Annotated in this window: 44 protein-coding genes, 1 tRNA gene and 1 pseudogene; 20 read left to right on the top strand and 26 right to left on the bottom strand. The window is 73.3% G+C overall.

The genetic code is table 11. The annotated features are described in order from the left end of the window. Positions 1-169: 169 nt before the first annotated feature. On the bottom strand, positions 170-814 hold the full coding sequence (locus PUR61_RS14360; RefSeq protein ID WP_329879211.1) for a helix-turn-helix transcriptional regulator: 645 nt from the start codon (positions 812-814) through the stop codon (positions 170-172). A 735-nt stretch (positions 815-1,549) separates the two neighbouring features. Here PUR61_RS14360 and PUR61_RS14355 point away from each other — a divergent pair. After that, positions 1,550-5,146, top strand: coding sequence for a helix-turn-helix transcriptional regulator (locus PUR61_RS14355; RefSeq protein ID WP_329879210.1), 3,597 nt, complete (start codon positions 1,550-1,552; stop codon positions 5,144-5,146). 82 nt (positions 5,147-5,228) lie between these two features. On the opposite strand, the gene PUR61_RS14350 is transcribed toward PUR61_RS14355, so the two are convergent. Genes PUR61_RS14350 through PUR61_RS14340 form a run of 3 tightly spaced genes read right to left on the bottom strand, consistent with a single transcriptional unit; the run spans position 5,229 to position 8,709 of the window. Further along, entirely contained in the window at positions 5,229-5,963 is a 735-nt protein-coding gene (locus tag PUR61_RS14350; RefSeq protein ID WP_329879209.1) for a hypothetical protein, read from the bottom strand. Beyond that, complete coding sequence (locus tag PUR61_RS14345) at positions 5,950-7,611, bottom strand: VWA domain-containing protein (RefSeq protein WP_329879208.1); 1,662 nt, start codon at positions 7,609-7,611, stop codon at positions 5,950-5,952. The genes PUR61_RS14350 and PUR61_RS14345 overlap by 14 nt, the downstream gene beginning before the upstream one ends. A gap of 9 nt (positions 7,612-7,620) precedes the next feature. Next, the gene (locus PUR61_RS14340; protein ID WP_329879207.1) at positions 7,621-8,709 is read right to left on the bottom strand and encodes a hypothetical protein; all 1,089 of its coding nucleotides are present in this window, start codon (positions 8,707-8,709) and stop codon (positions 7,621-7,623) included. 287 nt (positions 8,710-8,996) lie between these two features. Here PUR61_RS14340 and pyk point away from each other — a divergent pair, with 287 nt between their 5' ends. Then, positions 8,997-10,427 carry a pyruvate kinase gene (pyk, locus tag PUR61_RS14335; RefSeq protein ID WP_329879206.1) on the top strand — a complete coding sequence of 477 codons (1,431 nt, stop codon included), beginning with the start codon at positions 8,997-8,999 and terminating at the stop codon, positions 10,425-10,427. Between the two features lie 41 nt (positions 10,428-10,468). Here pyk and PUR61_RS14330 read toward each other — a convergent pair whose 3' ends face one another. Then, on the bottom strand, positions 10,469-11,236 hold the full coding sequence (locus tag PUR61_RS14330) for a helix-turn-helix domain-containing protein (protein WP_329879205.1): 768 nt from the start codon (positions 11,234-11,236) through the stop codon (positions 10,469-10,471). Between the two features lie 119 nt (positions 11,237-11,355). Beyond that, a tRNA-Leu gene (locus PUR61_RS14325) sits at positions 11,356-11,428 on the bottom strand. A 100-nt stretch (positions 11,429-11,528) separates the two neighbouring features. Between PUR61_RS14325 and PUR61_RS14320 the strand changes: the two genes are divergently transcribed. Further along, a complete protein-coding gene (locus PUR61_RS14320; protein WP_329879204.1) occupies positions 11,529-12,185 on the top strand; it encodes an ANTAR domain-containing response regulator in 657 nt (218 codons plus the stop codon). A 78-nt stretch (positions 12,186-12,263) separates the two neighbouring features. Here the strand turns inward: PUR61_RS14320 and PUR61_RS14315 are convergent, their stop codons facing one another. From PUR61_RS14315 to PUR61_RS14290, 6 genes are all read right to left on the bottom strand, one after another. Then, positions 12,264-12,980 (bottom strand): ABC transporter ATP-binding protein, encoded by a 717-nt coding sequence (locus PUR61_RS14315; protein ID WP_329879203.1) that lies wholly within the window; start codon positions 12,978-12,980, stop codon positions 12,264-12,266. Then, complete coding sequence (locus tag PUR61_RS14310) at positions 12,977-13,819, bottom strand: ABC transporter ATP-binding protein (RefSeq protein ID WP_329879202.1); 843 nt, start codon at positions 13,817-13,819, stop codon at positions 12,977-12,979. The genes PUR61_RS14315 and PUR61_RS14310 overlap by 4 nt, the downstream gene beginning before the upstream one ends. 7 nt (positions 13,820-13,826) lie before the next feature. Beyond that, entirely contained in the window at positions 13,827-15,755 is a 1,929-nt protein-coding gene (locus PUR61_RS14305) for a branched-chain amino acid ABC transporter permease (RefSeq protein WP_329879213.1), read from the bottom strand. 5 nt (positions 15,756-15,760) lie between these two features. Next, a complete protein-coding gene (locus PUR61_RS14300; RefSeq protein ID WP_329879201.1) occupies positions 15,761-16,690 on the bottom strand; it encodes a branched-chain amino acid ABC transporter permease in 930 nt (309 codons plus the stop codon). A gap of 137 nt (positions 16,691-16,827) precedes the next feature. Next, the gene (locus PUR61_RS14295) at positions 16,828-18,060 is read right to left on the bottom strand and encodes a branched-chain amino acid ABC transporter substrate-binding protein (protein WP_329879200.1); all 1,233 of its coding nucleotides are present in this window, start codon (positions 18,058-18,060) and stop codon (positions 16,828-16,830) included. A gap of 589 nt (positions 18,061-18,649) precedes the next feature. Then, positions 18,650-19,123 carry a PaaI family thioesterase gene (locus PUR61_RS14290; protein ID WP_329879199.1) on the bottom strand — a complete coding sequence of 158 codons (474 nt, stop codon included), beginning with the start codon at positions 19,121-19,123 and terminating at the stop codon, positions 18,650-18,652. 268 nt (positions 19,124-19,391) lie between these two features. On the opposite strand from PUR61_RS14290, the gene polA reads away from it, so the two are divergent. Together polA and PUR61_RS14280 are read left to right on the top strand one after the other, a co-directional pair. Continuing rightward, positions 19,392-22,076 (top strand): DNA polymerase I, encoded by a 2,685-nt coding sequence (polA, locus tag PUR61_RS14285; RefSeq protein WP_329879212.1) that lies wholly within the window; start codon positions 19,392-19,394, stop codon positions 22,074-22,076. A 478-nt stretch (positions 22,077-22,554) separates the two neighbouring features. Then, complete coding sequence (locus PUR61_RS14280; protein WP_329879198.1) at positions 22,555-23,751, top strand: DUF3103 family protein; 1,197 nt, start codon at positions 22,555-22,557, stop codon at positions 23,749-23,751. Positions 23,752-23,928: 177 nt separating this feature from the next. On the opposite strand, the gene hrpB is transcribed toward PUR61_RS14280, so the two are convergent. Continuing rightward, on the bottom strand, positions 23,929-26,499 hold the full coding sequence (hrpB, locus tag PUR61_RS14275; RefSeq protein ID WP_329879197.1) for an ATP-dependent helicase HrpB: 2,571 nt from the start codon (positions 26,497-26,499) through the stop codon (positions 23,929-23,931). Positions 26,500-26,516: 17 nt separating this feature from the next. Then, a complete protein-coding gene (locus PUR61_RS14270) occupies positions 26,517-27,536 on the bottom strand; it encodes a class I SAM-dependent methyltransferase (RefSeq protein ID WP_443035170.1) in 1,020 nt (339 codons plus the stop codon). A 339-nt stretch (positions 27,537-27,875) separates the two neighbouring features. On the opposite strand from PUR61_RS14270, the gene rpsA reads away from it, so the two are divergent. Together rpsA and PUR61_RS14260 are read left to right on the top strand one after the other, a co-directional pair. After that, complete coding sequence (gene rpsA, locus PUR61_RS14265; RefSeq protein WP_329879195.1) at positions 27,876-29,366, top strand: 30S ribosomal protein S1; 1,491 nt, start codon at positions 27,876-27,878, stop codon at positions 29,364-29,366. A 248-nt stretch (positions 29,367-29,614) separates the two neighbouring features. Beyond that, a complete protein-coding gene (locus PUR61_RS14260; protein WP_329879194.1) occupies positions 29,615-31,906 on the top strand; it encodes an MMPL family transporter in 2,292 nt (763 codons plus the stop codon). A gap of 29 nt (positions 31,907-31,935) precedes the next feature. On the opposite strand, the gene PUR61_RS14255 is transcribed toward PUR61_RS14260, so the two are convergent. Both PUR61_RS14255 and PUR61_RS14250 read right to left on the bottom strand, forming a co-directional pair. Next, positions 31,936-32,754 (bottom strand): ABC transporter permease, encoded by an 819-nt coding sequence (locus PUR61_RS14255; RefSeq protein WP_329879193.1) that lies wholly within the window; start codon positions 32,752-32,754, stop codon positions 31,936-31,938. Then, positions 32,751-33,791, bottom strand: a complete 1,041-nt coding sequence (locus tag PUR61_RS14250; RefSeq protein ID WP_329879192.1) for an ATP-binding cassette domain-containing protein — start codon at positions 33,789-33,791, stop codon at positions 32,751-32,753. Before PUR61_RS14250 ends, PUR61_RS14255 begins: the two co-directional genes overlap by 4 nt. 83 nt (positions 33,792-33,874) lie before the next feature. On the opposite strand from PUR61_RS14250, the gene PUR61_RS14245 reads away from it, so the two are divergent. From PUR61_RS14245 to PUR61_RS14235, 3 genes are all read left to right on the top strand, one after another. Further along, positions 33,875-34,516, top strand: coding sequence for an MBL fold metallo-hydrolase (locus PUR61_RS14245; RefSeq protein WP_329879191.1), 642 nt, complete (start codon positions 33,875-33,877; stop codon positions 34,514-34,516). A gap of 82 nt (positions 34,517-34,598) precedes the next feature. Beyond that, positions 34,599-35,195 carry a dephospho-CoA kinase gene (gene coaE, locus PUR61_RS14240; protein ID WP_329879190.1) on the top strand — a complete coding sequence of 199 codons (597 nt, stop codon included), beginning with the start codon at positions 34,599-34,601 and terminating at the stop codon, positions 35,193-35,195. A 75-nt stretch (positions 35,196-35,270) separates the two neighbouring features. Beyond that, positions 35,271-35,804, top strand: coding sequence for a GNAT family N-acetyltransferase (locus PUR61_RS14235; protein ID WP_329879189.1), 534 nt, complete (start codon positions 35,271-35,273; stop codon positions 35,802-35,804). Between the two features lie 81 nt (positions 35,805-35,885). Here the strand turns inward: PUR61_RS14235 and PUR61_RS14230 are convergent, their stop codons facing one another. Both PUR61_RS14230 and PUR61_RS14225 read right to left on the bottom strand, forming a co-directional pair. Then, entirely contained in the window at positions 35,886-36,563 is a 678-nt protein-coding gene (locus PUR61_RS14230) for an HD domain-containing protein (RefSeq protein WP_329879188.1), read from the bottom strand. Further along, positions 36,560-37,300: a CTP synthase C-terminal region-related (seleno)protein gene (locus PUR61_RS14225; protein ID WP_329879187.1), complete on the bottom strand. Its 741-nt coding sequence runs from the start codon at positions 37,298-37,300 to the stop codon at positions 36,560-36,562. Before PUR61_RS14225 ends, PUR61_RS14230 begins: the two co-directional genes overlap by 4 nt. Positions 37,301-37,377: 77 nt before the next feature. On the opposite strand from PUR61_RS14225, the gene PUR61_RS14220 reads away from it, so the two are divergent. Then, complete coding sequence (locus PUR61_RS14220; protein WP_329879186.1) at positions 37,378-38,283, top strand: LysR family transcriptional regulator; 906 nt, start codon at positions 37,378-37,380, stop codon at positions 38,281-38,283. Between the two features lie 75 nt (positions 38,284-38,358). Here the strand turns inward: PUR61_RS14220 and PUR61_RS14215 are convergent, their stop codons facing one another. Continuing rightward, positions 38,359-38,775, bottom strand: a complete 417-nt coding sequence (locus PUR61_RS14215) for a hypothetical protein (protein ID WP_329879185.1) — start codon at positions 38,773-38,775, stop codon at positions 38,359-38,361. A gap of 339 nt (positions 38,776-39,114) precedes the next feature. On the opposite strand from PUR61_RS14215, the gene PUR61_RS14210 reads away from it, so the two are divergent. Then, positions 39,115-39,783 (top strand): DUF4097 family beta strand repeat-containing protein, encoded by a 669-nt coding sequence (locus tag PUR61_RS14210; RefSeq protein WP_329879184.1) that lies wholly within the window; start codon positions 39,115-39,117, stop codon positions 39,781-39,783. 164 nt (positions 39,784-39,947) lie between these two features. Continuing rightward, a complete protein-coding gene (locus PUR61_RS14205; protein WP_329879183.1) occupies positions 39,948-40,745 on the top strand; it encodes an alpha/beta fold hydrolase in 798 nt (265 codons plus the stop codon). A gap of 122 nt (positions 40,746-40,867) precedes the next feature. Here the strand turns inward: PUR61_RS14205 and PUR61_RS14200 are convergent, their stop codons facing one another. Beyond that, entirely contained in the window at positions 40,868-42,520 is a 1,653-nt protein-coding gene (locus PUR61_RS14200) for an alpha/beta hydrolase (protein WP_329879182.1), read from the bottom strand. 294 nt (positions 42,521-42,814) lie between these two features. Between PUR61_RS14200 and PUR61_RS14195 the strand changes: the two genes are divergently transcribed. Further along, positions 42,815-43,285: an SsgA family sporulation/cell division regulator gene (locus tag PUR61_RS14195; RefSeq protein ID WP_329879181.1), complete on the top strand. Its 471-nt coding sequence runs from the start codon at positions 42,815-42,817 to the stop codon at positions 43,283-43,285. Between the two features lie 166 nt (positions 43,286-43,451). Here PUR61_RS14195 and PUR61_RS14190 read toward each other — a convergent pair whose 3' ends face one another. From PUR61_RS14190 to PUR61_RS14180, 3 genes are all read right to left on the bottom strand, one after another. Beyond that, positions 43,452-44,375, bottom strand: coding sequence for a terpene synthase family protein (locus PUR61_RS14190; protein WP_329879180.1), 924 nt, complete (start codon positions 44,373-44,375; stop codon positions 43,452-43,454). 978 nt (positions 44,376-45,353) lie between these two features. Next, complete coding sequence (locus PUR61_RS14185) at positions 45,354-46,139, bottom strand: class I SAM-dependent methyltransferase (RefSeq protein WP_329879179.1); 786 nt, start codon at positions 46,137-46,139, stop codon at positions 45,354-45,356. A 256-nt stretch (positions 46,140-46,395) separates the two neighbouring features. Continuing rightward, on the bottom strand, positions 46,396-46,845 hold the full coding sequence (locus tag PUR61_RS14180) for a MerR family transcriptional regulator (RefSeq protein ID WP_329879178.1): 450 nt from the start codon (positions 46,843-46,845) through the stop codon (positions 46,396-46,398). Between the two features lie 58 nt (positions 46,846-46,903). On the opposite strand from PUR61_RS14180, the gene PUR61_RS14175 reads away from it, so the two are divergent. Both PUR61_RS14175 and PUR61_RS14170 read left to right on the top strand, forming a co-directional pair. Further along, positions 46,904-48,235, top strand: a complete 1,332-nt coding sequence (locus tag PUR61_RS14175; protein ID WP_329879177.1) for an MFS transporter — start codon at positions 46,904-46,906, stop codon at positions 48,233-48,235. Positions 48,236-48,669: 434 nt separating this feature from the next. Further along, entirely contained in the window at positions 48,670-49,290 is a 621-nt protein-coding gene (locus tag PUR61_RS14170) for an HAD family hydrolase (protein ID WP_329879176.1), read from the top strand. A 40-nt stretch (positions 49,291-49,330) separates the two neighbouring features. Here PUR61_RS14170 and PUR61_RS14165 read toward each other — a convergent pair whose 3' ends face one another. The 3 genes from PUR61_RS14165 to PUR61_RS14155 all read right to left on the bottom strand — a co-directional run bounded on the left by PUR61_RS14165 (position 49,331) and on the right by PUR61_RS14155 (position 51,128). Next, complete coding sequence (locus PUR61_RS14165; RefSeq protein ID WP_329879175.1) at positions 49,331-49,936, bottom strand: CatB-related O-acetyltransferase; 606 nt, start codon at positions 49,934-49,936, stop codon at positions 49,331-49,333. Positions 49,937-50,067: 131 nt separating this feature from the next. Then, positions 50,068-50,277, bottom strand: coding sequence for a DUF397 domain-containing protein (locus tag PUR61_RS14160; protein ID WP_329879174.1), 210 nt, complete (start codon positions 50,275-50,277; stop codon positions 50,068-50,070). Beyond that, on the bottom strand, positions 50,274-51,128 hold the full coding sequence (locus PUR61_RS14155) for a helix-turn-helix domain-containing protein (RefSeq protein ID WP_329879173.1): 855 nt from the start codon (positions 51,126-51,128) through the stop codon (positions 50,274-50,276). The genes PUR61_RS14160 and PUR61_RS14155 overlap by 4 nt, the downstream gene beginning before the upstream one ends. 258 nt (positions 51,129-51,386) lie before the next feature. Between PUR61_RS14155 and PUR61_RS14150 the strand changes: the two genes are divergently transcribed. The 4 genes and pseudogenes from PUR61_RS14150 to PUR61_RS14135 form a co-directional block, all read left to right on the top strand. Next, positions 51,387-51,791 (top strand): ATP-binding protein, encoded by a 405-nt coding sequence (locus tag PUR61_RS14150; RefSeq protein ID WP_329879172.1) that lies wholly within the window; start codon positions 51,387-51,389, stop codon positions 51,789-51,791. After that, positions 51,788-52,108: a hypothetical protein gene (locus PUR61_RS14145; RefSeq protein ID WP_329879171.1), complete on the top strand. Its 321-nt coding sequence runs from the start codon at positions 51,788-51,790 to the stop codon at positions 52,106-52,108. The genes PUR61_RS14150 and PUR61_RS14145 overlap by 4 nt, the downstream gene beginning before the upstream one ends. A 29-nt stretch (positions 52,109-52,137) precedes the next feature. Beyond that, positions 52,138-52,533: a RidA family protein gene (locus PUR61_RS14140; protein ID WP_329879170.1), complete on the top strand. Its 396-nt coding sequence runs from the start codon at positions 52,138-52,140 to the stop codon at positions 52,531-52,533. Between the two features lie 923 nt (positions 52,534-53,456). Beyond that, positions 53,457-54,157, top strand: a pseudogene (locus tag PUR61_RS14135) (hypothetical protein); the annotation flags it as partial.

Here is a 54,157-nt window from a genome sequence, read left to right as displayed (position 1 = left end):
GTGTTTAGGTGGCCGGGGCCCCCCGGGCGTGGGGAAGCCCCCCGCGGGGGCGGGCTGGGGAGTGGTGGCGTAAGCGTCGGTGCCGCGGGGGGGGGGGTGCTGTCCCCGCCCGCCCGCCCGCGTCACGAACGGCGACCGCCGCGCGTGCGGCCACGACCGCCGCGCGTGCCTAGATGTAGCCCTCGCGGACCGCGTGGGCCACCGCGTGCGCCCGGTTGCGCAGCTGCAGACGCGTGGTCAGACCGTGCAGCACGTTCTTGACGGTCCGCTCGGAGTAGGACAGCCGGGCCGCGATCTCCCCGGTGTCCCACCCCTCCGCAACCAGCCGCAGCACGTCCGACTCACGCTCCGACAGGCCCGCCGGCGCATGGCCCGGCATCCCCTGGACGGACCGTTGCAACCGGCCCACCTGGGCGATCAGCCGGCCCTGAAGATCGGCCGGCAGATCGCCGTCGCCCCGGGCGGCGGCCAGCACCGCACGGCCGAGCCGCTCCGGCGTGGCCTCCCGGCGCCACAGGATCGCGGCCACCCCGCACTCCACGGCCTCCAACAGCTCGGTCTCACGCATCCGCTCGACCACCAGCACCACCCGCTGCCCGGCACCGCGCACCAGCCGGCGCAGGGCGGCCGTGGCAGCGGCGTCGGCGGACTCGGTGACCAGCACGGTGACCGTGCCCGGCGCGGACGTGCCGGTCGGATCCACCACCGCCACCCCCGGGAACCGGCGCAGCTGCGCCTCCGCGCCCGCCCGGGACAGCGGATCGGCAGCCTGGACGGCCACCGGAACGGTCGCCGAACGGGCCGTGGCACCCACGGTGCCACCCGAAGGACGGGCCGGAGCCGGCGCGGTCACCTGAGGGTGGACGGCCGGAGCGGCACCGGGAGTCACAAGAGGGTTCGCGGCGACGGAACGGGACGCCACCGGCCGTTGCGGTGGAACGGTGCGCGCGACCGGCGCCGACGCCCGCCCCGCCGGAACCCGGCGGTCGTACTCGGTGTGCAGGACAGTCAAATCTGGCCCCCTCCTGGGAAAACAGGCCCGGCCACCCCGGCGGCGGACGCCGAACCGTACGGGCGCCGCGTGCCCCGGGGGTGGTGAACCGTTCAACGGCGATCCGGGAGCGCTGCCCGTGCCCCGGACCCAGCCTCCATGCTTCCCGTCGGGGACCGCTCCCGGCCATCGTGGTCCACCACGAGATCTGGCCACGGGCCGGGACCACGGTCCCATCCGGAACCGGGCCCCGGGTCACCCCCGCGGCCGCGACCGGGCCCACGGCCACCGCCGCCCCCGGGACCCCGGTCACAGCCACCGCGACGGACCCGACCAGGTGCCGGTTCCCCGCCCCGCCCCTCCTCCGCCCGGGCCCCTCGACGCCCCGCGGAGCGGTCGTACGCAACACGCGCACGACATTTCGCCGAGGCGCGAACCGGACCATGGGGCGAACGCGTGAATAGGAGGTCAAGCTGTTTACCCGATACAACGGCAGACACTGCCCGTTCGGACAGCGACGGGTGCCCGGAGAGGGCAGAGGGGAGAAGGGGAGCACGGATGAGGACCGCCACGTCCACCCGCCTCGCGGAACGCGAACCGCACCTGCGGCGGATCACCGACCACACCGAGGCCGCCCGCGCCGGCACCGGCAGCGTCCTGATGATCACCGGCGCCGCCGGAACCGGCCGCAGCGCCCTCCTCGCCGAGGCCGCCCGCCAGGCCGGCGCGGCCGGCACCACCGTGCTCCGCTCCCGCTGCTCGGCCGACGAGCGGGCCACCCCCTACGCCGCCGCCCGCCAGCTCTTCGACACCGGCCCCGCCCCGGTCGGCCCGTACGGCCACGTCCCCTACGGCCACTTCCCGTACGGCAACCCGCCGAACCCCTACGGCACCGGCACCGCCACCGATCCGGACACCGCCGAGGCCACCCTCTGGTCCCTGCTCCGCCTGCACGCCAACCACCACCCCGTCCTGCTCGCCGTCGACGACATCCACCTCGCCGACGAACCCTCCCGCCGCTGGCTGCGCCAGGTCGCCCGCCGGATCGACCGGCTGCCCGTCCTGCTGCTCGTCACCGAACGCCGCCAGAACACCCTCGCCACCCCGCCCGACCGGTTCGGCCGCGACCTGCCCGCCGAGCTCGCCGCCACCCTCCGCCTCGGCCCGCTCAGCACCCCCACCGCCGTCCGCCTCGCCGAGGAACACCTCGGCCCCGGCACACCCCCCACCCTCGCCGCCGACTGCGCCCGCGCCACCGGCGGCAACCCGCTGCTGCTCACCGCCCTCCTCTCCGACCTCGGGCCGGGGCGGTACGAGCCGGGACCCAGCCGCCACGAGCAGGGGTACGGGCGGCGCGCGCTGGGACCGGCACACCGCGAGCTGGAGCCCGTCCCGGGGCCCTACGCCGCCGGTGCGGGGCCGTTCACCGCCGGCGCGCGGCCGTACGCGGGCACGGCCGCCCTGTACGCCGTCGGTGCCGGACCGGACCTCGGACCGGACCTCGGGCTCGACCTGGGTCTCGACCTCGGCCTCGGCCGGGACCTCGGGCTCGACCTCGGCCCCGGCCCGGGTCCCGGCGCCGGCGCGGCCGCCGCCGAAGGGGCCCACCCCCGCACCGTCGCCACGGTCGCCCTCCCCGACGACCCGGCGACCCTCCCCGACGACGACGGCGCCCTCCCCGACACATGCGCCGCCCTGCCCGGCGGCGCCTTCGCCGAAGCCGTCGACACCTGGCTGCACGGCGGCGGCGACCAGGCCGTCACCGCCGCCCGCGTCCTCGCCCGGATGCGCGAACACCCCGCCGCGGCCACCACCGCCCCCGGCACCGCCCACGCCGACCTCGTCCCCCTGCTCGCCGACCTCACCGACGCCGACCCCGGCCGCCTCACCGGCTGGCTCGCCGACCTCACCGCCCACGGACACCTCGCCGCACCTGCCCCCGGCCGCTGGCCCCGGTTCGCCCACCCCCTGCTCGCCGACGCCGTCCTCGCCGGCCACGGCCCCGGCCACCGCGCCGAGGTCCACCGCGCCGCCGCCGAACACCTCCACTGCAGCGGCGCCCCCGACGAACGGATAGCCGGCCACCTCCTGCTCACCTCCGCCCCCACCCCCCACTGGGCCACCGAGACCCTCCGCCGCGCCGCCCGCAAGGCCGCCGACGCCGACCGCCCCGCCGACGCCGCCACCCTGCTGCGCCGCGTCCTCGCCGAACCCCTCAGCGACCGCCAGCGCGGCCTGCTGCTCACCGAGCTCGGCGGCCTCGAAGTCACCCTCGGACCGGCCGAACGCACCGTCGGCCTGCGCCACCTCGCCGAGGCCGTCCACCTCCAGCAGTCCGACGAAGGCGTCTTCCGCGCCGCCGGCACCCTCGGCGCCGTCCTCGCCACCCGCGGCGACACCGCCGCCGCACTCGAACTCATGGAGGACCTCGCCGACCGCTTCGCCGACCGGGAGGACCTCGTCCACGCCGTCCAGGCCGCCACCGCACAGATCGCCGCCCACGACGGCCGCAGCTGGCTCCAGGTCGTCGAAGGCGTCCAGCGCTTCGCCGCCCGCACCCCGCACCGGCTCGCGCCGCCCGCCTACGCGCTGCTCACCGAGTTCGACGCCACCAGCGGCCTGCTCTCCGCCGCCGAGGTCACCGAACGGGTCCGCGAACTCGACGGCTCCCCCGTCGACCCGCTCTGCCGCTCCTACCTGCTCGTCTCACTCGCCACGCTCGCCCAGTGGAGCGACCAGCTCGACCAGACCGACGAATTCGTCACCCGCGGCCTCGCCGCCTACCGCGGCGGCCCGCTCGACCCCGGCTACCAGTGCCTGCTCTCCGTCAGGGCCGAGACCAGGATCATGCGGGGCGAGTACCAGGCGCTGCTCGACGACTACGCGCTCACGGCCCCCGGGTCCCGCGCGTCGTCCGGTCCCCCCGTACCGCCCGCCGCCCGCCCGACCGCCCAGTCGGTCCTCCGGTCCACCCCGTGGGGCCAGCCCGGACTGCCCCGGCTGCACACCTGGGGCGGCGCCGACACGGGCGACCGCTCCTGGTGGAGCGGCGCCTGCGCCGAACAGGGCAGCGGCACGGTCCCCGGCGGGACCCCGGAGACGGACACCGGGACGGGCCCCGACGCGGCGCCCGCAGGCACGGGCACGGGCACGGCAGTCGCAGGCACGGAGACGGCCACCGGAACGGGTGCGGAGCCGGGCGCGGAGCCGGGCACGGCCCCGCGCGCCACCCGGGCCGCGACGACCACGCGGGGCGCGACGACCACGCGGGGCGGCGACGACACCGCACCCGGCCGCTACGCCGAACTCCTCGGCCAGCAGAACGCCCACCTCGTCGCCCAGGCCGTCCTCGCCCTCGTCGAGACCGGCCGGCTCTGGCAGGCCCACGGACTCGCCCGCGCCGTCGCCGCCGACCGCGCCCAGGACTCCTGGGAATGGAACGAGTACCTCTACGCCCGCGGCCTGCTCCGGCTCGCCTCCGGCGAACCCGCCGAAGCCCTCGCCGACCTCCTCGAATGCGGACGCCGCCAGGGCGAACGCCAGGTCCGCAGCCCCATCGTCACCCCCTGGCGCTCCGCCGCCGCCGAATGCCACCTCCAACTCGGCGAACCGGGCCCCGCCGTCGCCCTCGCCGAGGAAGAACTGCGCCTGGCCCGCGTCTGGGGCACCCCGCGCACCGTCGGCCGCGCCCTGCGCACCCTCGCCGCCGCCACCGGCGGGCGCCACGGCCTCGACCTCGCCGCCGAGGCCGTCCACCTGCTGCGCGGCGCCGAACTGGACACCGAACTCATCCCCGCCCTGATCACCTACGGCCGCCTCCTCGCCGAGGGCGGGCGCCGCGGCGCCGCCCGCCGCGCCCTGCGCGAGGCCGCCGGCCGGGCCGAACGCTTCGGCGCCGTCCGGCAGCGCGCCGCCGCACTGGAATCGCTCCGCGCCTCCGGCGCCCGGATCGGCCGCGGCGAACAGGCCGGCGCCGAGGCCCTCACCGACAGCGAACTGCGCATCTGCCGACTCGCCGCGGCCGGGCACTCCAACGCCGAGATCGCGGCCATGCTGCACCTCGCCGTCCGGACGGTCGAGACCCACCTGACCAACAGCTTCCGGAAACTCGGGGTGCGGCGGCGCCTGGAACTGGCAGGCGTGCTGGAGGGGTGAGCGGAGAAGTCCCCTCCCCGCCCACCCCTCCTCCCGTACGTCCCCCGGGCCGCGCCGGGCCCGTGCGCCCGGCGCGGCGCCGCTACGCCGGGACCATCGCCGCCATCTCGTCCACCGCGCGGGCCAGTTCGGCCGCCGGATCGGCCCCGTTCGGCGTCCACGGCTGCCAGGTCCGCGCCCGCAGATAGCCGTCCACCGCCAGCGGCAGCCGACGCACCACGATCGGCTCCGTCGTCGGCCCCGGACCCGCACTGCGCAACCGCTCCAGCAACACCGGCACCCGCGCCGACGCGGGCAGCGGCGCCGACCGGACGAACGCCGCCAGCGCGTCCAGCTCCGGCCAGTACGGCGGAGGCTGGGCCGAGACCGGCACGACCGGCGACGACGGCGACTGCCGCACGACCGGCGGCACCGGCGACGGCACCCGCGGCGGCACCGGCGACGACGGCGGTGACACCGGCGCGACCGGGACGGCCGGCGGGGACGAGACCACCGACGGCAGCGACATCGACGACACCGACACCTGCGGCACCGGCAACGACGACGACGTCTCCTCCGACGCCCCGGACCCCGCCGAACCCCCCGTCGGCACCGCCCCCCGCGACCCCGCCGGCTCCTTCGGCCCGCCACCCGGCACCAACAACGCCACCGCGCCGTACAGCCCGACCACGATCCCCGGCCACCAGTCCCCGCCGTACCCCGCGAAGTGCAGCCCCAGCCCGCCCGCACCGGCCACGCAGGCCGCGATGTTGCGGACGGACCCCAGGTACCGCAGGACCCGCCCGCCGCCCTCGCTGCCACCGTTACTGGTAGCCACGGATCTCCTCGAACGCCCCGTCCAGCGAGCCCGTCCCGTCGAACAGCTTGCCGCCCGTCAGGTCGGCGATCCCCTGCAACTGCCCCTTCGCCGCGTCACCGAACAGGATCGGGAACACCGGCACCGACTTCTGCGCCGCCGGCAACCCCCCGTGGAACGACCTGAAGTCCTTGTCGGTCGCCCCCTCGTTGCTCTCCCCGTCCGACATCAGCACGATCGACGTGAACCGGTCGTCCCCCGCCGCGGCCTGCTGCCGCTGGATCACCCGGTACGCCTCCTGCAACGACGAGTACACCGCCGTCCCGCCGTCCGACGACAACGCCTGCACGTCCGCGTTGATCGACGCCAGCTCCTGCTGCGCCGCGGCCCCCGACGGCACCGCGTGCGTCTTCGTCGACTTCACCTTCGACGCGAAGGAGATCAGCGTGACCTCCTCCCGGTCCCGGAACCGCCGCACCCCGCGGGTGTCGTCCGCCCCCGTCAGCCGGCCCATCGCCGACTTCAACGACGCCAGCCGCGGCCCCGCCATCGACCCAGAGGTGTCCAGCACGTACACCGTCCGCGACGGGCGCCGCAGCTCGTTCTGGTACGAGGACAGCAACCCGTCCGCCACCGCGCGCGTTCCCGGGAACGGCAGCTCGTGCCGCCGGTCCGTCGGCAGACCGGCGGCCGGCGCGACCCCTGCCCCGATCGGGCGGCGCAGCGTCAGCTCCGAGATCCGCTTCTGCACGTCGTCCTTGAGCAGGTACGCGGTCAGTCGCCCGAACGCCTCCCGCTCCCGCTCCGACGAGGAACTCAGCAGCGTCAGAGGATAGTTGGCCGTCACCACGCCGTCCGTCGGGCGGACCACGGTGAGCTGCTGGTCGGCGGGCAGCGTCTTGTTCAGCGACAGCAGCACCGACTCGTAGTTCACCAGCGCCCCCACCGAGCCCTGCTCGGCCCGGGAGTACGCCTGCGTCAGCCAGCCGGACGAACCGGACGTCAGCTTCTGCCCGGTGAAGAACTGCTTCAGCGACGGCGTCGCCTTCTGCACGTCCGCCCCGGTCAGTGCCGCGCTCGCCCCCGAGAAGGCCGAGGCCACCGCCACCAGCGCCGAGAAGCCCGAGTTCGACCGGGACGGGTCCGCCATCCCGTAGCGCAGCTTGCCGGAGGCCGCGGCCTCCGCCAGGTTCCCCCACGTCACCTTCGAGCCGTCGCCCCAGGCGAGGTCGGCGAGTACCGAGGAACGGACGCCGAACGCCACCGGCGAGGTCATCACCGGTGTCTCGGACAGCAGCTTCGACCTGCTCCCGTCGTCCAGGTGCAGGTACTGGTTCGACGGGAACCAGATCGCGTCGTACTTGCCGTCCGTCTTGCCCGAGGAGACCGCGTCCGCCCCGTCCAGCGACCCCGTCCAGGCGAACTGCACGGTCACCCCGGTCGCCTTCTGCGCCTCCTCCAGCACCGGCGCCATGTCCTGCAGCTCGCTGCCCGCGAGCACCCGCAGCACTCCCGCCTGCGCGGTCGGCGCCGGGGCGTCGCTCTGCTTGGGCGGTGGATCGGCCTTGGGCGAGGACGTGCACGCCGTCACCGTCGCCACCAGCACGGCCAGCCCGACCGCCAGGCCCCGCGCACCGCTCTTCCGCATCATCGCCGTCCTGCTCGTCATGTCCCCCGGTCAGCCCTTCGTCGCGCCGTCGATCAGTTTCTGCAGGATGTCGGGCACCGGAATCGGAGCCTGCTTCACCTTCGCCGCACCCAGGTTGGGGGCGAGCTTGAACGAACCGCTCGCGCTCTTGAGCTGCTGCCCGAACGCGTTGGTGTCCCCCTGCGGGCGGAAGCCGTACTTGGCCGCCAGCTGCCGGAGCTTCTCGTTGCCGTTCAGCTGGCCGGCCAGCTTCCGGCCGTTCCCGGTGAGTCCGACGACGGTGTGGTCGGAGTAGACGGTGGTGTCCGGGTAGAGCACCACCAGGTCCTCGGGCGCCTTCTGCTTGACGACCAGCTCGGCCGCCTGGGACTCGTACGCGAGTACCAGGGCGCCGCCGCCGTTCGAGAGGAAGTCCGCGAACGGCTCGTCGGTGGACTTCTTCAGGGCGCCCTGCTTGGTGATCGCGGTGTGCAGGAGGCCCTTGGTCCTCTCCACCCCCGCGGCGTCCGCGACCGGCTGGTGGCCGTTCTCCAGGAAGGAGAGCAGCGCGACGTACATCGCACCCGAGGAGGACGTGGTGGGGTCGGTGGTGGTGAGGTAGACGTCCCCGGCCAGGTCGCCGGGCTTGTCACCCTTGAGCTGGTCCCACTTCCGGCCCGTCCGGACGGCGTTGAGGTACTCGTCCATCGTGAACGTCCAGACCCCCGAGGCCTGGTCCTGGCTCGCCAGCCCGTTGTCGGCCAGCACCCGGGCCGTCTGGGCGTGTGCCATGATCACCAGGGGCGAGTAGAACGGGCGGATCGCCGTCTCGGTGATCTTCTTGCTGGCACGGATCGCGTCGGCCGGTGGCTGGCTGGCGGGGAAGGCGAAGTCCATGTTGTCCAGGTTGTCTCCCATCTGCCAGGAGCCGGCGCTCACCACCTTCACCGCGAGGCCCTGCCGGGCCAGTTCCGCCTTGACGTCGCCGTCCTCGAAGAACTCGCGCTTCTCCGAGCCGATGAGCCCGTTGACCGTGACGGTCTCGGGCTCCTTGTCGTCGCCCCGTGGCTCTTTCAGGAGCGCGAACGCCACCCCGCCGAGCAGCAGCAGTGCTGCAAGCACCCCGAACGCACGCTTCATGCCGGACGCTTCCCCCTCGTCGGATCCCTCACGGGCACCCGGGCAATCCCTACCCGGGTGACGAGCGTCCCGCCGGACCGCGAGCGACGGCCGAAGTCACGGTGAACCGGGGGTGAACACCCCTTCACGGAATCGCATCGGCGGTCGACCTGCCGCCGCGGCCGGGGACCTCTCGCACACCGGTCCGACATCGTGTCAGATATGTTCAACTCTCCTTACGGCAACGGTCATCCCGAGGTCCGGACCCGCGTCGACGTTACGCGCCGGTAATGCCTACTCTCAGCTGTATGCGCCGAGCAAAAATCGTCTGTACCCTCGGGCCCGCCACCGACTCGTACGACCAGATCAAGTCCCTGGTCGACGCCGGGATGGACATCGCCCGCTTCAACCTGAGCCACGGCTCCCACATCGAGCACGAGGAGCGCTACCGCCGGGTCCGCAAGGCGGCGGACGAGACCGGCCGGAGCGTCGGCGTGCTCGCCGACCTTCAAGGCCCGAAGATCCGCCTGGGCACCTTCACCGAAGGCCCCGTACTTCTCGAACGCGGCGACGAGTTCACCATCTCCACCGACAACGGCGTCGAGGGAGACCAGAACGGTTGCGGCACCACCTACCCCGGCCTCGCCGGGGACGTCGCCCGCGGTGAGCGGATCCTCGTCGACGACGGGCGCGTCACCCTGGAGGTCGTCGAGGTCGACGGGCCCCGGGTCCGCTGCCTCGTCATCGAGGGCGGCCTGGTCTCCGACCACAAGGGCCTCAACCTCCCCGGCGTCGCCGTGTCCGTGCCCGCGCTCAGCGAGAAGGACATCGACGACCTGCGCTGGGCCCTGCGGACCGGCGCCGACCTCATCGCGCTCTCCTTCGTCCGCAGCGGCCGGGACGTCGAGGACGTCCACCGGGTGATGGCGGAGGAGGGCCGGTACGTCCCGGTCATCGCCAAGATCGAGAAGCCGCAGGCGGTGCAGAACCTCGACTCGATCGTCGACCGCTTCGACGGGATCATGGTCGCCCGCGGCGACCTGGGCGTGGAGATGCCCCTCGAACAGGTCCCGATGGTCCAGAAGCGCGCCGTCAAGCTCGCCAAGCGCAACGCCAAGCCGGTCATCGTCGCCACCCAGATGCTCGACTCGATGATCAACACCTCCCGGCCCACCCGCGCCGAGGCCTCCGACGTCGCCAACGCCGTCCTCGACGGCACCGACGCGGTGATGCTCTCCGGCGAGACCTCGGTCGGCAAGTACCCGGTCGAGACGGTCCGCACCATGGGCCGCATCATCCAGGCCGCGGAGGAGGACGTCCTCGCCGCCGGACTCCCCCCGCTCACCGCCGGCAGCAAGCCCCGCACCCAGGGCGGCGCGGTCGCCCGGGCGGCCGCCGAGATCGGCGACTTCCTGCACGCCAAGTACCTGGTCGCCTTCACCCAGTCCGGCGACACCGCCCGCCGCCTGGCCCGCTACCGCTCGCCCATCCCCGTCCTCGCCTTCACCTACGAACCCGCCGTCCGCAGCCAACTGGCCCTCACCTGGGGCCTGGAGACCTTCCTCGGCCCGTTCGCCCCCACCACCGACGAGATGGTCGAGCAGGTCGACGCGGCGCTGCTCTCCCTCGGGCGCTGTCAGAAGGGCGACATCGTCGTCATCACCGCCGGCTCCCCGCCCGGTCTCGCCGGCTCCACCAACCTCGTCCGCGTCCACCACGTGGGCACGCTCGACAACTGACCGGTCCGGTGCGGCTCCGCCCCGGCGGAGCCGCACCGGAGTCAGTGCTTCGGCCCGATGTGCGCGTCCATCAGGGCGACGGACTCCTTGCGGGCGACGGAGACGTTGACGGTGCCCGTGGGGCGGGTGACGGACTTCCACCGGACGCCCACGGCGTCGAGGGTGTCCGTGAAGAGACGGACGATGTCGGTCGACGTGTTGGTGAAGAAGTAGCGCGGGTACTCGTAGCGTTTGGGGCTGCCGCCGACGGTCCGCGTGGTCCAGTTGGTGATGCGGCAGCCGTCGGAGTGGATCAGGCCGCGGAGGAACTCCCAGGGGTGGGCGTCGACGGTCTCCTGCTGCCAGGGTTCGAGGGCGATGGTGCGCCGATGCTTCGGGCCGGGGCCGTGCTGGGGGAAGAGACAGGGCCAGTGCTTGCTGGTACTGACCACGCTGGTGTAGCCGGTGGCGCGCACGCGTATGACCTTGTTCCGTGGCATGACGGCGGCCATCGCCCGCTCGCACGCGTCGATCAGGCCCGGCCAGGCGTCACCGCAGGCGATGCGGAGAGCGTGGACTCCGCGACGACCCTCGCTGACGCATCCGTCGCCGAGGTAGAGGCCGAGAAGGTAGGCGTAGTCGGCGCGGGGCACGGACGGGCTCAGTCGGCCGGAGGGGGCCGGGCAGTCGTTCGGCTTCCGGGGGCCGGGTTCCGCGGTCCACTGCCTGACCGAGTAGCGGGAGATTCCGGTGGTGCGGCTCACCTGGCTGAGGGTCAGGCCGGACGCGTGGAGGTCCAGGGCTCGCTGCCGCGCAGCGGTGTCGTACATGCGCCCGAGCCTGAGTCGTCAGGGCGTGCGCCGTGGGGAGTCGTGCGAATTCTCATTCGAAGTGATGAAGATCGCCAACTGTCGGGCCGATTTTCATGACCTTGGAAATGAAGGAAAAGTACCCCGGGTGGGATTCGAACCCACGCTGTATGGTGTTTGAGACCATTGCCTCTTCCGCTGGGCTACCGGGGCAACCGCTGAATCGAAGGTTGCCTCCGACCCTGCTTGGTCTCAAACATACCGTGTCTAGGTACCCTCGTGCATGCAGTACCCCGCCGGAACGAGGAGCCCCGTGAGCACCGCCGACGAGCAGGCAGAGCCGCTTGAGACCGATTCGCCCCAGATCACCCGCATTGTGATCGCCGAGGACGAGGCGTTGATCCGCCTCGACCTCAAAGAGATGCTGGAAGAGGAGGGGTACACCGTCGTCGGCGAGGCCGGGGACGGCGAGACGGCGGTCCGGCTGGTCCAGGAGCTGAAGCCGGATCTGGCGATCCTCGACGTGAAGATGCCGGTGCTGGACGGGCTGTCCGCCGCCGAGCAGATCCACGAGGCGCACCTGGCGCCGGTGCTGATGCTGACGGCGTTCTCGCAGCGCGAGCTGGTGGACCGGGCCCGTGACGCGGGCGCGATGGCGTACATCGTGAAGCCGTTCTCGAAGAGCGACCTGGTGCCCGCGATCGAGATGGCCGTGTCCCGGTACACGGAGATGCGGACGCTGGAGGAGGAGATCGCCGACCTCACCCAGCGGCTGGAGACCCGGAAGCTGGTGGACCGGGCGAAGAGCGTGCTGCAGACGAAGTTCGGGCTGAACGAGCCGGCCGCGTTCCGGTGGATCCAGAAGACCTCGATGGACCGTCGGATGACGATGGCCGCGGTCGCGGAGGCCGTGATCGAAGAGGGCGAGGCCCAGGACAAGAAGAAGGCCGAGGAGCCGAAGCCCGAGTAGGCGGTCGGTGGACGGCACGACGGTACGACGGAGGGCCCGGCAGCGCTGCCGGGCCCTCCGTCGTACGCCGGTGCGGGGTCAGTCCTCGCCGAGGTAGGCCTTGCGGACGGACTCGTCGTGCAGGAGGTCCGCGCCGGTGCCCTGGAGGACGATGCGGCCGGTCTCCATGACGTAGCCGCGGTCGGAGAGGGAGAGCGCGGCCTGGGCGTTCTGTTCGACGAGCAGGATCGTGGTGCCGTCGGCCTTGAGCTCGACGATGGTGGCCATGATCTTCTGCATCATCAGCGGAGAGAGGCCCATGGAGGGCTCGTCGAGCATGAGCAGCTTGGGCCGGGACATCAGGGCGCGGCCCATGGCGAGCATCTGCTGTTCGCCGCCGGAGAGGGTGCCGGCGGCCTGCTTGCGGCGTTCGCCGAGGATCGGGAACAGGCCGTAGGCGCGCTCGACGTCCGCCGTGATGCCGTCGGTGTCGCTGCGGAGGAAGGCGCCGAGGAGGAGGTTCTCCTCGATGGTCATCCGGGGGAAGATGTGCCGGCCTTCGGGGGAGTGGGCGAGACCGAGGGCGACGATCTTGTGGGCGGGGACGGTGTCGAGCGCCTGCCCGTCGAAGGTGATGGTGCCGGAGAGCGGCTTGAGGAGGCCGGAGAGGGTGCGCAGGGTGGTGGTCTTGCCGGCGCCGTTGGTGCCGATCAGGGTGGTGACCTCGCCCTGGTTGACGGTGAAGCTGATGCCTTTGACGGCCTCGATCTTGCCGTAGGCGACGCGGAGGTCGTTGACCTGGAGGAGTGGGGTCACTGGTCGGTCTCCGTAACGGGGGCGGTGCCTTCGAGCGGGGCGCCGAGGTAGGCGGTGATGACGCGTTCGTCGTTCTGGACGGTTTCGCGGTTGCCCTCGACGATCTTCTGGCCCTGGACGAGCACGGCGGTGCGGTCGCAGAGGTTGAAGATGAACCGCATGTCGTGCTCGATGACGAGGACGGAGACGCCCCGGTCACGGATGGCGAAGACGAGCTCCTCGGCGGCGCGGGTCTCCTGGGGGTTCATGCCGGCGGTGGGCTCGTCGAGGAGCAGGAGACCGGGGTCGGAGGCCAGGGCGCGGGCGATCTCCAGCTTCCGCTGCTCGCCGTAGGGGAGGTTGCGGGCCAGGTGGTCGGCCTTCTCGGCGAGGCCGGTGAAGGCCAGGAGCTCCATGGCCTTGTCGCGGCTCTCGGCTTCGGAGCGCCGGTAGCCGGGGCCGCGGAGGATGGCGGAGAAGAGGCCCTGGTGCATGCGGCTGTGCCGGCCGACCTGGACGTTCTCCAGGACGGTCATGTTGGCGAAGAGCCGGATGTTCTGGAACGTGCGGGCGATGCCGGCCTGGGTGACGAGGTGGGGCTTGGGCGGCAGGACGGTGCCCTGGTAGGCGACGCGGCCCTCGGTGGGCACGTAGAGGCCGGTGAGGCAGTTGAAGAAGGTGGTCTTGCCGGCGCCGTTGGGGCCGATGAGGCCGATGATCTCGCCGCGGCCGACGGTGAGGGAGACGTCGTTGACGGCGGTGAGGCCGCCGAAGCGCATGGTGACGCCGGTGACTTCGAGCAGGGGCTGGGCCGGCGAGGGTGCGGTGCCGGCCGGTGCGGGGGCGTCGGTGGTGGTCATCTGGGGGTCACGCCCCTGCCTTGGTGAGGGCGACGCTGTCGCCGGTGGGCTGCGCCGGGATGGCGGCCTCGTGGAACTCCAGCTGGCGGCGCCGGTTGGGGATGAGGCCTTCGGGGCGGACGCGCATCAGGACGATGAGGGCGATACCGAAGGCGAGCAGCTGGTAGTCCGCGAGGAATTCGAGCTTCTTGGGGATCAGGAAGAGGAGGGTGGCGCCGGCGAGGGGTCCGCTGATGGTGCCCATGCCGCCGAGGATGACGGCGGCGAGCAGGAAGGCGGAGTTGGGCGGCAGGGCCTCGGCGAAGGTGTACTGGTCGGGGGTGACGGTGTAGCTGACGTGGGCCTGGACGGTGCCGGCGAGGCCGGCGAGGCAGGCGCCGAGGGCGAAGGCGAGGAGCTTGAGGCGGAAGCCGTTGATGCCCATGGCCTCGGCGGCGGTCTCGTCCTCGCGGATGGCGACCCAGGCGCGGCCGATGCGGGAGTTGCCGACGCGGGCGAAGACGAGGACGACCACGGCGGTGACGACGAGCATCAGCAGGTAGTAGTTGGAGAACCGGCCGAGTTCGACGCCGAAGACGGTGGTGGGCTTGCCGAGGTTCCAGCCGAAGATCTCCAGGTCGGGGATCCGCGGGATGCCGTTGGAGCCGTTGGTGACCTTGGGGCCGGTGGTGCCGTTCAGGTTGAGCATGGTGATGCGGAAGATCTCGCCGAAGCCGAGCGTCACGATGGCGAGGTAGTCGCCGCGCAGTCGCAGGGTGGGGGCGCCGATGATGACGCCGAAGATCATGGACACGACGGCGCCGGTGAGCATCGCGGCCCAGAAGGGGAACTGGACCTGGATCGGCGAGGCGGGGGAGCCGGAGACCAGGGCGGCGGCGTAGGCGCCGACGCCGAGGAAGGCGACGTACCCGAGGTCGAGCAGGCCGGCGAGGCCGACGACGATGTTGAGGCCGAGGGCGACGGTGGCGAAGATCAGGATGTTGGTGGCGACCGAGGTGTACTGGTCGCTGGTCTGGGTGAACGGGAAGCTGGCGGCGGCGGCGAACGCGGCGCCGGTGGTGACGGTCCGGTACTTGACGGTGAGGGCGCGTACGCGGATCAGCAGACCGGCCTTGCCGAGTGCGGCGGCGACGGAGGCCGCGAGCAGCAGGTAGGCGGTGAAGAGTTCGCCGTACTCGGTGTCGATGCCGAAGGTGATGGCGAAGAGGCCGACCGCGAAGGCGACGACGATCAGCGCGACCTCGACCCAGGAGGGGAGGGTGCGGGCCTTGGGGAGGGGGCGCTGGACCGTGCCGATCCGCAGCCAGGAGTTGGCGAGGTGGCCGACCTGGACGAGGAGGGCGGCGCCGGTGGCGATGACGACGGCGCCGGCCAGGGCGGTGAGGACCGGCGCGACGGGCTTGTCCCCGGGGACGGCGTGGGTGGCGAACCAGAGGACCGGGGCGACGGGGAGGAGCAGGAAGAGCCGCCGGTCGAGGACGCGCAGCGGGACCCGGGTGCGCCGGTCGAGGGGCAGGCCGAGGGTGCCGGCGAGGGCGAGCAGCGAGCCGAGGGCGGCGGTCCAGGCGCCGGGTTCGAGGTTGGCGAGGCCGCCGAGGTCGGTGGCGATCGCGATGACCGAGAACCAGCTGACGGCGAGCGCGCCGGTGGCTGCGAGCAGGACGGCGTTGTGGCTGCCGGTGGGGGCGGCCCAGCGCAGGCCGGGGGTTCCGTGGGTGGCGAGCAGCAGGACGAGGGTCAGCAGGCCGCCGATGAGGGCGAGCCACTGGAGGCCGGCGGGGGAGCCGTAGTAGGTGAGGTCGCCGGGGAAGTCGGAGGTCCAGGTCCAGGACATCAGGGCGGACGCGACGGTGGCGGTGGCGCCGATGCCGGTGAGGAGGGCTGCGGTGCGGCCGGGGAGGCTGATGACCGGCGTGGTCTCGGTGCTGGTGGTCATGGTGCTCACGCCCTGTCCGCGACGCGCTCGCCGAGCAGACCCTGGGGCCGGACGAGCAGGACGACGATGAGGAGTACGAAGGCCCAGACGTCCTTCCAGGCGCCGCCTCCGAAGAGGTCCATGCCGGGCAGGTGCTGGATGTAGCCGGTGGCGAGGGCTTCGGCGAGGCCGAGGGCGACGCCGCCGAGCATGGCGCCGTAGATGTTGCCGATGCCGCCGAGGACGGCGGCGGTGAAGGCCTTGAGGCCGAGGATGAAGCCCATCCGGAAGTCGACCTGGCCGCTGCGCAGGCCGTAGGCGACGGCGGCGACGGCGGCGAAGGCGGCGCCGATGGCGAAGGCGAGGACGATGATCCGGTCGGTGTCGATGCCCATGAGCTTGGCGGTGTCGGGGTCCTGGCTGGTGGCCTGCATGGCGCGGCCGGAGCGGGTCCGGGTCACGAACCAGCCGAGGGCGAGCATGCAGAGCGGCGCGGCGATGAGCAGGAAGAGGTCACTGCGCTGGATCGCGACGGAGCCGATCTCGAAGGGGTCGCCGGGGATCTTCGGGAAGACGCGGGCCTTCTTGGCGTCGGGGTAGAACGAGAAGACCAGCTGCTGGAGCAGGATGGAGAGGCCGATCGCCGTGATGAGCGGGGCGAGCCTGGGCGCGGTGCGCAGCGGCCGGTAGGCGAAGCGCTCGGCGGCGACGGCGGTGAGGGTGGAGACCAGGATGCCGGCGATCAGCATCAGCGGTAGGGCCAGCCACAGGGTGGTGCCGCCGGGGAGGGCGAGGTAGGCGGTCAGGGCGCCGAAGCCGCCGACCATGACGATCTCGCCGTGGGCGAAGTTGATGAGCTGGACGATGCCGTAGACCATCGTGTAGCCGATCGCGACGAGTCCGTAGAGGGCGCCGAGGATCAGGCCGTTGGCCAGCTGCTGCGGTAGGTCGTGCACCGCTGGGCCTCCGTTGTGCGTGTGGGGTGTCCGCGTGGGTGGTGGATGTGGGTGCGCGCGGGGGCACTGGTGGCGCCCCCGCGCGGGGTAACTCCGACGTGCTGTGCTGGTGCTGACGTCAGGTCAGCGTGAGGGGCTCAGCCGCTGAAGGTGCCGGTCTTCTCCACGGCCCACTTGCCGTCCTTGACGGTGTAGACGGTGAGCTGCTTGTTGGTGGTGTCGCCGTACTCGTCGAAGGACACCTTGCCGGTGACGCCTTCGAAGGAGACCTTCTGGACGGCTTCGACGACCTTGGCCCGGGCGCCGTCGGGGAGCTTGCCGTTGTTGGCGGCGGCGACGGCCTTGACGCCCTGGATGATGGCCCAGGCGCTGTCGTAGGAGTAGCCGCCGTAGGTCTCGTAGGCGTCCTTGTAGCCGGCGCTCTTGTAGTCCGCGATGAACTTGGCGGCGGTGGGGAGCGACTCGACGGGCAGGCCGACGGCGGTGGCGAGGTCGCTCTGGCTCTTGGGGTTGAGCTTGATGAAGTCGCCGCTCTGGATGCCGTCGCCGCCCATGAGCGGGATGTTGACGCCGGCGTCCTTGAGCTGGAGGGAGAGCGGGCCTGCGGCGGGGTACTCGCCGCCGTAGTAGACGGCTTCGGCGCCGGAGGACTTGACCTTGGTGACGACGGCGGCGAAGTCGCGGTCGTCGGGGTTGACGTGCTCCTCGTTGACGATGGTGCCGCCGTTCTTGATGAACTGGGCCTTGAAGGTGGCGGCGAGGCCGGCGCCGTAGGTCTTCTGGTCGTCGATGAGGAAGACCTTGGTCTTCTTGGCGTCCTTGGCCAGGTAGTCGGCGGCGAAGGGCCCCTGGACGGCGTCGGTGGTGGCGGTGCGGAAGTAGGACTTGAAGGGGCGTGCCTTGACGCCGCTCGCCCACTTCTCGCCCTGGCTGAGGGCGACGCCGGTGTTGGCGGGGGAGATCTGGACGAGGTTGGCGTCGTTGAAGATCTGCTGCATCGACTGGGCGACGCTGGAGTTGAGCGGGCCGACGACGCCGAGGACGTCCTTGTCGGCGACCAGCTGGGTGGCGTTCTGCTGGCCGGGGGCGGGCTTGCCGGTGTCGTCCAGTGCCTTGATCTGGAACTTGACGCCGGGGACCTCGTTCTTCTCGTTGGCCTGCTTGACCGCGAGCTCGACGGAGTTGCGGATGCCGAGGCCGAGGGCGGAGAGGTCGCCGGTGAGCGGGGCGTCGATGCCGATGGTGACGGTGGTGCCGCCCCCGGCGCTGCCGCTGTCGCCGGACTTCTTGTCGTCGCGGGAGCCGCACGCGGTGAGGCTCAGGGCGCCGATCACGGCAATGCTCACGACAACTGCTGAACGATGACGCACGGGGGGTCCCCTTCGGTTCAGGAGGGCGCCGCGCCTGTGTGGCGGGAGCCTGGATGCGCGGTGGGCCTGGCCCAATCCGGTGGCGCGGTGACTGGCCGTGACTCTAGATGCCCTTGGGCGGCTCGGGCAGTGGTGCGGCCAGGCTGTGATTCTCTTGTTATGAGCACACGGAGAAGCCGTCTCAGCATGTGGTCGTTTCGGCTCGACCGGCCCGGCCGTCCCGGGGGCTCCGCTCCCAACTTCCCTCATGTAAGGCGCAGAAGTGCAGGTGACTCCTGGACTCTCCGATAATCGGACATGAGTGTTCGCGGTGTTGGGGTCGGGCGTGCACGTCCGAATAACGGACGGCGTGCGGGGTGGTGAGGTGATTTCGAGTGGATCCGCCCCCCGGAGTCCGCCAAATAGTAGGATTTCCTACCTGTTACGCAGTGTTACATCTTTGAAAGTTCGTGAACACGTCACCGCCCCCTTGTCTGGACCAACGACTTCCCAGGGCTGTCGAAGGTCAAACAAGGGGGCGGGCAAGGGATTTGATGATCAGTCGGCCCTGCCGGCCCCTCGTCGGAGGGGTCGGCAGGGTGAACGCGGGTCAGAGATCGCGGAGCATGCAGGTCAGGCGGCAGCTGGTGATCCGCTTGCCGGTGTCGTCGGTGATCGCGATCTCGTAGGTGGCGGCGGTGCGGCCCTTGAAGACCGCCGTCGCCACCCCGGTGACCAGCCCGGAGGTGGCGGAGCGGTGGTGGGTGGCGTTCAGGTCCACGCCCACCGCGTACCGGCCCGGGCCGGCGTGCAGCATCGCGCCGACCGAGCCCAGGGTCTCGGCGAGCGCCGCCGAGGCCCCGCCGTGCAGCAGGCCGTAGGGCTGCTGGTTGCCCTCGACCGGCATGGTGCCGACGACCCGGTCGCCCGAGGCCTCGACGATCCGGAGGCCCAGCTTCTCGCCGAGGCTCCCGCCGGAGAAGGTCGCCGGGTCCACGCCGAGCTTCGCGAAGTGGTCCAGCACCTCCTGCGGGATGTGGAGGACGGGGGCCGCGTCGGTGGCTTCGGGGGCCGCGTCGGTCATGGGGGAGCTCCTGCCGCTCGGGGGGTCGCGTCGTCGTGCTGACTGTGATCGTACGACCGTCCTACTCGGCGGTAGTGGCGGTGGCGGAGGAGGCGTGCGTGGCGGGCGCGGCGGGAGGGGCCACCCCCTCGGGCGTGCCCCTTTTGTCGGTGCCGGGCCATAGGATCGGTGGCCGGTAGTGGAATCGGCAGGAACGGACGTTGACGTGGCTACGCAGAGTACGGACAAGGGCGCGGCGGGTGGCGGAGCCGGGTCGCGGCCCCGCCTGATGCTGCTCGACGGGCACTCCATGGCCTACCGGGCGTTCTACGCACTGCCCGTGGAGAACTTCAACACCTCCACCGGCCAGCCGACCAACGCGGTGTACGGCTTCGCCTCGATGCTCGCCAACACCGTCCGTGACGAGCGGCCGACCCACCTCGCGGTGGCCTTCGACCTCTCCCGCCAGACCTTCCGCTCGGAGGCGTTCCCCGACTACAAGGCCAACCGGGCCAAGACCCCGGACGAGTTCCGCAGCCAGGTCGGCCTGATCGGCGAACTGCTCGACGCGATGCACGTTCCGCGGATGACCGTCGAGGGCTTCGAGGCCGACGACATCATCGCCACCCTGGCCACCGCCGCCGAGGCGGCCGGCTTCGACGTCGACATCGTCACCGGCGACCGCGACTCCCTCCAGCTGGTCACCGAGCACGTCACCGTCCTCTACCCGACCAAGGGCGTCTCCGAACTCACCCGCTACACCCCGGAGAAGGTCGCCGAGAAGTACGGCGTCACCCCCCGCCAGTACCCGGACCTCGCCGCCCTGCGCGGCGACCCGTCCGACAACCTGCCCGGCATCCCCGGCGTCGGCGAGAAGACCGCCGCCAAGTGGGTCAACCAGTTCGGCTCCTTCGACGAACTGGTCTCCCGTGCCGACGAGGTGAAGGGCAAGATCGGCGAGAAGCTGCGCGAGCACCTCGACTCGGTCAAGCGCAACCGGGTCCTCACCGAGCTGGTCCGCGACGTCGAACTCCCCCTCGGCGTCACCGACCTGGAGCGCACGCCGTTCGACAAGGCGGCCGTCACGACCCTGATGGAGTCGCTGGAGTTCCGCAACGCCAACTTCCGCGACCGCGTCCTCGGCATCGACCCGTCCGGCGCCGAGGCGGAGGCCGAGACCGAACTCGCCCCCGGCGTCGAGGTCGACGGCGAACTCCTCACCGACCCCGGCACGCTCGCCGCCTGGCTCGGGGAGCACGCCGCGGGCAAGACGCCGGTCGCGCTCGCCGCCGTCTACCAGTGGGCGCTCGGCAGCGGCGAGGTCACCGAGATCGCGCTCGCCGTCGGCGAGACGGCGGCCTGGTTCGACCCGGCGCTGCTCGCCGAGGAGGACGAGCGCGCCTTCGCCGCCTGGCTGGCCGACCCGGCCGCCCCCAAGGCGCTGCACATCGCCAAGCAGGTCATGCGGGCCTTCGCCGAGCGCGGCTGGCGGATCGAGGGGGTCCACGCCGACACCGCCCTCGCCGCCTACCTGGAGAAGCCCGGCCGCCGCACCTTCACCCTCGACGTGCTCGCCGAGGAGTACCTGGCCCGCTCGCTCGCCCCGGCCCCCGCCGCGGAGTCCGGCCAGCTCGCCTTCGACGCCCCCGAGGAGGACCCGACCGCGGGCGCCCAGGCGCTGATGCTCCAGGCCCGCGCCGTGCTCGACCTCGCCGCGCTCTTCGACACCCGCCTCACCGAGGTCGGCGCCACCGGGCTGCTGCGCGACATGGAGCTGCCGATCGCCGCCCTGCTCGCCCGGATGGAGCGCACCGGCATCGCCGCCGACCGCCCCTGGCTCACCGGCCTGGAGTCGCAGTTCGCCGCCGAGATCCAGCGCGTCGTCGAGGAGGCCCACGCCGCCGCCGGCCGCGAGTTCAACCTCGGCTCGCCCAAGCAGCTCCAGGAGATCCTCTTCGGCGAGCTCGCCCTCCCCAAGACCAAGAAGATCAAGACCGGCTACACCACCGACGCCGACGCGCTCACCTGGCTCGCCACCCAGACCGACAACGAGCTGCCGGTCATCCTGCTGCGCCACCGCGACCAGGCCAAGCTGCGCACCACCGTCGAGGGCCTGCTCAAGACGGTCTCCCCGGCCGGCCGCATCCACACCACCTTCAACCAGATGGTCGCCGCCACCGGCCGGCTGTCCTCGCAGGACCCGAACCTGCAGAACATCCCGGTCCGCACCGAGGAGGGCCGGATGATCCGCCGCGCCTTCGTCGTCGGCGAGGGCTACGAGGCGCTGCTCACCGCCGACTACTCGCAGATCGAACTGCGGATCATGGCCCACCTCTCGGAGGACGACGCCCTGATCGAGGCCTTCGCGACCGGCGAGGACCTCCACACCACCGTCGCCTCCCAGGTCTTCGAGGTGCCGGGCACCGCCGTCGACGCCGAGATGCGCCGCAAGATCAAGGCGATGTCCTACGGCCTCGCCTACGGCCTCTCCGCGTACGGGCTCTCCCAGCAGCTCGGCATCAAGCCCGCCGAGGCGCAGGGCCTGATGGACACCTACTTCGAGCGCTTCGGCGGCGTGCGGGACTACCTGCGCCGGGTCGTCGACGAGGCCCGCGCCACCGGCTACACCGAGACCCTGCTCGGCCGTCGCCGCTACCTGCCGGACCTCAACAGCGACAACCGCCAGCGCCGCGAGATGGCCGAGCGGATGGCCCTCAACGCCCCGATCCAGGGCTCGGCCGCCGACATCGTCAAGATCGCCATGCTGCGGGTCGACGAGGCACTGACCGCCGCCGCCCTCGACTCCCGGATGCTGCTCCAGGTGCACGACGAAATCGTGCTGGAACTCGCCCCCGGCGAGCGCGAGCAGGTCGAGGCGATCGTCCGCGAGCAGATGGCGGGCGCCTACCCGCTGCGCGCGCCGCTCGACGTCTCGGTCGGCGTCGGTGCCGACTGGGAGGCCGCCGCGCACTGACGCCCGACGGGGCCCCTCCCGGGCGGCGGCCGACGGACCGCCGCCGCCCGGGGGCCTTCTGCGGCCCGCGCCGCCGCCCTGCGCCGGGGGCGTGACGGAGCGGGTGACCGTGCGGGTGGGGCCGGACGCGCCGGCGCGGGTGCGCTTCGTCCGGCTGGGGGTACGGGGGCGGTGGCGCCCGGTGTCGGACCTCCGGCACGTGAGGATCCTGCACCTGGTCGCCGCTCCGGATGACGGCCGGCCGGCGCCGGTGGACAGCCCCGGCGCCCCGGAGCCCGCCGTTGACGGCGGCGCCCGAGCCCGGGGATCTGTCGGGATCCACCGGGATCCACCCGGCGGGCACTGTGCACGCCGGGACTTGATGCCGCGTCAGGAAAGCTCTTCACTTGTCATGGCGCCGACGCGCTCGATGCGGCACGGCGCCGTCCCACCGCTCTGACACTCCGACGCCTCACCCGACGAGTCTGGAGATCCCCTCATGCCCCAGCCCCGCATGCGGCGCGCCGTCGTGGCGCTCGCGGCCCTGCCCCTGCTCGCGCTCGGCGCGGGTCAGGCCGTGGCCGCCCCCGCCCCTGTTCCGGCCCCCGCCCCCACCGCACCCGCACCCGCGTCCGCCACCCGGGTGTCCGCGATCGAGGACGAGGTCGCCCGCACCCTGGCCACCTCCCTCACCGACGCCGCACTGCGCGAGCGGCTGCGGTCCGCGACCGCGACCGCCCCGGGCGGCGCCGCCGAGCTCGGCCCGCTGGCCGCCGCCGCCCAGGGCCCCGCCGCCCGCGGGCTCGCGGCCACCGCCGCGCAGGCGGACCGCGCCATCGCCACGGCCAAGGGCCTCGGCGCCGGCCTCGGCCCGCTGCTGCGGGTCCAGTTGGCCGATCCGTCGATGCGGGCCGCCCTGGACGCGGGGGCGGCGCCGCTGGTGGCCACCGCCGTCGCCGACGACCACGCCCGCACCGTCCGCGCCTACGACGCCGCCGGCCGCCTGCACGTCCTCGACGCCGCGACGGTGCCCGGGCAGCCGGTCTACCTGGTCGACATCGACACGGCCAGGACGCTGGCCGCCGGGATCGCCGTCCTCCAGCGGGAGTTCGGCACGCTCGGTCTCGGGACCGCCGGTCCGGGCGCAGCGGCTCCCGGCGCGGTGGCTCCCGGGGCGGCCGTTCCGGCCTCGGCGCAGGCCGCCGGTGGCTGGTGGGCCACCAAGATCAGTGGCATCGAGGTGTCCGACGACGAGGAGCCCTGGTTCAAGGGCGCCGCCGAGATGTTCAGCCTGGTGACCGGCTTCGGCCAGGACGGCAAGGTCAAGGTCGACTCGGTCGCGATGCCGTACCTCCAGTACGACGGCACGGTGTACTACCCGAACCAGATCCTGGTGAACTGGTCGTCCTACAAGTACAACCTGGCCGATGTCGTCCTGATGGAGGACGACGGTGACACCAACTACCTGGCGCTCGCCCAGGCGATCGCCGCCGTCCTGCTCACCGTCGCCGACCAGGGCGCCTACATCCCGCTGGTCAACGCCGTCCTGGCGGCGCTGCCCGGTTCCTGGTGGACCGACGACCCGGACTACGTGGAGTCCTGGTACACCCTCGCCCGGGCTTCGTCGGGCCGCCTCAACGGGGCGCGCGGCAACGGCTGGATGACCGTCGAGCCGTACTTCGTCCAGCAGTCCTGACCCGGCCGCGGCGGACGGCCGTCCGTGGGGGTGCGTCCCCGCGGGCGGCCGTCCGGTGCGCGTGGTGCGTCCGGTGCCACCGCCCGCCGCGCGCGGCACACCCGGACGTGTGGCGCACCCGGACGTGTGGCGCACCCGGACGTGTGGCGCACCCGGACGTGTGGCGCACCGACCGGCTCAGCGCCGGGCGTTGGTGCGCCTGGTCGGTTCGGCCGTGGTCGGGTCCTCCGGCCAGGGGTGGCGGGGGTAGCGGCCGCGCAGGTCCGCGCGGACGGCGCGGTAGCCGTCGCGCCAGAAGGTGGCGAGGTCCCCGGTGACGGCGGCCGGGCGTCCGGCGGGGGAGAGCAGGTGGACGGTGAGCGGTACGCGTCCGCCGGCCAGCGCCGGGGCCGCCGCCCAGCCGAAGAGCTCCTGCAACTTGACCGCCAGCACCGGGCGTTCGCCGCTGTAGTCGACCCGGATCCGGGAGCCGGACGGGACGGTGATCCGTTCCGGCGCCAGCTCGTCCAGCCGCCCGGCCGCGCCGCTCGCCCAGGGCAGGAGGCGTTGCAGGGCGGCGGCGGTGTCGATCCGGGCGAGGTCGGAACGCCGCCGGGCGCGGGAGAGTTCGGGCTCCAGCCACTCCTCGGCGGCGGCCAGCAGCGCCTCGTCGGAGACGTCCGGCCAGGGTTCGCCGAGCGCGGTGTGCAGGAACGCCAGCCGCTCGCGCAGTCCGGCCGCTCCGGCGGGCCAGCCGAGCAGGGCGCCGACGCCCTCGCGGGACAGCCCTTCCAGCAACGCGGTCCGCACCAGCGCCGGTGCGGGTCGGCCGAGGGGCTCGGCGGCGAGTTCGACGGCACCCAGTGACTCCACCCGCCGGGCGGTCACCTCCCGGCGCCTGACGTCCCAGTGCACCTCCTCGCGGGAGGCGAGCAGGGGCGCGCCGGCCAGCCTGGCGGTCCCCTCGTCGAGCGCGGCGGCGTGCAGGACCCGCGCGGACGGTGAGCCGGCCGGGCGGTCGGCGGCGGCCACGGCCAGCCACGGGACGCCGCCCAGTGCCGTGCCGGGGGCGAGTTCGGCGGCGGTGCCGGAGGCCATCAGGTAGGGGCTGCGGGTTCCGGGTTCGGGCTTCTCGACCCGGGCCCGGGCGATCCGTTCGGGGAAGGCCAGGGCCACCACCAGCCCGGTGGCGGCCGCGTCGGGGAGGGACGTGCCCGGCGTGCCCGGCGGGTTCTGCGGGCTCCCGGCGCCCGCGCCGTCACCGCCGGTCCCGCGGCGCAGGCGGCGGACCTCCTCGCGCCAGCGGCCGGCGTAGGGGTCCCGGCCGCCGCGGACGGTGCGCAGGACGGCGCCGAGGTCGTCGCCGAGGGGGCGGGGCGGTTCCTCGGAGAGCAGGGCGACCACCTCGGCGGCCCGGTCGGCGCCGACCAGCGGGGCGCCGTCGACGAGCGCGCGGGCGAGCCGGGGGTGCAGGCCGGTGCGGGCGAGCCGGACGCCGCGCGGGGTCGCGCGGCCGTCGGCGTCGACCGCGCCGAGGGCCTGCAGGGTCTGCCGGGCGGCGGCCATCGCCCCGGCGGGCGGGGCGTCGGGCAGGGCGAGCCCGGTGGCGTCCGGATCGCCCCAGCAGGCGGTCTGGAGGGCGAACGGGGTGAGGTCGGCGAGGGCGATCTCGGGGGTGGGGAAGCGTGCGGCGAGGGCGTCCTCGGCCTCGGCCCAGCAGCGGTAGACGGTGCCGGGGGCCTCGCGGCCGGCGCGGCCGGCGCGCTGGCGGGCGGCGGCGAGCGAGGCGCGGACGGTGACCAGGGCGGCGAGCCCGCGCGCGTGGTCGGTGCGCGGTTCGCGGGCCAGCCCGGCGTCCACCACGATCCGCACGCCGGGCACGGTGAGGGAGGACTCGGCGACGGCGGTGGCGAGCACGACCCGGCGCCGGTCGCCGGCGGCCAGCGCCGCGTCCTGCACGGGCTGAGGGGCGCGGCCGTGGAGTTGGAGCACCTCGGCGGGCGCGCCGTCGAGCAGCCCGGCGACCCGGGCGATCTCGCCGACGCCGGGCAGGAAGCAGAGCACGTCGCCGTCCTTCTCGGCGAGTGCGCGGCGGACGGTGGCGGCGACGTGGTCGAGCAGCGCGAAGTCGACCCGGGTGCCGTGGGCGGGGCGGACGGCCCGTGGGGGCGGGGCCCAGACCGTCTCGACGGGGTGCGAGACGCCGTGCGCCTCGACGACGGGGGCGTCGTCCAGCAGCCGGGCCCAGGCCCCGGTGTCGGAGGTCGCGGAGGCGCAGACGATCCGCAGCTCGGGGCGGAGCGCGGCCCGGACGTCGAGCAGGAAGGCGAGCGCGGTGTCGGCGTCGAGGTGGCGTTCGTGGCACTCGTCAAGGACGACGACGTCGACGCCGGGCAGTTCCTGGTCACGTTGGAGCCGCTGGAGCAGCACGCCGGTGGTGACCACCTCGACCACCGTCCGGGGGCCGACCCGGCGGTCGCCGCGCACGGTGTACCCGACGGTCTCGCCGACGGCGGAACCGAGCAGCCAGGCCATCCGGCGGGCGGCGGCCCGGACGGCGAGCCGTCGCGGTTCGGCGACCAGGACCCGGCGGGCGGGCGGTGCGGCGGCCTCCCCGGTGTCGACGAGCCCGGCGAGGGCGAGCGGCACCAGGGTGGTCTTGCCGGTGCCGGGCGGGGCGGCGAGCACCGCGGCGCCGTGGCCGTCGAGGGCGCGGTGGAGGGAGGGCAGGGCGGTACGGACGGGCAGTTCGCGCCAGGCGGGGTTCATCGGCCGCGCGGTCCCGGTCAGCCGCGCTCGGCGACGAAGATCGCCGTGCCGGGGATCAGCCGTCCGCGCAGCGGCGACCAGCCGCCCCACTCCTGCTCGTGCGTGTCCGGCCACTCCGGCTCGACCAGGTCGAGCAGCCGGAAACCGGCGGCGACCAGTTCGCGGACCCGGTCGCCGAGCGTGCGGTGGTGCTCGACGTAGGTGGCGCGGCCCTGCTCGTCCTGTTCGACGTACGGGGTGCGGTCGAAGTACGGGGAGACGGCGGTCAGGCCCTCGACGCCGGGCTCGTCGGGGAAGGCCCAGCGGATCGGGTGGGTCACCGAGAAGACCCAGCGGCCGCCGGGCCGGAGCACCCGGTGGACCTCGCGCATCAGGGCGGCGGTGTCGGCGCTGAACGGGACGGCGCCGTAGGCGGAGCAGGCGAGGTCGAAGGAGGCGTCGGCGAACGGCAGGACGGCGGCGTCGGCCTGGACGACGGGGACCGGCGCGGCGCCGCGGGAGAGGTCGATCCGCAGCGAGTGCTGGAGCTGGCGGTACGAGATGTCGAGGGCGACGGGGCGGGCGCCGCGGCCGGCCAGCCAGCGTGAGCACTGGGCGGCGCCGGCGCCGAGTTCCAGGACGGTGCGGCCGGCCACGTCGCCGAGCAGGCGGGCGTCCGCCTCGTCCAGGCCCTCGGGGCACCAGGTGAACCGGTCGTCGCCGAGGAACGCGCCGTGCTCGTCCTGGTACTCGTCGGCGTTGCGGTCCCACCAGTGCCGGCTGGCCCGGCTGCTCTCGCCGGTGCCGGCGGAGCGCCTTACCGCGTCGTCGCCGTCCTCGTCAAGATCGTCCGCGTCGGAGTCGGCGCCGGGGCCGTCGAGGTCGTCGAGCTCGTGGAGACCGTCCGGGCCGGGTCCGGCGGCGTGGCGGACGGGCTCGGGCAGCTCGGGGCGGGGGGTGGCGGTCACGGTGACAAGGCCCATCGCGTAGGGTGTGATTCTGCGGAAGCGCCGCTGCCGCGAACCGGCCCGTAAGGGTCTGGGTCCCGGCGGTGGCATCCGGGGAAGGACTCCCTGCGGCCGCCACCCATGAGGTGCGCAATCGGAGGATATGGCCTGTTCCGTGCCGGGCTCCACCGTCTTGACGCCCTTGGCGTTGACCGTGCCTGGCCGTCCCCGTATGCTACAAGTTGCGCTGCGGGCCTGCGCGCCTCAGACGGAGCAGGTCGCGCTCGCATCTGTCGAAGACCCCACGGTCGCAAGACGGACGCCGATCTCCCGTTCTCGGGTTTTCCGGTGCGCCGTGTTCTTGGCTGTCCGGCTTTCGGTGGGAGCGATACGGGCCCTCCGCGTGGCATTACCTACGACTTTCATGTCCGCACCGGAGCCCTTTTCCTAATGACGAGCCCCACCGACTCCTCCCTCAGCACCACCCCGCAGGTCGCGCTCAACGACATCGGCGACGCCGAGGCGTTCCTGGCCGCGATCGACGAGACCATCAAGTACTTCAACGATGGCGACATCGTCGAGGGCGTCATCGTGAAGGTCGACCGTGACGAGGTCCTCCTCGACATCGGTTACAAGACCGAGGGCGTCATCCCGTCCCGCGAGCTGTCGATCAAGCACGACGTCGACCCGCACGAGGTCGTCGCCGTCGGCGACAACATCGAGGCCCTGGTTCTCCAGAAGGAGGACAAGGAGGGTCGTCTCATCCTGTCCAAGAAGCGCGCTCAGTACGAGCGCGCCTGGGGCACGATCGAGAAGATCAAGGAAGAGGACGGGATCGTCACCGGTACCGTCATCGAGGTCGTCAAGGGTGGTCTCATCCTCGACATCGGCCTCCGCGGCTTCCTCCCCGCCTCGCTCGTCGAGATGCGCCGCGTCCGCGACCTCCAGCCCTACGTGGGCAAGGAGCTCGAGGCCAAGATCATCGAGCTGGACAAGAACCGCAACAACGTGGTCCTGTCCCGCCGTGCCTGGCTGGAGCAGACCCAGAGCGAGGTCCGCCAGACCTTCCTCACCACCCTGCAGAAGGGCCAGGTGCGCTCCGGCGTTGTCTCCTCGATCGTCAACTTCGGTGCCTTCGTGGACCTGGGTGGCGTCGACGGCCTGGTCCACGTCTCCGAGCTGTCCTGGAAGCACATCGACCACCCGTCCGAGGTTGTCGAGGTCGGCCAGGAGGTCACCGTCGAGGTTCTCGACGTGGACATGGACCGCGAGCGCGTCTCCCTGTCGCTGAAGGCGACCCAGGAGGACCCGTGGCAGCAGTTCGCCCGTACCCACCAGATCGGCCAGGTCGTTCCGGGTAAGGTCACGAAGCTGGTTCCGTTCGGTGCGTTCGTCCGCGTGGACGAGGGCATCGAGGGCCTGGTCCACATCTCCGAGCTGGCCGAGCGCCACGTGGAGATCCCGGAGCAGGTCGTCCAGGTCGGCGACGAGATCTTCGTCAAGGTCATCGACATCGACCTGGAGCGTCGTCGCATCAGCCTGTCGCTCAAGCAGGCCAACGAGGCGCTGGGTGCCAACCCGGCCGAGGTCGAGTTCGACCCGACCCTGTACGGCATGGCCGCCTCGTACGACGACCAGGGCAACTACATCTACCCGGAGGGCTTCGACCCCGAGGCGAACGACTGGCTGTCCGGCTTCGAGAAGCAGCGCGAGGAGTGGGAGCGGCAGTACGCCGAGGCCCAGACCCGCTTCGAGCAGCACCAGGCCCAGGTCATCAAGAGCCGCGAGGCCGACGCGGAGGCCGCTGCCGAGGGTGGCGACGCCGTCGCCGCCGCGGCCGGTGGCTCCTACTCGTCCAGCAGCGACGAGGGCTCCGGCGCTCTCGCCTCGGACGAGGCCCTGGCCGCCCTGCGCGAGAAGCTGGCCGGCGGCCAGAGCTGAGGCTCTGATCCTGCCGCTGGTTCTCACTAGCGCATAGCGTCACCGACGAACCCCACCCGGTCTCCGGGTGGGGTTCGTCGCTTTTCCGGCGGCGCACGGGGTGCCGTTTATTTGTTCCTTATGTGAAGGAATTTTGTGATGAGGGGCTCATCGGACCGCTATGGGTGATTCGGGACCAAGGCCCTACCTTGGGATGAGTTGCCCGACGGGTCGCTCACCCGGCCCCACACGCTAGGCACCCCCCGCACATGCGCCGTAGCACCGCAGTGACTCCCGCCTTCCGTACGGCCGCCGACCCCAGGGTCGACGGGCGTCTTGCCGCCCTCGGCCGGTTCTGCTTCCGGCACCGGCGCTGGGTACTCGGTTTCTGGGCGGTCATCCTGGTCATAGGCGTGCTGATCGGCGGGCGGGTCTTCGAGGGGTCGGTGGCCGGCACCTCCTCGGCGAGCTCGGAGGCCGACCGCGGCGGCGCGGTGGTCACCGCCGCCGACCCGGCCAGGGGCACCGTCACCGCCGTGGTGGACGGGAAGCCCGTGGACGACCCGGCCGTCCGGGACGCCGTCACCCGCGCCACCGCCGAGATCGCCGTCCTCCCCGGGGTCTCCTCGGCCGTCGACGCCTACGGCTCCGGCCCGGGCGCCGCCGCGCTGCGCTCGGCCGACGGCACGGCGAGCCTGGTCTCGGTGCGGATGGCCGACACCAGCACCGCCGCACAGACCACCGCCGTCACCCAGCGCCTCGCGGCCGTCCGGGCCGACGGTGCCGAGGTGACCGTCGGCGGGGACCTCGTGCTCCAGGACGAGGTCAAGAAGCAGACCGAGAAGGACACCCGGTTCGGCGAGATCGTCACCCTGCCGGTCACCCTGGTCGTGATGGTGCTGGTCTTCGGCGGCCTCGCCGCCGCCAGCCTCCCGGTGATCGGCGCGGTCGCCTCGGTGGGCGGCGCCCTGCTGGCCATGTTCGGCTTCAGCAAGATCATGGACATCGACACCAGCGTGCTGCCGATCGCCACCGTGCTCGGCCTCGGTCTGTCCATCGACTACGCGCTGCTCATGGTGAATCGTTTCCGCGAGGAACGCGGGCACGGAGCGTCGATCGCCGCCGCCGTCGAACGGACCGCGGCCACCGCCGGCCGGACCGTCGCCTTCTCCGGACTGACCGTCGCCGTGGCCCTCGCCGGCCTCTTCGTCTTCACCAGCCCCGTGCTCGGGGCCGTCGCCGCCGCGGGCGTGAGCGTGGTGGTGATCGCCGTCGCCGCCGCCCTCACCCTGATCCCCGCACTGCTCGGCTTCGCCGGCCGCCGGATCAAGACACCCACCACGCCCGTCCCCGACGAGGGCTTCTTCAGCCGCACCGTTCGTCGGGTCCGCAAGCGCGCGGTCCCCGTCGCCCTCGCCTGCACCGCGCTGCTGATGGCCGCCGGGGCCCCCTTCCTCCACGCCGACATGCGCAACTCCGGCGCCGCGGTGCTGCCGCACTCCTCGGCCGGCCGCCAGGTCGCCGACACCGTCGACCAGCGTTTCCCGCAGGCCTCGCCCGCTCCGGTCACCGTCGTCGTCGAGGGCGGCGCACCGGTCGCCCAGGCGTACGCGGACGACGTGGTGGCCAAGATCCCCGGCGTCAGCGGCGTGCGGGCGGTGACGCCGGTGAGCGACACGGTCTCCACCATCGACGTGCTGGTGCACGGAGACCCCCAGGGCGGACAGGCCAAGCAGGTGGTCGAGGAGCTGCGCGCCGACCGGGGCGGGCTCACCACCCACGTCACCGGCGGCGCCGCCTCGGTGGTCGACTTCCGGCACGAACTGCTCACCCGGGGCCCGATCGCGCTCGGCCTGGTCGCGCTGGGCACGCTGATCCTGCTCTTCCTGATGACCGGCTCGGTGGTGATGCCGGTCAAGGCCCTCCTGATGAACCTGCTCTCGCTGGGCGCCTCGCTCGGCGCGCTCACCCTGGTCTTCCAGGACGGCTGGTTCAGCGGACTGCTCGGCTTCAGCCCCACCGGGGGTCTGGAGACGTTCATCCCGGTGCTGGTCTTCGCGTTCGCCTTCGGGCTCTCGATGGACTACGAGGTCTTCCTGCTGGCCCGGATCAAGGAGCTGCGTGACAAGGGCCACAGCTGTACCCGGGCCGTGGAGCTCGGCGTCCAGCGCAGCGGTCGGATCATCACCTCGGCGGCGCTGCTGATGGTCATCGTCTTCGCCGGCTTCGCCCTCGGCGACATGCTGATGGTCAAGCAGATGGGCATCGCGCTGGCCGTCGCCGTGGCGGTGGACGCCACCCTGGTCCGCTGCCTGCTCGTCCCCGCCACGATGAGCTTCTTCGGCGAGTTCAACTGGTGGGCCCCGGCTCCGCTGCGCCGCCTGCACGACCGGTTCGGGCTGAGCGAGCACGTCGACCTGCCCGCCATCGAGCCGGCCGTCCTGCCTGCGCCGCGCGGCACGTCCGCGCCCGAGGCAGAGGCCACGACGGCGTCCGCGCCCGAGGCCGAGCCCGCGCCCGAGGCCGCGGTCGAACCGGGCCTGGCGCCGGTAGGTTCCTAGGGCGTCCGGCGGGCGTCCGGCGGGCGCGCTCAACTGCGCGCGCGGTAGGCGCGCATCGACAGCGGGACGAACACCGCCGCGATGCCCGCCGCCCAGGCGAGCGACCAGAGCACCGGCCCGGCCACCGGCCCGCCGGTGAGCAGCCCGCGGAAGGCGTCCGCCAGATGGGTGACCGGGTTCACGTTCACCCAGGCCTGGAGCCAGCCCGGCATGGTGTCGACCTGGACGAAGGCGCTGCTGGTGAAGGTGAGCGGGAAGATCAGCACGAACGCGAAGACCTGGACCTTCTCGGCGTCGCCCGCCAGCATCCCGATCAGGACGGCGCCCCAGGAGAACGCGCCCGTGAAGACGAGCAGCAGCGCCGCCGCCGCGAGGAGCCCGGGGATCCCCTCGGTCAGGTCGAACCCCATCAGCGTGCCCAGGCCGATCATCAGCAGCATCGCCCAGAGCTGCTTGCACAGGTCGGCGGCGATCCGCCCGAGCAGCGGCGCCGAGCGGGCGATCGGCAGGCTGCGCAGCCGGTCGAAGACGCCCTTGGTCAGGTCGGAGTTGAGCGACATGGCCGTGTACATGGTGGTGAAGAGGGCGTTCTGGCAGATGATCCCGGCCAGCGCGTACTGCAGGTACGCCTGCGGGGAGCCCGCCATCTGGCCGCCCAGGACGTAGGTGAACAGCAGCACGAACATGATCGGCGTGACGCTGAAGTCGACCAGTTCCAGGGGGTTGTGCTTGACGGAGACCAGGCTGCGCCAGGCCATGGTGGCGGTCTGCTGGAGCGCGGCGAGGGGCCGGACCCGGCCGGATCCGGGGGCGGGGGAGGCGGCCCGGTCGGTGAGGACGGCGGTCATGACGGCCTCCCGGCCTGCTCGTAGGAGCCGTCGCGGCCGGTGTCCCCCGGTCCTGCGTCCGGCCGGCCGTCGGCCTGCTCGGCGTCCCCGGTGGGGGAGGACGCGGGTTCGGCCCGGTGCCCGGTGAGGGCGAGGAAGACCTCGTCCAGGCTGGAGCGGCGCAGTGCCAGCTCGCCGACGGCGATCCCGGCGGCGTCCAGCCGGCGGACCACGGCGGGCATCAGCTCCGGGTCGTTGACCGGCGCGGTGACGGCCCCGCCCTCGATCCGGGTCTGCGGGCCGGCCGCCTCGCCGATCAGGGCGTGGGCCCGGTCGAGGTCGTCCGGGCGGACCGGGCGCAGTTCCAGCACCTGGCCGCCGGTGCGGTCCTTCAGCTCGTCCGGGGTGCCGCCGGCGATCACCCGGCCCTTGTCGATGACGACGATCTCGTCGGCGAGCCGGTCCGCCTCGTCGAGGTACTGGGTGGTGAGCAGTGCGGTGACCCCCTCGGAGACCAGGCCGCGCAGCAGCTCCCACACCTCGCCGCGGCTGTGCGGGTCGAGGCCGGTGGTCGGCTCGTCGAGGAAGAGGATGCGGGGCCGGCCGACCAGGCTGGCGGCGAGGTCGAGTCGGCGGCGCATGCCTCCGGAGTAGCCCTTGGCGGCGCGCCCGGCCGCGTCGCCGAGCCGGAAGCGTTCGAGCAGTTCGGCCGCCCGGGCGCGGGCCTCCGGGCGGCTCAGGCCGAGCAGGCGCCCGATCATCAGCAGGTTCTCGGTGCCGCTGAGGTTCTCGTCGACGGCGGCGTACTGGCCGGTGAGCCCGAGCAGGGCGCGGACCCGGCCGGCCTCGCGGACCACGTCGTGCCCGCCGACCAGGGCGCGTCCCCCGTCGGGACGCAGCAGGGTGGCGAAGATCCGGACGGCGGTGGTCTTGCCGGCACCGTTGGGGCCGAGCAGGCCGAGGACGGTGCCGGATCTGGCGACCAGGTCGACGCCCGCCAGCGCCTGGGTCTCCTTGAACCGTTTGACCAGGCCTTCCGCCCGGATTGCGTCGGTCATGGCCGGACCTCCCGACTTGTGGGTGTGCGTCCGGGTGAGGGCGCACACCCTTCCAGGGTCGGTCAGGTCGTACTGTTCTGCCCATGCGACTGACCAAGTTCGGGCACGCCTGTGTACGTCTGGAGCACGAGGGGGCGGCCGTCGTCGTCGACCCGGGATCGTTCACCGATCCGGCCGCGGTGGTGGGGGCGGACGCGGTGCTGATCACCCACGAGCACGTGGACCACTTCGAGGAGGCCCGGCTGCGGGCGGCGCTGGAGGCGGATCCGGCGCTGCGGGTCTGGACGAACGCGGCGGTGGCGCGGCAGCTGGACGGCGTGGCGTCGAGGGTCACGGTGGTGGGGGAGGGCGACGCGTTCGAGGTCGGCGGGATCGGGGTGAGCGTGCACGGCGAGTGGCACGCGGTGATCCATCCGGAGATCCCCCGGATCGGGAACGTCGGCTTCCTCTTCGACGGCCGGGTCTTCCACCCGGGGGACGCGCTGACCGTGCCGCCGCACCCGGTGGAGACGCTGCTGCTGCCGTTCGCCGCGCCGTGGACCAAGGTCGGCGAGCTGATCGACTACGTCCGGGAGACCGGGGCCCCGCGGGTGGTGCCGGTGCACGACGCGCTGCTCAGCCCGGCGGGGCTGGCGGTGCACACCCGCCTGGTGGGGGCGGGCGGGCCGGGGACGGGCGCGGAGCTTCGCACGCTGGGCGAGGGGGAGAGCGCCGACCTGGGGTGAGGCGTCGCCGGTACCCGCCGGACGGCACGGCTCCCCGGCTCGTACTTGCCAGAGGGCACGGACGCGCCGGTAGCCTGGCGCCATGCTGAAGATCGGACTGACGGGCGGCATCGGCGCAGGCAAGAGCGAGGTGTCGCGGCTGCTGGCCGCCCACGGCGCGGTGATCGTGGACTCCGACGTGATCGCCCGCGAGGTGGTCGCCCCCGGGACGGACGGACTCAAGGCCGTGGCCGCCGAGTTCGGCCCGGGCGTGCTGGCGGCGGACGGTTCGCTGGACCGGCCGGCGCTCGGGGCGATCGTCTTCGCCGACCCGGAGCGGCTCGCGGCGCTGAATGCGATCGTCCATCCGCTGGTGCGGGCGCGGTCGGCGGAGCTGGAGGCGGCCGCCTCCCCGGACGCGGTGGTGGTGCACGACGTCCCGCTCCTCGCCGAGAACGGCCTCGCCCCGCTCTACGACCTGGTGATCGTGGTCGATGCGGAGGACGGTGTGCGGATCGACCGGCTGGTCCGCCTGCGCGGCATGGCCGAGGAGGAGGCGCGGGCCCGGATGGCGGCCCAGGCGAGCCGGGCCGACCGGCTGGCGATCGCCGACGTCGTGATCGACAACAGCGGCCCGCTGACGGGCCTGGCTCCGAGGGTCGCTGACGTCTGGTCGGAACTGAAGGCGCGTCACGCCTGACTTCTGACTGAATCTGACCGGATCTGATCGAATCCGATCTGGTCAGACCGTCGGTGCGGCGCAGATCATGGAGTAATGGCTGATCACATAGCTCCGACGGTCGTCACCCTCGACCGGTACGGCCCGCCCGAACAGGCCGAGATCCTCGGCGACGGCCCCGACCCGTACGGGGTCGCGGACACCGGGCTCACCTGGCTGCCCAAGGAGGTCCACTTCGGCGTACGGGCGGTGGAGGGCGGCCGGCTCGTCGCCCACACCGGGCTGCTCCGGCTGCCGCTGACGGTGGGCGGCGTGGACCTGGAGGTGATGGGCGTCGGCGGGGTCGCCGTCGCCGCCGAGCTGCGGGGGCGGGGCCTGGCGCGCGCGGTGGTCGGCGCGGCCCTGAACCACGCGCGGGCGCTGGGCCACCGCCGTGCGCTGCTGTTCTGCCGGCCGCCGCTGGTCCCGGTCTACCGGCGGCTCGGCTGGCGGGAGCTGCTGGCGGACGTCCACGTGGAGCAGCCCGAAGGGCGGGTCGCCCTCATGCCGCTGCGGACCATGTGGACCCCGCTGGCCGCGGGGACCGAGTGGCCGGAGGGGCCGGTCCGGCTGCGCTCGCTGCCGATGTGACCCGGGCGACCGGTGCGGCTCGGGCAGGCGGTGCGGCCGGTGTGTCAGTGCGCCGGGCCGCGTCCGGCCGGGGCCGGTGGCTCACTCGGGCCAGTCGGAGCCCTCGATCACGTCGACGAAGTCGGTCCGCTCGAACCCCGGGCTGAACCGGGCCAGCACGTCGGCCTTGACGTTCCCGAACGCCGTCTCCGGCTTGGGCGCGATGCCCTCGTGGAAGGCGCGCAGGATGCCGCGCTTGAAGTCCGGTCGGGGGTGGGCGGCGACCACCGCGTCCCGGGCCCCGGCGGGCAGGTCGTGGTAGCCGATGCCGAGCACGTCCAGCTCCACACCGGCCGTGGTGAGCGCGATCTCCGGCTCCAGGTACTCCGGAACACCGGGCGTGGTGTGCAGGGCGATCGCCTCCCAGACCAGCCGGACCCGCTGTTCCGGCACCTGGTGGGCGCGGAGGAACGCGGCGGCCGCCTCGGCGCCGTCGACCTCGAACCGGCGGCCGGACGAGCGGTGCTCGGGAGCGAGGCCGACGTCGTGGAACATCGCGGCGAGGTAGAGCAGCTCGGGGTCGAAGGCGAGCCCGCGGCGGTGGCCCTGGAGGGCGCCGAACAGGTAGACCCGGCGCGAGTGGTGGTAGAGCAGCTCGGTGGAGGTGTCCCGGACGAGCTCGGTGGCCTCGACGGCGAGCCGGCTGTCGGGGATCGCCACCCCGGCGATCTCGGTGGCGCCGGTGGTGTGGTCGGCGCTGCCGGTGGGGTCGGTGGTCATGCGTTCGCTCCTTCGGTCCGGGGGGTGGCGGCGTGGCCGACGGCGGCGGTGGCCAGGGCCCGGATCATCGGGTGGACCTGGGTGCCGTCCCCGGCCAGCTCGGGCTGGAACAGCGAGGCGAGGAAGAACGGGTGTTCGTGCCCGGGCAGTTCGAGGATCCGCAGCTCGCCCGAGTCGTCCACGCCGCTGAACCGCAGCCCGTGCGTGCGCAACTGCTCCAGGTAGGCGTCGTTCAGCCCGTACGCGCAGTGGTACCGCTCCAGGGTGCGGGTGGTGCCGAGGACGCGCGCGGCGAGCGAGCCGGACGTGATGTGCACGGCGCCCTCGTGTCCGACCAGGGAACAGGTGAGCGGCACGATCACCTGATCCTCCTCCTCCGGGTGGCTCTCGCCGTGCGCGGCGGAGCCGAGGCCGCAGACGTCGCGCGCGTACTCCAGCACGGCGTGCTGGAAGCCGGCGCAGGTGCCGAGGAAGGGGATGCGGTGCTCGCGGGCGGTGCGGACGGCGGCCACCGCGCCCGCCTCGCTGCGGTACGGGCTGCCGGGCAGCAGCCAGATCGCGTCGAAGCCGTCGAGGGCGCCGGGGGCCACGGCGTCCTCGGTGGGGATCCAGTAGGCGTCCAGCACGAGCTGCTCGCGGGTGGCGAGCACGTCGAGCAGCCCGGGGATCCGGGCGTGCGAGCGGACGGCGGGGGAGCGGTCGCCGACCAGGGCGAGCCGGGGGGTGCGGTAGGTCATGCGGCTATCCTGACCCGCATTGCCACATCAGTGCCAACGATGATTCCTTACCCGTCGATCAGAAGGACTGATGCCAGGTGGACCCGCAGCAGCTGCGCACCTTCGTCACGGTGGTCCGGCTGGGCTCCTTCTCCGAGGCCGCCCGCGAGCTCGGCTACACGCAGTCCGCCGTCTCCCAGCAGATCGCCGCGCTGGAGGCGGATCTCGGGGCCGCCGTGCTTGCCCGCCGCCCGGTCGCCCCGACCGAGGCAGGCGCGCGGCTGTTGGAACACGCCGCCTCCCTGCTGCTACGGCTGGATGCGGCGCGCGCGGATGTCGCACGCCTGGTCGGCGCTCCGAGCGCCCGCCTGGTGGTCGGAGCGACCCCGCTGGCGATCGGCGCGGTCCTGGGGGGCGCGCTCGCCGATGTACGCCGGGCGTACCCGCGGACGGATCTGACGGTCCGGGTGGTCGCCCAGGACGCGCTGCCCGCCGAGGTGGCCACCGGCGCGGTGGACCTCGCCCTGATCGACGGCCCGGCCGCCCCCAGCGATCCGCTCCCGCTGCCCGACGTCGGCCCGCTGCGCACCGTCGCCGTCGCCGAGCAGCCGCTCGCCGTCGCCCTGCCGACCGGCCATCCGCTGGCCGGTCGGCCCGGCCTCTCGCTCGCCGACCTGTCCGCCGCCCGCTGGCTGGACGCCCCCGGCCTGGCGCCGACCGGGGCCCGGCTGCGGGCGGCGACCGCCGTCGACGGCTTCCGTCCCGCCGCCCGCTACCTCGGGACCGACGTCCGCGGTCTGCTCGCCCTGGTCGCCGCCGGTCACGGCCTCGCCGTCCTTCCCGCGTCGGTCCTGGACGGTGCCCCGGGCGTGGTGGCCGTGCCCGTCCGCGCGCCGCGGCTGGTGCACCGCACGGAGCTGGTCCACGGCAGCCTGCCAGAGGGCCCGGCGGCCGAGCTGGCCCGACTGCTCGGCGGTGCGCAGGTCCGAGAGCGCGGGGCCTGATGGCGTGAGCGCGTGACGGCGTGAGCGCGTGACGGCGGGGGCGCGGTGAGTGGCGGCGCGGTGGATCCCGTCGTCTCACCCGACGACGGCGGCTCCCGGACAGCACGGGCCGGGGGTCTCGTAGCAGACGTACCCCAGGCAGCCGAGGCAGACGGAGATGTTCTCCAGTCGCCAACTCCGGCCGTGGCAGGAGCAGGTGGCGCGTTCGCGGAGCAACGCGTCCCAGCCGGCGGTGCCGCCGTTCGCCGCGAAGGCGGCGGTGACGTAGGAGTCGGTGGCCGGGTCGTCCGGTGCGTCCGCGCCGGTGCCGGGGCGGGCGGTGCCCAAATGCCAGCAGTACAGGGCGAGCAGGGCCCGCCCGTCCACCAGGCGGTAGGCCGCCCGGCCGTCGTCCTCCCAGGCCCGGACCAGCCCCGCGACCCGTTCGGCGAACGGCCGCGAGGGGTCGAGCAGGGCCAGGTTTCCTTGCGGTGGTCGCGAGTTGGCGCTCATGGCGGTACCCCTTTCCGGGGCCCACGGTAGGGCGTGCCGGGCGGGGGCCGGTCACCGGGGTGGGAGATGGCGATCTCCGCAGGGTGGGGCGGTCGGCCGGCCGCCGGGGTGCCTGCCGGCGCTCCCGCCGGGGCCGCCGACGCCCTCGTCGTGGCATTCACACCCAATTCATTGCAACGACTGGAGGGTGGTCGTTGCTTTCGCTGCCAGGGCTCTTGCAACAATTAATTGCCTTTGAGCTGCGATGATTGATGTTCTGCGCAATGAGCTTGTTGCCATGACTTGGAAAGCAACGTAGCTTTTCCGTTGTCAGAAACAACGAGCCGAAGGACAGGCACCATGCAGAAGTTCGACACCCCCGCCCCGGTCTCCGCCCTCCTCGACATCCCCGCGGGGCGCATCCGGTTCATCGCCGCCGACCGCGCCGACACCGTGGTCGAGATCCTCCCCGCGGACCCCTCGAAGAGCCGCGACGTGAAGGCCGCGGAGCAGACCGCGGTCGAGTACCGCGACGGTGTCCTGCGGATCGAGGCCGCGCCGCCGAAGAACCAGTTCTTCGGCCCCTCCGGGTCCGTCGAGGTGACCGTCCGGCTGCCCGCCGGCTCCCGGGTCGACGCCAAGGCCGCCGACGCCGAACTCCGGGGCGTCGGACGGCTCGGCGACGTCGCCTTCGAGGGCGCGCGGGCCGCGGTCAAGCTCGACGAGACCGCCGGAGCCCGCCTCACCCTGCAGGCCGGCGACGTCTCGGTCGGCCGCCTCGGCGGCCCCGCGCAGATCAGCACCCAGAAGGGTGACCTCCGTATCGCCGAGGCCCACCACGGCACCGTCACCCTGCGCACCGAGTACGGAGGGATCGAGGTCGGCGCCGCGCGCGGCGTCTCCGCCTCCCTGGACGCCGGGACCGGGTACGGCCGGATCCACAACGCGCTCCGGAACACCGGTGGCACCGTCGACCTGGCCATCCACGCGACCACCGCCCACGGCGACATCACCGCCCACAGCCTCTGATCGGCACGCCACCCACCGTTCGCGCCTCCACGGCCCGCGCCTTTACGGGCCGCGCGCCTCCACGGGCCTCCCGCTCCACGGCCTTCCCGCTCCACCCCCTGCGGCGCCATCGCCGTCCACCACCACCGCCGATCCGTTCCGACCCCGGAAAGAAGAGACGAGCAATGACCACGATCCTCAAGGAATCCGTGTGGACCGGCACGGTGTCGGTCGACGACACCGCCCTGGCCGTGACCGACACCGGCTGGTCCGGCCGCCCCGTCGTCTACCTCAACGGCTCCTACGCCGACCAGTCGCACTGGCGCCGCGTCATCGCCGAACTCGGCGGCGACTTCCGCCACATCACCTACGACGAGCGCGCCCGGGGCGGGTCGGAACGTTCGGCGGACTATTCCTTCGAAGCGTGCCTGCGTGACGTCGACGCCGTCCTCGAAGCGAGGGGCGTGGAGCGGCCGATCCTGGTGGGCTGGTCCTACGGTGCGATGATCGCGATGCACTGGGCCGCCCGGAACCCGGACCGCGTCGCGGGGGTGGTGCCGGTGGACGGCGCCTTGCCGCACGAGTGGCTCGACGACGCCGCCCGGGAGCAGATCCGGAAGCTCTTCCGCCGGATGAGCCCGCTGTTCCCGGTCGCCCGCCGGATCGGCATGGCCGCGCGGATGAGCGCCGCGCAGCACGCCGAGATCAACATCGAGGCCAACGAGCTCTGCGCGCCCGCCGTCCTCGACCCGGTCTTCGAGCGCGCGACCGCGCAGGTGCGGTACGTGCTCGCCACGGGCGGGAACCTGGGCGGCGAAGCGAAGTTGATGGAGCAGATCCGCTCGAACCTCGACCCGGTGCTCGCCCGTCACCCCAACATCCGCGTCAGTGCGAAGGTCGCGAGCAACCACTCCAAGATCCTGCGCAACGACTTCCGGGCCGTCGCCGACGCGGTGCGCGAGCTGGCCGCGTCGGCCGCCTGAACGACGGCGCGGACCCGCCGGTCCGCCGAGAAGCTTCGAGAAGTACCGGGAGCACCAGGAGCACCGGGAGTATCGGGGAGCACAGGGGAGCGCCGGGAGTGCCCACGGGTGCCGCAGGAGGGCTACCGGCAGACGGTGCCGTCGGCCGGGACCTCGTCGGCGAGCAGGTACCCGTCGACCGCCCGCTTCAGGCAGGGGTTGCCGGTGTCGTAGCCGCCGTGGCCCTGGCCCTCCAGCGTGATGCCGATGCCGACGCCCGCGCCGAGTTCGCGGGCCATCGCCCGCGCGCCCTCGTACGGGGTGGCAGGGTCGCCGGTGTTGCCGACGACGAGGATCGGGGCCGAGCCCGGGGCGGACACCTCGGGGTGGTCGGACCGTCCGGGCACCGGCCAGCCCGTGCAGCCGATCAGGCCCCAGGCGGTGAACTCGCCGAACACCGGCGAGGCCCGGCGGAACTCCGGCAGCCCGGACCGGACGTCGGCGTCGCTGTAGCGCTGCTTGTCGTCGGCGCAGGAGACGGCCCGGTTGGCGGCGGCGGAATTGTTGTAGCGGCCCTGGGCGTCGCGGCCGAGGTAGGCGTCGGCGAGTGCCAGGAGGGTGGTGCCGGTGCCCCCCTGCATGGCCTCCTGGAGGCCCACGGCCAGGGCGTTCCACGTCTGTTGGCTGTACAGGGCGGCGGCGATGCCGGTGACGGCGAGGTCCTGGGTGAGCCGCCGGCCGTCGTCGGTGGGCAGCGGTGCGCCGTCGAGGCTGCGGAGCAGGCCGGTGATCCGCCCGGTCCCCTCGGCTCCGCCCCCACCGGTGGGACAGGACGTGCCGGCCTGGGCCGCGCAGGCCTTCATGAAGTTCTCCAGGGCGAGTTGGAAGCCCTTGGCCTGGCCGAGCGAGGACTGTGCCGGGTCCTTGGTCGGGTCGACCACGGCGTCCATCACCAGGTGCCCGACGTTCTGCGGGTACAGGTGTGCGTAGACGCCGCCCAGTTCGGTGCCGTAGCTGAGTCCGAAGTAGTGCGTCTTCGGGTCGCCGAGCACCTGGCGCAGGAGGTCCAGGTCGCGGGCGGCGGAGACGGTGTCGACGAACGGCAGGACGGGGCCCGAGTTCTGCGCGCAGGCGGCGGTGTAGCGGGCGTTGGACGCGTCCAGGGCCGTGACCTCGTCGTCGGTGTCGGGGGTGCCGTCGACGCCGGCGAGGGCGTCCGTGGCCCGGTCGTCGAGGCAGGTCACGCCCGCGCTGTTGCCGACCCCGCGCGGGTCGAAACTCACCAGGTCGTAGCGGGTGTTGAGGTCGGCGTAGTCCTTCGCGGCGGCGGGCAGCGTGGTGATGCCGGAGCCGCCGGGGCCGCCGAAGTTGTAGATCAGGGAGCCGATCCGGGGTTGCGGGCCGGTGGCCTTGGCGCGGATCAGCGCGAGGTCGACGGTCCGGCCGTCCGGGGCGGTGTGGTCGAGCGGGGCTTTCAGGGTGGCGCACTCCCAGGGGGTGCCCGGGGCGGGGCCGCTGCCCTCGGCGACGGACGGGGCCGGGCAGGTCTGCCAGGTGAGCTGCTGGCCGGTGAGCGCGGCGGGCAGGGGCGGGACGGTGGCCGGTGGGGTCGAGCCGCTCGCGGCGGCCGGAGGCGTCGTGGCGGTGGTCGGGGCGGGCGACGAGACCGGCGGGGAGGCCGGCGACGCCGGGCCGGACGAGCCGGCGTCGGAGGGACCGCTCCCGCAGGAGGCCGTCGGGGCGAGCAGTGCCGCGGCCAGGCCCAGCGCGCCGGCCGCGCGTACGACAGGGTGCATGGGGGTTCCGTTCCTGGACCGGCGGGTGGGGGGCGTGCCCGGTCCGGTGAGCGCCTCGTCCGGAGCGCCTTGCGTCGTGGCGTCAGCCTAGGTGCGGGGGCGGAGCCCCGCCCGTCGGGCGGCGGACCGATCCCTCGTGCAGGGTGGGTTGCCGAAGTCGATGTGGCTCGTTGTTCCTGCCGTGAGCCCTGACTTCCCCGCCCGTCGCGGCGCCCTTGAAGAAACGATTCTGCGCCCCCGTCCTGCGGTAGGCGCCCGTCCAGCCGTCACCCGGCTTCCCGTCCGGGGGCGGTCATGACGTACGAGACCCCCCGCGTCCCCGACCAGCGTGCCGCCGAGGAGGGGTGCGCGACGGCCCTCGACCTCCGGGTGGTCGTCTGCCCCGGCCTGACCCTCTCCGTCCCCGCGCGGCTGCGCTACCGCACCGCCGATCCCTATGCCGTCTTCCTGGACAACCACACCGACCTGGCCACGCCGATCACCTGGGTCTTCGCCCGAGAACTCCTCGCGGCCGGCCTGCACGACCGGGCCGGCATCGGCAGCGTCTCCGTCCGCCCCGGTGGCGGCGAACGGTCCGGGACCGTCCTCATCACCCTCACCGGCGAGGGCAGCAGCGTCGTCCTGAGTGCCCAGGCCGAACGGGTCAGGGCCTTCCTCGCCCGGACCGAGAGCCTCGTGCCCTCCGGCCGGGAACCCACCCACCTCGACCTGGACGGTCTGCTCCGCCGCCTCTGCGACGGCGGAGCCGCCTCCCCGGGGCCGTGAGCGGGTGCCGCCGGGGCCGTCCCCCCAGGGGGAGGGCCCCGGGGACCTCGAAGGCCGCCCCGCGGTGCCCGGTCGCCACGGCCGGCACCGGCGCCCGCCGACGATCGCGGCCCCGGGTGGCCGTGGCGCTCCCGTGGGCGGGGCCGGGGTCGAGCGACGCGGGGGCTCAGGAGGGCGGGTCGTCCGGGCGGACGCGGTCCAGCCGGGGCAGGAGCTCCAGCGGCGCGCCCGGGTAGCGGGTCGCGGCCAGGTCCCCGTACGCGGCGCGGTTCCCGTCCACGACACGGGCCAGCAGCACCGCGAACGGGCGGTCCTGCGCGGCGGCGAGGCCCCGCACGAGCTCGTTGTACCGGGCGACGGCGCCCTCCGCCGCCGCGCGTGGGCCCTCGCCCGCGCGGGCGAGGGCGAGCACGGTGTTGCCCGACGGCGGGCGCGGCCTCGCACGGCCCTCGACGGCGGCCGAGAAGAGGTCGTTGGCCAGGTACACCGCCTCGACGGCGGTCACGACGAGGCGGTCGTCGGCGGAGCCCGGGTCCGGCGGCGGCAGACCCTGCACCAGCCGCAGGCACTCGGCGTACGGGAGGACGCCGATCGTGCGTGCCCGCAGGTGCAGCAGCCGGTCCGGTGGCAGCGGCTCGGCGGCGAGGTCGGCCGCCGCCTCCTCGGCGACGGCGGAGCAGAAGTCCGCGAGCAGCGCGACCAGACGGTCCCGGTCAGCCCCGCGCGCCCGCAACCCGTCCAGCAGGGCGCGCAGTTGGCGGCCGGGCTCGTCCTCGCCGCTCTCGTCCCCGCGGCGCAGCCGGTCGGCCAGGGCGCGGGCCCCGCCGGCCGGGCCGTCGTCGACGAGGAAGAACAGGACGACGTAGCGGGCCGCCGCCAGGTGTTCCGCGAAGCCGGCGCCGGCCGGTCCGCAGGGCGCGGAGAACACGGCGGCGTAGACCGACTCCAGGGCGTGCCGGGCCGCGCCGCGCCCGCAGGTGCAGGAGACCAGCGCCTCGCCGAGCAGGGCGCGGGCGAGGCGGCGGCGCAGGGGGCCGGTCAGGGCGCCGCGGTAGGGCGCGAGCAGGACGTCCGGGGCGTCGGAGGTCATGGGCTCGGACCTGGGTCTGGACCTGGGCCTGGGTTCGGTCCCGGCTTCGGGCGGGGCGCGGGTGACGGCGGGAAGACGGCCACCCCGGCGGTCATCGCGGCTCGCGGCCCTGCTCCGGCCGCAGGGCGCGCAGGGCGAACAGGGTGCTGAGGTGCGGCGAGCCGAAGTACAGCGGCAGGCGTCCGGCACGGAAGTACGCGCGGGCAGGCCAGGAACCGTCCGCGCGCTGGGCCCCGATCAGTCGGCGGCGGTGCTCGGGCCGGCCGTCGGGGACCTCCGCGTACTCGGCGGCGATCGTCAGCAGCGCCAGGTCGAGCGGCGCCGGGGGGAGCGGCCGGGCCCGGGCGACGACGGCCCGGCGGACCGGCCCGAGGAGGGCGGTGTGGACGGCCGCCGCACGGGCGGCGGAGTGGAACAGCGCCTCGGGGGAGGGGTAGTAGCGGGTGGTGGAACCGTGCACCTCCCGGCGGACGTACCGGAGCGTCGCCTCGGCGGCCGGGTGCGGCAACGTGCCGCGTGCGCCCGGGAGTCGGAGCGCGTGGAGGACGTTGGCGGCGGCGACGGCGTCGTACCGGAGACCGTGCGGCGGGGCGGCCTCGTCGTGCCAGTAGACGGGGACCGGGACCGCTGCGGGGCCGAGACCGTTGGGCTGCCCGGCTCCCAGCAGCTCCCGGGCGACGGCCGCGGTCCGGTCGGGTGCGGCCAGCCCGTGCCGGACCAGCCCGCCGAGGGCGACGGCGGTGCTGTCCGTATCGGCCGGGAACGGCGCGCCGAGCGGGAAGCAGCGGTACCGGTGCCCCGCGCGGTACCGCTCGACCTGGCGGGCGAGCGCGGCGACCAGCTCGCGTTCCTCGGGCCGGTCGCTGTCCGGCGCCAGCAGCGCCAGGCCCCACATCGCGGAGAACCCCTCGTGGTCCGGTTCGAACCCGAGGTCGGCACCGTGGGCGGCGAACAGGTACCGGCGGGCCTCGATCCCGGTCAGCGGCGCGCGCAGATCCCGGTCGGCGGCGACGAGGGCGGGCGGCAGGCCGTCCGGGCCGAGGGTCCGGTGGAGGAAGGTGAGACCGCGCTGGACGGCCGCGTCCCGAGCCGCTTCGTCGGCGGGCATCCCGACCCCCTTTCACCGACCGGGTTCAGGGTAGGGCGGATCCGCTCGGCCCGGCAGGGCGTGCGCCGTCGCCGGGCGTCGCACGCCCCGCCCGCACACCCTGCCTGCACGCGCCGTCCCGCGCGGGGCCGCCCGCGTGGGATCGTCCGCACGCGCCGTCCGTAGGGGCGCGCGAGGACACGGTCGAGGAGCGCGAGGTAGCTGACCCGCCGGTGCGGCGGGAGGTGGTGCAGGCAACCGGAGTCGTCCACCAGGTCGAAGCGGGTGAGCGGGAGTTCGGGGCCGAGGACGTTGCCGCAGTGGAACCGGACCGCCGCGCCGGCCTCGTCCGCCCGCTCCCGGGCCCAGACGACGGCGGTCGCCGAGAGGTCGACAGCGTCCACTTCGAAGCCCTGCGACGCCAGGTGGATCGTGTTCCGTCCGGCCCCGCAACCGAGGTCGAGCGCCCGGCCGCCGGGGGCGAGGAGACCGCGGTCCAGGCAGGAGACGAGGTCCTCGTCGGGCTTCGGGACGATGAACGGGCGCCCGGAGGACCGGTCGGCGTAGAAGTCGTCCCACCAGCCCGAGGCGTCGTCCGTCCAGCGGTCGGCCTCCGGGAGGAACAGCCGGTCGAGGAGGGTGAGGACGTCTTCGACGGTACGGATGTCGCGGTTCAAAGGCTGCCTTCCGCAGGGGGATCCGAAGGAAAGCCCAGGAGTTCGAGGGCGTCCGGCCATCCCCGGTCCGGCTGCCCGGAAGGTCCTGTGGGGCAGCCTCCGGGCGGGCCCGCGGACGGATCGACGGCGGGTCCACGGGTGGGGTCCGTTGCCCGGAGGGGGTGTTCCCGGAGGCCGGGAACGGGCCTTTCGACGGTGCGGCGGAGTGGCGGGGCCGGAGGCCCGGACAAACGTTCGGTCTCGTTTGCGGGCCCGGTCAGGACGACGCGCCGGCCTGCTTCGGGCCTGGCTCCGGGCCCTGCTCGGACCCGGTGGCCGGTGCGGCCGGTGCGGCCGAGAGGAGTTCGCAGTCGGTGAAGTTCATGCAGCCGCAGGCGAGACAGGCGGCGACGGCGGCGCGCAGCTGCTGCGTCTCGCGGACGATTCGGTCGAGTTCGGGCAGCTTGCGTTCGGCCAGCTCGCGCCACTGACGAGTGGCGCCCCGGTCGGGGGCGTCGTCCAGGAGCCGGCGGATCTCGGCGAGCGTGAAACCGGCGCGCCGGGACATCCGGATCAGCGCGAGGCGCCGCAGCGTCGCGGCGGGCCAGACCCGGCGACCGCCCTCACGGCGGGCGGCCGGCAGCAGCCCGAGGCTCTCGTAGTAGCGCAGTGCGGACGGCCGCAGCCCCGCCTGCCGGGCCAGCTCCCCGATGGCCAGGTACCGCACGGCATTCCTCTCGGACCGGCTTGACTTCAAGCACGCGTGAACCGCTTGCCTGGCCCGCATGATCTCATCTGCCCTGCGCTCCAGGCTGCCCCGGGACTACCGGCCGCTGTTCGAACGGCGCGGACCGTTCCGGCGGCTGCTGCCCGCCTTCGCGGTGTCCGACCTCGGCGACGGAATGAGCGTGGTCGCGGTGGCGTGGCTCGCGCTGCAACTGGCCCCGCCCGGCGGCTCCGGCCTGCTGGTGGGCGCGGCCGTCGCCGCCTACGTCCTGCCGGGCGCCGCCGGCGGGCTGCTGCTCGGCCGGTGGCTGCGCGGCCTGCCCGCGCGGCGGCTGATCCGGGCCGACGCCTGGACCAGGGCCGTCCTCCTCGGCTGCGTCCCCCTCGCGTGGGCGCTCGGGGTGCTCGGCCCGGCGCTCTACCTGGCGCTGCTCGCCGGCTCGTCCCTGCTGCACGCGTGGGGCAGCAGCGCCAAGTACGCGTTGGTGGCCGAGGCCGTGCCGCCCGGGCAGCGGCTGGCGGCGAACGTCCTGCTGAGCACGAGCACCTGGGTCGCCACCGTCGCCGGACCGGCGCTCGCCGGGGCGCTGGCGGTGGCCGTCGCCCCTGCCTGGCTGATCGGGCTGGACGCGCTCTCCTTCGCGGTCCTGGCCGTCCTGGCCGTCCGCTCGGGCCGTCCGGACGGCAGGGGAGAGGGCCGGGAGGAAGAGGGCCGGGAGGACGGCGTGGCGGCGGCAGTGGCGCCGCCCGCCGGACCGCGTCGCTCGGGCGAGGGCCTGCGCGTCCTGCGGACCAGGCCCGGGCTGCTCGGACTGCTGGCGTTGACCTGGTTGTTCAACCTGTTCTACGGCCCGGTGGAGGTCGCCCTGCCGCTGTTCGTCGGGCAGGACCTGCACGCCGGACCGGGGCTCCTCGGCCTCTACTGGACGGCCTTCGGCCTGGGGGCGGCACTCGGCACCCTGGCCGTCGGCGCGCTGCGGCTGCTGCCGGTGTGGCCGATGCTGCTGGGCATCGTCGCCGCCCACGGCCTGGCCATGCTGCCGTTCGCCCTGCACGGGCCGAGCTGGCCCTCGGTCGTCGGCTTCGCCCTGGCCGGGGTGGTCTACGGGCCGTACAGCGCGCTGGCGCTCAGCCTGTTCCAGGACGGTGTGCCGCCGGCCGCCCTGACCGCCGTGCTGGCCCTGCGCGCTTCCGTCCTGCTGACGGCGGGCCCGGTGGGCACCGCGCTGGGCGGCCCGCTGACGGCCCTCCTCGGGCCGCGCCAGGTCCTGGCGGGCGCGGGCCTCGCCATGGCCGCCGTAGCGGTCGGCGCCGCCGTGGTGAGGGTCCGGTCCCCGGCGAGGGGGCGGATCCCGTCGCCGGCAGGGCTCCTGAGGCAGGAGACGCGGTAGCGGTCCCGCTGCGGTCAGGGACGCCGGGTACCGCCCCGCACAGGACGTCGGATCGGTCGACTTCCTGTGCGGGGACTTTCCGGACGGTTCGTGGCCGGGGCAACCCGCCGGGCTCCACAGCGACGGTGACGGCGGCCCGTCGGCGGTGTGTCGGTCCTCGCAGAGCGCACGACGGAGGCGGCTTGCGCCGGTAGTCGGCCGGTCCGACTTCCTGTGCGGGATCCTGCGCCGATCAGGGTGATCGGTGGGGGCGAACGGCTGGAGGCTGCGCGGGTGCTGCTGCTCGGGCGGCGTCGAACAGCGGGAAGCCGACGGGTGCCCGGGCATGGGCGCACGGCCGTGAGTGCCGGCCCCGACGGACGTGCTCGCGTGTGGAGTCCGACGGCGTGGGGCCGGGTACCGGGGAGGGGGGAACGACTCACCAGGGGAGCGGGATGGCCTATCGCGGTTTGATCGTCGACTTCGCGGGCGTGCTGAGTACTCCGCTCGGACTGTCCGTGCGGGCGTGGTGCGATCGGCAGGGGCTGCCGTCGGACGCGTGGCGCCGCGCGCTCGTGGACGACCCGGCGGGGCGGGCGCTGTACGTGGAGCTGGAGTTGGGCCGGATCTCGCAGGCGGAGTGGAACCTGCGGACGGCGGAACTGCTGGGCGGGATCGAGCACGAGGACCTGATGGGCCGGGCCCACGCGGAGGTGCGGGCCGTACCGGAGATGGTGGCCCTGGTGGAGTCGGCGCGACGGGCGGGGCTGGCGGTGGCGCTGCTGTCCAACTCGTACGGGGTGGATCCGTACAACCCGTACGTGGCCACCGGGGTGTGGGACCTGTTCGACGTGCAGGTGATCAGCGGGGACGTGGGGTTGGCCAAACCCGACCCGGAGATCTTCCGCCTCACGCTGGACAGGATGGGGCTGGCGGGCGAGGACTGCGTCTTCGTGGACGACTACCCCGCGAACCTCCTTCCGGCGGAGGAGTTGGGGATCACCACGGTGCACGCCGACGGGCCGGCGGCGGCGAGCCGGGCGGCGGGGATCCTGGGTCTGGCGCCGGGGCAGTGAGACGGGGGGAGTCCCGGGCGCGCGCCGCCGGAGGGGGCGGTCACCTGTCCGGCGCGGCGGCTTCGAGCGCGTCCAGGGAGCCGGACATGACGGTGCGCAGGTGCTGTGTGAGGTGTTCGGCCGGCCAGTCCCACCAGGCCAGAGCGAGCAGGCGGGCGACGTCGGGTTCGCTGTAGCGGGTGCGGATGAGTCCGGCCGGGTTGCCGCCGACGATGCCGTAGTCGGGGACGTCGTCGACGACGACGGCGCCGGACGCGACGACGGCGCCGTGGCCGATCCGGACTCCGGGCATCACCATGGCGCCGTAGCCGATCCAGACGTCGTTGCCGACGACGGTGTCGCCCCGGCCGGGGAGACCGGTGAGGAGGTCGAAGTGTTCGGCCCAACTGCCGCCCATGATGGGGAACGGGAAGGTCGACGGGCCGTCCATGCGGTGGTTGGCGCCGTTCATGATGAACCGCACGCCGGTGCCCAGCGCGCAGAACTTGCCGATGACCAGCTTCTCCGGACCGTAGTGGTACAGGACGTTGCGGGTCTCGAAGCCGGTGGCGTCGTCCGGGTCGTCGTAGTAGGTGTAGTCGCCGACCTCGATCAGGGGGGACGTCACCAGCGGCTTCAGGAGGACCACGCGGGGTTGCTCGGGCATCGGGTGAAGGGTCGAAGGATCCGGCGGGGCGGAACTCACGGCAGCACTACTCCGATCACGGGCGGGGACGACGTGTCCGTGATCGTAACCTCCGTGTGCCACCCGACCGGGCGCCGGACCTGCTGGGTTGGTCAGGTGTGGGTGGGGAGTTCGCCGGTGTGGATGGCGGTGATGAAGGCCCGCCAGGCGTCGGGGGTGAAGGCGAGGACCGGTCCGTCGGGGTCCTTGCTATCCCGGACAGGGATGAGGCCCGTGAGACCGTCGGCTATCTCGATGCAGTCGCCTTGGCCATTGCTGTAGGTGCTCTTGCGCCACTGGATGGGTTCGAAGGTCTGCTTCATGTCTCGTACTCCTCTGCGACTTTCCTCAACCATGTGACGGACTTCTCGGGCTGCACGGACGAAGCCATGAGACGAAGGAACGTGTCCTCATGGCGCGCGACCTCGGTCGGCCGTTCCGTGTAGGTGCTGCTGGTCGTTGCCTCGGAGTAGGCCACGCTGCCAGGGATGTCGCTGAACGACAGCACAGAGAACGACGCTCCCATGGCCGCGTGTGCTCCGGCTGAAAACGGGAGGACCTGGATGGTGATGTTGGGCTTCTCATCCGCCATGAGCGCGAGATGCCTCAGCTGTGCCGCCATGGCTGGCCCGTTGCCGACGGGTCGCCGTATGACGGCTTCGCCGATGATGGCCCAGAACTGCGGGGGATCCTGTCGATTGAGAATGTGCTGACGGTCCATTCGGAGTGCCACGCGGCGCTCGACCTCTTCTGTGGACTCCGTGGGATTCATCGCTCGGATGACATGTCGGGCGTACGTCTCGGTCTGGAGTAACCCAGGAACCAGCTCACACTGGTATGTCACGATCTTCGTGGCGTCCGTTTCGAATCCGACGTAGGCCCGGAACCAGTCCGGCAATGCATCGCCGTAGGCGTGCCACCAGCCCTGCTGACGACTCTGCCGAGTCAGACTGAGGAACTGTCTCACCTCTTCGGGTGAGCTGATCCCGTAGTGGGCCAACAGCTTCGCCGCGTCACGTTCTTGTAGTGAGACCAGTCCGCTCTCGATGCGACTCAGCTTGGAGGCGGACCAGCCGAGGGCCGCGGCGACATCCTTGGCATTCATCTCGCGTGACGCACGCAACTTGCCAAGCTCACCGCCGAGCCTACGTCGCAGCACGGTCGGACTGCTCACTCGTCACACTCCCTGGCTGTTCGGTTCCTTGCATAGTCTGCCACCCCTTCCAGAGCCTCAACCATGATGGCTGAAGCTGCAATTGCTGGCGACTTGCGCTTGCATGCAATCCATCCTGAGGTGCATGCTACGCGGAGTAACTCGATGGTTCGTCTGAGTGATCAAGGCGGCTGGTCGCCGGGCATTCCTTTGCCCTCCTGGTCGTCCTCGTGGCAGCACCACGCCTTCAACTCCCTTTACCTGGAAGGTGAATCCGCCATGTCCGGAACCTCCCCCTCTCCCGCCTCTCCGGCCTCCCCCGCCTCCTCCCTCTCCTGCTGGCTGCTGCGCAGCCGGCGTTCGCCCGGGGAGGCCCGGCGGATCCTCGAACGGCTGCTCGCCGACGCCCCCGGCGGTGAGCGCTTCCTCGGCGCCGGGCGGCTGCTGGTCACCGAGTTGGTGACCAATGCCGTCGTCCACGGCGCGCCGATCGGCCGTCGGGTCCGGCTCGTGCTCCACGTCGACCGGCGGCGCCTGCGGATCGAGGTGCAGATGCGCGTGGGGAGCGCGGTCCCGTGTTCCGCGCCGCCAGCGGGGAGGACGAGTCGGGGCGGGGCATCCTGCTGGTCAAGCTCCTTGCCCGCCGCCGAGCCCGCTCCCGCCTCCGGCGAGTGTGCCGCGTGACGGACCGCCGCCCGGTCGCGGCCGAGATCACCGGCGGCATCCTGCCCCCGACCACCTACCCGCTCCTCCCGGGAGCCCTCTCCGCGCTCTGGTTCGCCCTCCAGTTCCGCCCGCTCGGCAGGGTGCAGTGGGAGCGCTTCGAGCGCTACCTGACCGGTCCCGGCGCCGACCGCTTCGTCGCCGAACACCTCACCGGCATCGGCCCGTTGTCGCTCCAGGTCCTGTTGCCGGACGGCGTGCACCACCTGCGCCTGGGCTGGACCGGTGCCGACGCCCCCGGTGCCGACACCCCCGACACCTCCGGCGCCGCCCGGTAGGCCGTCCCCGTCCCTGGGAGTATGGCCCGATGGACAACACCCCGCGACGGAACATCGGTTCCGGCTCCCCGCTCGAACCCCGCATCGGTTTCTCCCGGGCGGTCCGCAAGGGCCCCTACGTCGCGGTCGCCGGCACCGCGCCCATCGGCGCCGACGGCGCGACCGTGGGCCCGGGCGACGTCCACGCCCAGACCGTGCGCTGCCTGGACATCGCCGAGGCCGCCCTCGCGGAAGCGGGTGCATCGCTCGACGACGTCGTGCGGACCCGCATCATGCTCACGGACGTGAGCCGGTGGGAGGAGGCCGCGCGGGCGCACGGCGAGCGGTTCGCCTCGATCCGTCCGGCCTGCACGTTCGTCGAGGTCTCGCGCTTCATCGACCCCGACTGGCTCGTCGAGATCGAGGTCGACGCCGTCCTCGGCTGACGTCCGGCTGCCACCGGTCGGCCGCCGGCCTCAGGTGCCGACGCCGCCGAGTGCCTGCGTGTGCGGCCTGCATGCCAGCTGTGGTTCGAGGGTCGGGTTCTACGCCGGCCCCGTGGCGAGCAAGACGGGTGGGCGGGGTGGCGACCGGCTGGCGACTGGGGCTCGGGCGGAGGCGTGGTTCTGTTCGGGGCGCTGTCGGTCGGCGCACTGGCGGCTGGTGGGGCGCGCGACTGGTGGGGCGTACGGCTGCCAGGGGGGCCGCGATCCAGGCCGGAGAGGGGGCGGCGTGCCCGGCGTGCGGGACCTCGTGAACGGTGGGGGTGGGGCGCCTGGTGGGGGCGGTGTTCTGCTCGGGGCGATGCCGGACCCGGGCGTGGAGGGACCGGGCGGGGCCGGTGGCCCGGCCTCGCTCCCGTGGCGACCCGACCGCCGGTGCAGTGGGCCGCTCCGTTCCCCTGCGCCTCTACTCTGCGCAGGATTTGGCGCTGATCCTGCGCTCGGGGCAAGGGGCCGGTCGCCGATGGTGAGAGTCGGCGGCTCCGGGCGGTCGGGTGCGTGATCTGCGGTGACGGATCTTGTGGGTGCGGCTCCGCAGGGGCGGTACGACGAGGTGGTGGCGGAGGGTCGCTCGCCGGTCGGGGAGATGGGCCGGCGCCAGTTCCGGATCGGGGACATCGCCTTGGAGATCGCCCCGTGCGCGCGGTGGGCGGCCACAACCCGCCGGTGGTGGAGGGGCTGACCACGGTGGCGCCGACGGGGAGGCGGGCCGGCGTCGATTCCGGTGCCGTCGACGACGGCCCCGGTGGGTGCGGCGCAAATGTGTAACGGATCGTCAGGGCTGGTGCCTCTCTTAGGCGGGGGCGCGATCACGCCGATGGCGCCCCCGCGATGCGACACCTACCGAGGAATCTGGGGATCGACACATGAGGCGAATACGACACTGGGCCGCGGCCGCACTGGCGGCTACCGTGCTGACGGCGGCGACGGCCACCGGGGCCACCACGGCCACGGCGGCCGGGGCGCCGGAAGCCGACGGTGTGCAGGTGGACGGCGCGCGGGCGGCGGGGGCGCGCTTCACGCCGGCGAAGCTGCCGTTCGAGGGCGCGGTGCTCAGCTCCAGCGCGCAGCTCGACGCCCGCACCACCTGGGCGGCCGGCTTCCGGATCACCGGGGCCGACCAGGCGCCGCGGTTCACCCCGGTGGTCGCGGAGCGGGTGGGAGGAAACGGTGAATGGCGTGAACTCCCGTCTCCCACCACAGACTTCATCGGCCGGGCGACGGCGGTGGCGGGCAGTTCGCCGCGCGACGCCTGGCTCGTGGGCGATCGCGATCGGCGCACCGGCCGGATCCTCGCCCAGCACTGGGACGGCACCGCGTGGACCAGCACCACCGTCGAGGCGCCGCCCGGCGAGATCGGCTCCCTCTATCTGCTCGGCGCCTCCGCGCCGCGGCCGGGCAGGGCCTGGGCGGTCGGTGGTGCGGCGGTCGTCACCTCCCGGACCCCGGGGCCCGTCCCCGGGAGCGAATCGGTGGAGTACAGGACCACCGGACTGATCGAACGTTGGGACGGTACCGCCTGGCACCGGCTCGCCGCTCCCGAGATCGACGGGGACTGGCGGCTCAG

The organism is Streptomyces sp. BE20 (assembly GCF_036322525.1).
Lineage (GTDB): Bacteria > Actinomycetota > Actinomycetes > Streptomycetales > Streptomycetaceae > Kitasatospora.
The sequence above is the reverse complement of the archived record's forward strand: the minus strand, read 5'-3'. Positions and strand labels throughout refer to the sequence as shown.

Bases quoted from the DNA above. Each gene is read 5' to 3' on its own strand.
- PUR61_RS14190 (WP_329879180.1), bottom strand. From the start codon at position 44,375: ATGACCTCCGACGCCCCGGACGTCCTGCTCGCGCCCTACCGCGGCGCC.
- rpsA (WP_329879195.1), top strand. From the start codon at position 27,876: ATGACGAGCCCCACCGACTCCTCCCTCAGCACCACCCCGCAGGTCGCG.
- PUR61_RS14200 (WP_329879182.1), bottom strand. From the start codon at position 42,520: ATGCACCCTGTCGTACGCGCGGCCGGCGCGCTGGGCCTGGCCGCGGCA.
- PUR61_RS14230 (WP_329879188.1), bottom strand. From the start codon at position 36,563: ATGACCACCGACCCCACCGGCAGCGCCGACCACACCACCGGCGCCACC.
- PUR61_RS14210 (WP_329879184.1), top strand. From the start codon at position 39,115: ATGCAGAAGTTCGACACCCCCGCCCCGGTCTCCGCCCTCCTCGACATC.
- polA (WP_329879212.1), top strand. From the start codon at position 19,392: ATGCTGCTCGACGGGCACTCCATGGCCTACCGGGCGTTCTACGCACTG.
- PUR61_RS14160 (WP_329879174.1), bottom strand. From the start codon at position 50,277: ATGAAGCAGACCTTCGAACCCATCCAGTGGCGCAAGAGCACCTACAGC.
- PUR61_RS14175 (WP_329879177.1), top strand. From the start codon at position 46,904: ATGATCTCATCTGCCCTGCGCTCCAGGCTGCCCCGGGACTACCGGCCG.
- PUR61_RS14355 (WP_329879210.1), top strand. From the start codon at position 1,550: ATGAGGACCGCCACGTCCACCCGCCTCGCGGAACGCGAACCGCACCTG.
- PUR61_RS14270 (WP_443035170.1), bottom strand. From the start codon at position 27,536: ATGCCACCGCCGGGACCCAGACCCTTACGGGCCGGTTCGCGGCAGCGG.
- PUR61_RS14310 (WP_329879202.1), bottom strand. From the start codon at position 13,819: ATGACCACCACCGACGCCCCCGCACCGGCCGGCACCGCACCCTCGCCG.
- pyk (WP_329879206.1), top strand. From the start codon at position 8,997: ATGCGCCGAGCAAAAATCGTCTGTACCCTCGGGCCCGCCACCGACTCG.
- PUR61_RS14170 (WP_329879176.1), top strand. From the start codon at position 48,670: ATGGCCTATCGCGGTTTGATCGTCGACTTCGCGGGCGTGCTGAGTACT.
- PUR61_RS14165 (WP_329879175.1), bottom strand. From the start codon at position 49,936: ATGCCCGAGCAACCCCGCGTGGTCCTCCTGAAGCCGCTGGTGACGTCC.
- PUR61_RS14255 (WP_329879193.1), bottom strand. From the start codon at position 32,754: ATGACCGCCGTCCTCACCGACCGGGCCGCCTCCCCCGCCCCCGGATCC.
- PUR61_RS14195 (WP_329879181.1), top strand. From the start codon at position 42,815: ATGACGTACGAGACCCCCCGCGTCCCCGACCAGCGTGCCGCCGAGGAG.
- PUR61_RS14280 (WP_329879198.1), top strand. From the start codon at position 22,555: ATGCCCCAGCCCCGCATGCGGCGCGCCGTCGTGGCGCTCGCGGCCCTG.
- coaE (WP_329879190.1), top strand. From the start codon at position 34,599: ATGCTGAAGATCGGACTGACGGGCGGCATCGGCGCAGGCAAGAGCGAG.
- PUR61_RS14245 (WP_329879191.1), top strand. From the start codon at position 33,875: ATGCGACTGACCAAGTTCGGGCACGCCTGTGTACGTCTGGAGCACGAG.
- PUR61_RS14150 (WP_329879172.1), top strand. From the start codon at position 51,387: ATGTCCGGAACCTCCCCCTCTCCCGCCTCTCCGGCCTCCCCCGCCTCC.
- PUR61_RS14330 (WP_329879205.1), bottom strand. From the start codon at position 11,236: ATGTACGACACCGCTGCGCGGCAGCGAGCCCTGGACCTCCACGCGTCC.
- PUR61_RS14290 (WP_329879199.1), bottom strand. From the start codon at position 19,123: ATGACCGACGCGGCCCCCGAAGCCACCGACGCGGCCCCCGTCCTCCAC.
- PUR61_RS14225 (WP_329879187.1), bottom strand. From the start codon at position 37,300: ATGACCTACCGCACCCCCCGGCTCGCCCTGGTCGGCGACCGCTCCCCC.
- PUR61_RS14215 (WP_329879185.1), bottom strand. From the start codon at position 38,775: ATGAGCGCCAACTCGCGACCACCGCAAGGAAACCTGGCCCTGCTCGAC.
- PUR61_RS14235 (WP_329879189.1), top strand. From the start codon at position 35,271: ATGGCTGATCACATAGCTCCGACGGTCGTCACCCTCGACCGGTACGGC.
- PUR61_RS14305 (WP_329879213.1), bottom strand. From the start codon at position 15,755: ATGACCACCAGCACCGAGACCACGCCGGTCATCAGCCTCCCCGGCCGC.
- PUR61_RS14260 (WP_329879194.1), top strand. From the start codon at position 29,615: ATGCGCCGTAGCACCGCAGTGACTCCCGCCTTCCGTACGGCCGCCGAC.
- PUR61_RS14205 (WP_329879183.1), top strand. From the start codon at position 39,948: ATGACCACGATCCTCAAGGAATCCGTGTGGACCGGCACGGTGTCGGTC.
- PUR61_RS14340 (WP_329879207.1), bottom strand. From the start codon at position 8,709: ATGAAGCGTGCGTTCGGGGTGCTTGCAGCACTGCTGCTGCTCGGCGGG.
- PUR61_RS14250 (WP_329879192.1), bottom strand. From the start codon at position 33,791: ATGACCGACGCAATCCGGGCGGAAGGCCTGGTCAAACGGTTCAAGGAG.
- PUR61_RS14140 (WP_329879170.1), top strand. From the start codon at position 52,138: ATGGACAACACCCCGCGACGGAACATCGGTTCCGGCTCCCCGCTCGAA.
- PUR61_RS14345 (WP_329879208.1), bottom strand. From the start codon at position 7,611: ATGACGAGCAGGACGGCGATGATGCGGAAGAGCGGTGCGCGGGGCCTG.
- hrpB (WP_329879197.1), bottom strand. From the start codon at position 26,499: ATGAACCCCGCCTGGCGCGAACTGCCCGTCCGTACCGCCCTGCCCTCC.